General features: G+C 70.9%; 49 protein-coding genes (1 of these 49 only partly in view). 16 read left to right on the top strand and 33 right to left on the bottom strand.

The genetic code is table 11. From position 1 onward, the window contains the following. A protein-coding gene (locus AC5P1C_RS29420) for a LysR family transcriptional regulator (RefSeq protein ID WP_493868968.1) crosses the window boundary here: on the top strand, positions 1-264 show its 3' portion. Its footprint begins 615 nt before the window's first position; only the last 264 of its 879 coding nucleotides appear in the window; the start codon falls outside the window, past its left edge; it ends in the stop codon at positions 262-264. A 47-nt stretch (positions 265-311) separates the two neighbouring features. Here the strand turns inward: AC5P1C_RS29420 and AC5P1C_RS29415 are convergent, their stop codons facing one another. The 4 genes from AC5P1C_RS29415 to AC5P1C_RS29400 form a co-directional block, all read right to left on the bottom strand. Further along, positions 312-1,064 (bottom strand): VOC family protein, encoded by a 753-nt coding sequence (locus AC5P1C_RS29415; RefSeq protein WP_493868967.1) that lies wholly within the window; start codon positions 1,062-1,064, stop codon positions 312-314. Between the two features lie 11 nt (positions 1,065-1,075). Beyond that, positions 1,076-3,211: a putative bifunctional diguanylate cyclase/phosphodiesterase gene (locus tag AC5P1C_RS29410; RefSeq protein ID WP_493868966.1), complete on the bottom strand. Its 2,136-nt coding sequence runs from the start codon at positions 3,209-3,211 to the stop codon at positions 1,076-1,078. Next, positions 3,208-4,020, bottom strand: a complete 813-nt coding sequence (locus tag AC5P1C_RS29405; RefSeq protein WP_493868965.1) for an SAM-dependent methyltransferase — start codon at positions 4,018-4,020, stop codon at positions 3,208-3,210. The genes AC5P1C_RS29410 and AC5P1C_RS29405 overlap by 4 nt, the downstream gene beginning before the upstream one ends. A gap of 244 nt (positions 4,021-4,264) precedes the next feature. Then, on the bottom strand, positions 4,265-5,284 hold the full coding sequence (locus tag AC5P1C_RS29400; protein ID WP_493868964.1) for an SCO0930 family lipoprotein: 1,020 nt from the start codon (positions 5,282-5,284) through the stop codon (positions 4,265-4,267). 244 nt (positions 5,285-5,528) lie between these two features. Here AC5P1C_RS29400 and AC5P1C_RS29395 point away from each other — a divergent pair, with 244 nt between their 5' ends. Next, positions 5,529-6,065 carry a hypothetical protein gene (locus AC5P1C_RS29395; protein ID WP_493868963.1) on the top strand — a complete coding sequence of 179 codons (537 nt, stop codon included), beginning with the start codon at positions 5,529-5,531 and terminating at the stop codon, positions 6,063-6,065. Between the two features lie 15 nt (positions 6,066-6,080). Beyond that, positions 6,081-6,851 (top strand): bestrophin-like domain, encoded by a 771-nt coding sequence (locus AC5P1C_RS29390; RefSeq protein ID WP_493868962.1) that lies wholly within the window; start codon positions 6,081-6,083, stop codon positions 6,849-6,851. 107 nt (positions 6,852-6,958) lie between these two features. Here the strand turns inward: AC5P1C_RS29390 and AC5P1C_RS29385 are convergent, their stop codons facing one another. Further along, positions 6,959-7,600 carry an HAD family hydrolase gene (locus AC5P1C_RS29385; protein WP_493868961.1) on the bottom strand — a complete coding sequence of 214 codons (642 nt, stop codon included), beginning with the start codon at positions 7,598-7,600 and terminating at the stop codon, positions 6,959-6,961. 750 nt (positions 7,601-8,350) lie between these two features. On the opposite strand from AC5P1C_RS29385, the gene AC5P1C_RS29380 reads away from it, so the two are divergent. Together AC5P1C_RS29380 and AC5P1C_RS29375 are read left to right on the top strand one after the other, a co-directional pair. Continuing rightward, complete coding sequence (locus AC5P1C_RS29380) at positions 8,351-8,569, top strand: hypothetical protein (RefSeq protein WP_493868960.1); 219 nt, start codon at positions 8,351-8,353, stop codon at positions 8,567-8,569. 950 nt (positions 8,570-9,519) lie between these two features. Beyond that, a complete protein-coding gene (locus AC5P1C_RS29375) occupies positions 9,520-10,065 on the top strand; it encodes a hypothetical protein (protein WP_493868959.1) in 546 nt (181 codons plus the stop codon). 258 nt (positions 10,066-10,323) lie between these two features. On the opposite strand, the gene AC5P1C_RS29370 is transcribed toward AC5P1C_RS29375, so the two are convergent. Beyond that, positions 10,324-10,824, bottom strand: coding sequence for a hypothetical protein (locus AC5P1C_RS29370; protein WP_493868958.1), 501 nt, complete (start codon positions 10,822-10,824; stop codon positions 10,324-10,326). A 350-nt stretch (positions 10,825-11,174) separates the two neighbouring features. Between AC5P1C_RS29370 and AC5P1C_RS29365 the strand changes: the two genes are divergently transcribed. After that, positions 11,175-11,831, top strand: coding sequence for a class F sortase (locus AC5P1C_RS29365; protein WP_493868957.1), 657 nt, complete (start codon positions 11,175-11,177; stop codon positions 11,829-11,831). A gap of 104 nt (positions 11,832-11,935) precedes the next feature. Here AC5P1C_RS29365 and AC5P1C_RS29360 read toward each other — a convergent pair whose 3' ends face one another. Both AC5P1C_RS29360 and lysX read right to left on the bottom strand, forming a co-directional pair. After that, complete coding sequence (locus AC5P1C_RS29360) at positions 11,936-12,811, bottom strand: polysaccharide deacetylase family protein (RefSeq protein WP_493868956.1); 876 nt, start codon at positions 12,809-12,811, stop codon at positions 11,936-11,938. Positions 12,812-12,905: 94 nt separating this feature from the next. Then, positions 12,906-16,208, bottom strand: a complete 3,303-nt coding sequence (gene lysX / locus AC5P1C_RS29355) for a bifunctional lysylphosphatidylglycerol synthetase/lysine--tRNA ligase LysX (protein ID WP_493868955.1) — start codon at positions 16,206-16,208, stop codon at positions 12,906-12,908. Positions 16,209-16,320: 112 nt separating this feature from the next. Between lysX and AC5P1C_RS29350 the strand changes: the two genes are divergently transcribed. Together AC5P1C_RS29350 and AC5P1C_RS29345 are read left to right on the top strand one after the other, a co-directional pair. After that, positions 16,321-16,782 carry a universal stress protein gene (locus AC5P1C_RS29350; protein WP_493868954.1) on the top strand — a complete coding sequence of 154 codons (462 nt, stop codon included), beginning with the start codon at positions 16,321-16,323 and terminating at the stop codon, positions 16,780-16,782. Between the two features lie 123 nt (positions 16,783-16,905). Beyond that, positions 16,906-18,324, top strand: coding sequence for an amino acid permease (locus AC5P1C_RS29345; protein ID WP_493868953.1), 1,419 nt, complete (start codon positions 16,906-16,908; stop codon positions 18,322-18,324). Positions 18,325-18,338: 14 nt separating this feature from the next. Here the strand turns inward: AC5P1C_RS29345 and AC5P1C_RS29340 are convergent, their stop codons facing one another. From AC5P1C_RS29340 to AC5P1C_RS29325, 4 genes are all read right to left on the bottom strand, one after another. Beyond that, entirely contained in the window at positions 18,339-19,979 is a 1,641-nt protein-coding gene (locus tag AC5P1C_RS29340; protein ID WP_493868952.1) for an extracellular solute-binding protein, read from the bottom strand. Between the two features lie 47 nt (positions 19,980-20,026). Next, positions 20,027-20,950 (bottom strand): carbohydrate ABC transporter permease, encoded by a 924-nt coding sequence (locus AC5P1C_RS29335; RefSeq protein WP_493868951.1) that lies wholly within the window; start codon positions 20,948-20,950, stop codon positions 20,027-20,029. Further along, positions 20,947-21,948, bottom strand: a complete 1,002-nt coding sequence (locus AC5P1C_RS29330; protein ID WP_493868950.1) for an ABC transporter permease — start codon at positions 21,946-21,948, stop codon at positions 20,947-20,949. Before AC5P1C_RS29330 ends, AC5P1C_RS29335 begins: the two co-directional genes overlap by 4 nt. Positions 21,949-22,100: 152 nt before the next feature. Next, on the bottom strand, positions 22,101-23,231 hold the full coding sequence (locus AC5P1C_RS29325) for an ROK family protein (RefSeq protein WP_493868949.1): 1,131 nt from the start codon (positions 23,229-23,231) through the stop codon (positions 22,101-22,103). A 95-nt stretch (positions 23,232-23,326) separates the two neighbouring features. Here AC5P1C_RS29325 and AC5P1C_RS29320 point away from each other — a divergent pair, with 95 nt between their 5' ends. Next, positions 23,327-26,281: a glycoside hydrolase domain-containing protein gene (locus AC5P1C_RS29320; protein ID WP_493868948.1), complete on the top strand. Its 2,955-nt coding sequence runs from the start codon at positions 23,327-23,329 to the stop codon at positions 26,279-26,281. A gap of 107 nt (positions 26,282-26,388) precedes the next feature. Here the strand turns inward: AC5P1C_RS29320 and AC5P1C_RS29315 are convergent, their stop codons facing one another. Next, positions 26,389-27,633, bottom strand: a complete 1,245-nt coding sequence (locus tag AC5P1C_RS29315; protein WP_493868947.1) for a CapA family protein — start codon at positions 27,631-27,633, stop codon at positions 26,389-26,391. Positions 27,634-27,922: 289 nt separating this feature from the next. On the opposite strand from AC5P1C_RS29315, the gene AC5P1C_RS29310 reads away from it, so the two are divergent. Continuing rightward, positions 27,923-28,438, top strand: a complete 516-nt coding sequence (locus AC5P1C_RS29310; RefSeq protein WP_493868946.1) for a hypothetical protein — start codon at positions 27,923-27,925, stop codon at positions 28,436-28,438. 106 nt (positions 28,439-28,544) lie between these two features. Next, positions 28,545-29,222: a zf-HC2 domain-containing protein gene (locus AC5P1C_RS29305; RefSeq protein WP_493868945.1), complete on the top strand. Its 678-nt coding sequence runs from the start codon at positions 28,545-28,547 to the stop codon at positions 29,220-29,222. Positions 29,223-29,269: 47 nt separating this feature from the next. Here AC5P1C_RS29305 and AC5P1C_RS29300 read toward each other — a convergent pair whose 3' ends face one another. From AC5P1C_RS29300 to AC5P1C_RS29290, 3 genes are read right to left on the bottom strand one after another with little or no spacing between them, the layout of a single operon-like run. Beyond that, on the bottom strand, positions 29,270-30,130 hold the full coding sequence (locus tag AC5P1C_RS29300; RefSeq protein ID WP_493868944.1) for an Fpg/Nei family DNA glycosylase: 861 nt from the start codon (positions 30,128-30,130) through the stop codon (positions 29,270-29,272). Between the two features lie 3 nt (positions 30,131-30,133). Further along, complete coding sequence (locus tag AC5P1C_RS29295; RefSeq protein ID WP_493868943.1) at positions 30,134-32,242, bottom strand: SpoIIE family protein phosphatase; 2,109 nt, start codon at positions 32,240-32,242, stop codon at positions 30,134-30,136. 42 nt (positions 32,243-32,284) lie between these two features. Further along, positions 32,285-33,457, bottom strand: a complete 1,173-nt coding sequence (locus AC5P1C_RS29290) for a DUF6777 domain-containing protein (RefSeq protein ID WP_493868942.1) — start codon at positions 33,455-33,457, stop codon at positions 32,285-32,287. A gap of 154 nt (positions 33,458-33,611) precedes the next feature. Here AC5P1C_RS29290 and AC5P1C_RS29285 point away from each other — a divergent pair, with 154 nt between their 5' ends. Next, complete coding sequence (locus AC5P1C_RS29285; RefSeq protein ID WP_493868941.1) at positions 33,612-35,030, top strand: lipase maturation factor family protein; 1,419 nt, start codon at positions 33,612-33,614, stop codon at positions 35,028-35,030. An 11-nt stretch (positions 35,031-35,041) separates the two neighbouring features. Here the strand turns inward: AC5P1C_RS29285 and AC5P1C_RS29280 are convergent, their stop codons facing one another. The 8 genes from AC5P1C_RS29280 to AC5P1C_RS29245 are packed head-to-tail and all read right to left on the bottom strand — an operon-like array spanning position 35,042 to position 43,166. After that, complete coding sequence (locus AC5P1C_RS29280; RefSeq protein ID WP_493868940.1) at positions 35,042-35,890, bottom strand: amidohydrolase family protein; 849 nt, start codon at positions 35,888-35,890, stop codon at positions 35,042-35,044. 51 nt (positions 35,891-35,941) lie between these two features. Next, positions 35,942-36,256 (bottom strand): L-rhamnose mutarotase, encoded by a 315-nt coding sequence (locus AC5P1C_RS29275; protein WP_493868939.1) that lies wholly within the window; start codon positions 36,254-36,256, stop codon positions 35,942-35,944. After that, the gene (locus AC5P1C_RS29270; protein ID WP_493868938.1) at positions 36,253-37,260 is read right to left on the bottom strand and encodes an aldo/keto reductase; all 1,008 of its coding nucleotides are present in this window, start codon (positions 37,258-37,260) and stop codon (positions 36,253-36,255) included. Before AC5P1C_RS29270 ends, AC5P1C_RS29275 begins: the two co-directional genes overlap by 4 nt. Before the next feature lie 5 nt (positions 37,261-37,265). Further along, positions 37,266-38,021 carry an SDR family NAD(P)-dependent oxidoreductase gene (locus AC5P1C_RS29265; RefSeq protein WP_493868937.1) on the bottom strand — a complete coding sequence of 252 codons (756 nt, stop codon included), beginning with the start codon at positions 38,019-38,021 and terminating at the stop codon, positions 37,266-37,268. After that, positions 38,018-39,358: an L-fuconate dehydratase gene (locus AC5P1C_RS29260; RefSeq protein WP_493868936.1), complete on the bottom strand. Its 1,341-nt coding sequence runs from the start codon at positions 39,356-39,358 to the stop codon at positions 38,018-38,020. Before AC5P1C_RS29260 ends, AC5P1C_RS29265 begins: the two co-directional genes overlap by 4 nt. A gap of 49 nt (positions 39,359-39,407) precedes the next feature. Beyond that, entirely contained in the window at positions 39,408-40,448 is a 1,041-nt protein-coding gene (locus tag AC5P1C_RS29255) for an ABC transporter permease (protein ID WP_493868935.1), read from the bottom strand. After that, positions 40,441-42,072 (bottom strand): sugar ABC transporter ATP-binding protein, encoded by a 1,632-nt coding sequence (locus AC5P1C_RS29250; protein WP_493868934.1) that lies wholly within the window; start codon positions 42,070-42,072, stop codon positions 40,441-40,443. Before AC5P1C_RS29250 ends, AC5P1C_RS29255 begins: the two co-directional genes overlap by 8 nt. A gap of 8 nt (positions 42,073-42,080) precedes the next feature. Then, complete coding sequence (locus AC5P1C_RS29245; protein WP_493868933.1) at positions 42,081-43,166, bottom strand: sugar ABC transporter substrate-binding protein; 1,086 nt, start codon at positions 43,164-43,166, stop codon at positions 42,081-42,083. A 289-nt stretch (positions 43,167-43,455) separates the two neighbouring features. Between AC5P1C_RS29245 and AC5P1C_RS29240 the strand changes: the two genes are divergently transcribed. Then, positions 43,456-44,157, top strand: a complete 702-nt coding sequence (locus AC5P1C_RS29240; protein WP_493868932.1) for a FadR/GntR family transcriptional regulator — start codon at positions 43,456-43,458, stop codon at positions 44,155-44,157. Here AC5P1C_RS29240 and AC5P1C_RS29235 read toward each other — a convergent pair. The 3 genes from AC5P1C_RS29235 to AC5P1C_RS29225 are packed head-to-tail and all read right to left on the bottom strand — an operon-like array spanning position 44,154 to position 46,514. Then, positions 44,154-44,555, bottom strand: coding sequence for a RidA family protein (locus tag AC5P1C_RS29235; RefSeq protein WP_493868931.1), 402 nt, complete (start codon positions 44,553-44,555; stop codon positions 44,154-44,156). The genes AC5P1C_RS29240 and AC5P1C_RS29235 overlap by 4 nt on opposite strands. After that, entirely contained in the window at positions 44,552-45,679 is a 1,128-nt protein-coding gene (locus AC5P1C_RS29230) for a mandelate racemase/muconate lactonizing enzyme family protein (RefSeq protein WP_493868930.1), read from the bottom strand. Before AC5P1C_RS29230 ends, AC5P1C_RS29235 begins: the two co-directional genes overlap by 4 nt. 31 nt (positions 45,680-45,710) lie before the next feature. Further along, the gene (locus tag AC5P1C_RS29225) at positions 45,711-46,514 is read right to left on the bottom strand and encodes a creatininase family protein (protein ID WP_493868929.1); all 804 of its coding nucleotides are present in this window, start codon (positions 46,512-46,514) and stop codon (positions 45,711-45,713) included. Here AC5P1C_RS29225 and AC5P1C_RS29220 point away from each other — a divergent pair. Continuing rightward, the gene (locus AC5P1C_RS29220) at positions 46,513-47,472 is read left to right on the top strand and encodes an ROK family protein (RefSeq protein ID WP_493868928.1); all 960 of its coding nucleotides are present in this window, start codon (positions 46,513-46,515) and stop codon (positions 47,470-47,472) included. The genes AC5P1C_RS29225 and AC5P1C_RS29220 overlap by 2 nt on opposite strands. Before the next feature lie 20 nt (positions 47,473-47,492). Here the strand turns inward: AC5P1C_RS29220 and AC5P1C_RS29215 are convergent, their stop codons facing one another. The 5 genes from AC5P1C_RS29215 to AC5P1C_RS29195 are packed head-to-tail and all read right to left on the bottom strand — an operon-like array spanning position 47,493 to position 52,489. Then, a complete protein-coding gene (locus tag AC5P1C_RS29215) occupies positions 47,493-48,308 on the bottom strand; it encodes an ATP-binding cassette domain-containing protein (protein ID WP_493868927.1) in 816 nt (271 codons plus the stop codon). Next, positions 48,305-49,102, bottom strand: coding sequence for an ATP-binding cassette domain-containing protein (locus tag AC5P1C_RS29210; protein ID WP_493868926.1), 798 nt, complete (start codon positions 49,100-49,102; stop codon positions 48,305-48,307). Before AC5P1C_RS29210 ends, AC5P1C_RS29215 begins: the two co-directional genes overlap by 4 nt. Next, on the bottom strand, positions 49,099-50,019 hold the full coding sequence (locus tag AC5P1C_RS29205; RefSeq protein ID WP_493868925.1) for an ABC transporter permease: 921 nt from the start codon (positions 50,017-50,019) through the stop codon (positions 49,099-49,101). Before AC5P1C_RS29205 ends, AC5P1C_RS29210 begins: the two co-directional genes overlap by 4 nt. After that, complete coding sequence (locus tag AC5P1C_RS29200) at positions 50,016-50,963, bottom strand: ABC transporter permease (protein ID WP_493868924.1); 948 nt, start codon at positions 50,961-50,963, stop codon at positions 50,016-50,018. Before AC5P1C_RS29200 ends, AC5P1C_RS29205 begins: the two co-directional genes overlap by 4 nt. After that, a complete protein-coding gene (locus AC5P1C_RS29195) occupies positions 50,960-52,489 on the bottom strand; it encodes an ABC transporter substrate-binding protein (protein WP_493868923.1) in 1,530 nt (509 codons plus the stop codon). The genes AC5P1C_RS29200 and AC5P1C_RS29195 overlap by 4 nt, the downstream gene beginning before the upstream one ends. A gap of 96 nt (positions 52,490-52,585) precedes the next feature. Here AC5P1C_RS29195 and AC5P1C_RS29190 point away from each other — a divergent pair, with 96 nt between their 5' ends. Both AC5P1C_RS29190 and AC5P1C_RS29185 read left to right on the top strand, forming a co-directional pair. Continuing rightward, positions 52,586-53,410 carry an IclR family transcriptional regulator gene (locus AC5P1C_RS29190; protein WP_493868922.1) on the top strand — a complete coding sequence of 275 codons (825 nt, stop codon included), beginning with the start codon at positions 52,586-52,588 and terminating at the stop codon, positions 53,408-53,410. Continuing rightward, a complete protein-coding gene (locus AC5P1C_RS29185; RefSeq protein ID WP_493868921.1) occupies positions 53,407-54,474 on the top strand; it encodes a serine hydrolase domain-containing protein in 1,068 nt (355 codons plus the stop codon). Before AC5P1C_RS29190 ends, AC5P1C_RS29185 begins: the two co-directional genes overlap by 4 nt. A gap of 106 nt (positions 54,475-54,580) precedes the next feature. Here AC5P1C_RS29185 and AC5P1C_RS29180 read toward each other — a convergent pair. Then, positions 54,581-56,382, bottom strand: a 1,802-nt coding sequence (locus AC5P1C_RS29180; RefSeq protein WP_493868920.1) for an alpha-mannosidase, incomplete at its 5' end; no start/stop codon positions are given.

Genomic DNA, 56,382 nt, shown 5'->3' with positions numbered 1-56,382 from the left:
ACCCTCGCCGCCTGCCGGGCCGAGGGGTTCGAGCCGGAGTTCGCGGTCGAGGGCGGCGAGATGGACGCGGTGCTCGGCTTCGTGCAGGCGGGTCTCGGGGTGGCGGTCGTGCCGCGCATGGTGGCCGAGCGGGCGGGGCGGGGCCTGCGGATGAGTCCGCTGGCCCGCCCGACCCTGCATCGTACGATCGCGCTGGCACACCGCAGCGATGTGGCTCCACCACGGGCCGCGCGGGAGCTTCAGCGGATGCTGTTGGAACGGTGAGACATCGGTGGGCCCGGTGGGGGCTGGCCGTGCAGTTCCCCGCGCCCCTACGGGGCGCTGATCCTGCCCGTCTCGGGATCCCTGATCGTCAGGCAGTACGTGCCGCCCGCAGGGTCCCGCATCACGATCCAATGCGGGCCCCTCCGCAAGGCTTCGGCGCCGAGCCGCTCGTGCCGGACGCGGTCCGCGTCGGGGTCCGAGCAGGAGAAGTCCAGGTGCGCCCCAGCGGACCCCGCGTCCAGGCGCTGGAGCAGGATCCGGACCGGGAGCCGCGGCTCCGGCTCGACGAGGTGGAACTCCGGCCGCGATCCCGGCCGCGCCGACCACCCCGTGAACGCGGGCCAGAACGCCTTCTCCGCCTCGAACACCGCGGGCGGCACGTCCAGGCACACCTGGTCGAGACGGCTCGTGGTCCCGTCCGGCGCGACGAGCGGCTCGGGGCGGACCCGCTCCCCCTCCCACCGCACCACGCAGAACAGTTGCCCGCCCGGCGAACGCAGGACCTCCAGGCCCTCCTCCGCGAAGACCGGGGTCGCCCCCAGCGCACGGGCCTCGCGCGCCGTGGCGGGTACGTCCTCCACGGCGAAGTCGAGGTGCGCGCCGCCGGGGCCTTCGACGGCCTGCGCCTTGAGGAAGGCGTCGCCGCCGTCCGGCAGGAGCGTCACGAACTGGTCGTCCTCGCCCCGGAACGCCGAGAGCCGCGTCCCGGTGACCGTCGTCCAGAAGCCATGAGCCTTCGCGAACCGGTCCTCGGGCCGGTCCACGAAGGCGTACACCCACTGGATGTCTCCGGAGGTCACGCCCGTACTCCTCAGGTCGTCGCGTCGGCGAGCGCCAGCTCGTGCAGCTGGTCCGGCGGCCCCGGCCGTGCGTAGTACCAGCCCTGCGCCGTGTCACAGCCCAACTCTCGCAGCTGATCGGCCTGCGCGCCCGTCTCGACGCCCTCGACCGTGACCGTCAGGTCCAGGCTGTGGGCGAGCGAGACGATCCCCTCGACGATCTTCAGGTCGACGGGGTCGGCCGGGAAGTGCTGCATGCCCTGCGTGAAGGAGCGGTCGAGCTTGAGGATGCTCACCGGAAGGCGGCGCAGGTTGGCGAGGTTCGAGTAGCCCGTACCGAAGTCGTCGAGCGCGATGTCCACGCCCATCTCGGCGAGCCGCCGCAGCGGCTTGAGCAGGTCGTCGTCGGCGCCGATCAGCGCGGACTCGGTGACCTCCAGGCACAGGGCGCCCGGTTCGAGCCCGGAGCGCTCCAGGATCTCCACCGTGTCCGATACCAGGCCGGGGTGGGTCAGCTGCATGGGCGAGAGGTTGACGTTCACGCGCAGCGGCCCGGCGTCCTTGTGCCGCGCCTCCCAGGTGCGGGCCTGGCGGACCGATTCCTCCAGGACCCAGCGGCCGAGCGGCACGATCAGACCGGTGTGCTCGGCGAGCGGGATGAAGCGGTCGGGACCTATCACGCCGTGCTGCGGATGCAGCCACCGCACCAGCGCCTCGGCGCCGCGCACACTGCCGTCGCCGAGGTGCACGAGGGGCTGGTACTCGATGAAGAACTCGCCGCGGTCCAGGGCGGCGGGCAGCGCGGTGGTGAGGCCGTGCCGGGTGATGGCGCGCGCGTCGGCCTCGGGGTCGGCGAGCTCGAAGCGGTTGCCGCCCGCGGACTTCGCGCGGTACATCGTGATGTCCGCGCTGCGCAGCACCTCCGCGGCGCCGCGCTCCCCCGCCGGGCCCTCGACGATGCCGATGCTGCCGCGCACGGTCAGCTCGCGGCCCTCGACGCGGATGGGCGTGGAGAGCGCGTGCATGATGCGTCCGGCGAGGTCGTCGACCTCGACCTCGGTGTCACGGCCGGTCGTCAGCGCCACGAACTCGTCGCCGCCGAGCCGCGCGACCATCTCGCCTGGCGCGGTGGCGCAGGACTGGAGCCGGTCGGCGACCTCGACGAGGAGCCGGTCGCCCGCCGCGTGCCCGAGGCTGTCGTTGACGGTCTTGAAGCCGTCCAGGTCGAGATAGCAGAGCCCGAACCGCGCGCCGTCGCCCGCCGCGAGGGCCTTCTCCAGGCGCTCGAAGAACAGGGTGCGGTTCGGCAGGCCGGTGAGCGCGTCGTGCGTGGCCTCGTAGCGGAGGCGCAGATTCAGCAGCCGGCGCTCGGTGGTGTCCTCCATCAACGCCAGCTGGTACTGCGGCACTCCGTCCGCGTCACGCAGCAGCGAGACCGTCAGATTGGTCCACAGGACGGTGCCGTCGGGCCGGTAGAAGGCCTTCTCCACGCGGTAGTGCTCGCGCTCCCCGCGCACCAGCTCTTCGTAGAGCTTCCATACGTGGGGCGAGTCGTCCGGGTGCGTCCACTCCGCCACGTTGCGTCCGCGCAGCTGGTTCTCCAGGCCGCCGAACATGCGGATCAGCGCGTCGTTCACCTCGAGGACCGTGCCCGTGAGGTCGGCGATCCCGATGCCGATCGCCGCGCCGTGGAAGACGGCGCGGAAGCGTGCCTCGCTCGCGTGCAGGGCCTCGGCGACGGCGCTGCGGGCGTCCAGGGCGGCCCGGGATATCGCCTCCTGCTCGGCGAGGGTCCGCTCGCGCAGGGCGGCGGCGAAGCCCGCGGCCAGGGCGTGCTGCAGGCGTGCACACCGGGCCCGCAGCTCCTCCTGGGGGCCGTCGTCGCCGCAGTACAGGACCAGGTAGGCGTCCACGCAGTCGAGCGTGCGGCTCAGCGCCTCGGGGTCGGTGCAGTGGGTGCCCACCAGCGCGGCGCCGATCGCCTGGCCCTCGGCAGCCTCGAAGATCCGCTCATGGAGCGCGGCACGCAACCGCCGTGCCAGCGGCACCAGTTGCTGCTCGAACTCGGGGCGGGTCAGCGACGTGGCCGTCACCGGGAAGATGGCGCGGCTCCAGATGGTGGCGAACCTGCGCACTCTGCCCTCGGGGCCGTCCTGCTCCCCGCTCATGCCCTGCGCCCCACGCCGGCGAACCCGGAGAAGGCATAGGGATCCTCCTCCTCGGGCGCGGTGTCGGGCCGCCAGCGCGGCATCGGCACAAGGCCGGGTTCCACCATGTCGTATCCCTCGAAGAACCGCGCGATCTCTTCGCGCGAGCGCATGATCAGTGGATTGCGGATGTCCTTGTAGACGCCGACGGCCTGACCGGCCCGCTCGGCGGGGATCGGCATCCCTTCGTACGAGGCGTGCGTGAGGGCGATCACGCTGCCGGGCACGAGTGCGTCCCGCAGTTCGGCGACCGCTGTGTAGGGATCGTACGCGTCCTCCACGAAATGCAGGACGGCGACGAGAAGAAGAGCCACCGGGCGGTCCAGGTCGAGGAGTCCGCGGACCTCCGAACTGCCCAGAATGTCCTGTGGTTTGCGCAGATCCGCGGCGACGACCGTCGCCTTCTCGTCACCCTTGAGCACGGCCCGGCTGTGCGCGACCGCCACCGCGTCGTGGTCGACGTACACCACGCGCGCTTCGGGGTCCGCCCGCTGGGCGACCTCGTGGACATTGCCGAAGGTGGGAATGCCCGAACCGATGTCGAGGAACTGCGTGATGCCCTCGTCCACGGCGAAACGTACTGCTCGGCGCATGAAGGCACGATTCGCCTGCATGATCTTGGGCAGCCCCGGCATGAACTCCATGGCCCGGCGGGCCGCGTCCCGGTCTACCTCGAAGTTGTGCGAACCGCCCAGGTAATAGTCGTAGATCCGGGACACGCTGGGCATCGTGATGTCGATGCCCTGCGGGGCCCAGGCGGGACGCTCCATCAGGACTCCAAGGCGTAGGCGAGGCGAGCCGGTGTTCGAAGTGAGGCTACTGATCGTCCGCCAAGGGAGCGAGTCAAAACGGAAATTGGCCGTCCGTTCTCGGTCACTGCCTGTGGCAAGTGCCGAATATCAACCCAAAGAACCGGTCCGTCCCTTCCCCGGGGAGGGGAAAGGAACGGACCGGTCCGACCGTACGCGAGGTGCCTGCGACGAGCTCCCTTCTGTGCGGCTGATTCCTGTACGTCTACTTCGGGGCGCCGACGGCCTTTCCGTCAGGACCGGCGGCGTACCAAGTGCCGCCCACGCCCTGGCCATTGGTGTCTCCGGGCTTCTTGTCACCGGAGAAGGTGTACATCGGCCAGCAGTCGATCGTCTGCTGGCGCTGTCCGTCGGGGCGGTCGAAGACGACGAAGCCCTTCTTCAGGATCCCCTTGGTGTCGTTCTTCTCGACGGGCGGTACCACCGGCCACTTCTCCAGGCAGGCGCCGGTGCACGCGGACTTCATCGGCCAGGCGGAGTCCTTCGTGAAGCGGTAGACGGTCATGCCGTTCTTGTCGACGACGATCTCCCCGAGCTTCGGGTCCTTGCGGGTGGAGAGCCCTGCCGGGTCGACGGGAGCCGCGTCGGCGGGAGGCTCGGCCTCGTCGGCCGGAGGTTCGGCCGTGTCGGCGGCGGGCGCGGCCTTCTTGCCGTCGGGGGCCGCCGCGTACCAAGTCCCGCCCACGCCCTGGCCCTTGGCGTCGCCTGCCTTGGTGTCCTTGGCGTACCGGTACATCGGCCAGCCGTCGATGGTCAGCTGCTTGCTGCCGTCGGTCCTGGTGACCTCGCCGAGCAGGGACTTGTCCACGCCGGGCGGGGCGGCCGCGCCTTCGGGCGACGCCACGGGCCAGGTCGTGGCGCAGGCGCCGTCACAGTTCGACTTGGGGGGCTCCGCGGTGTCCTTGTCGAAGCGGTAGAGCGTGTGGCCCTCGCTGTCGGTGACGACCTTGCCCAGCTTCTTGCTGTCCCAGACAGCGAGCTGACCTGCGGCCTTCGCCTTCCCCGCCCCTTCCTTCGCGTCGCCCGCGCCGGCGCCGTATCCGTCGTTCCCTGCTCCGTACCCGTCGCCCGCGGCCGGGGCCTGGTTGCCGACGTTCTGTCCGTTCGGCGACTGGTCCCCCTTTTCCTGACCACACGCCGTCGTCAGCGCCAGCATGGCCGCAGCTGTCGCTACGAGCGAGGCGCTCCGCCAGGCCCTGGAGGAACTCCCTGATGGATGCCGCATTTCTAACTCCCGCTGTCGCTTGGGTGTCGCGCCGCTGAGTGCGTCACGCATGGCCCTAGGTACGGGTGGGAACGCCTGATGCGTTCAACCTGCGTTCAAGATTCTTTTGTTCCGTCAACCTCACACCCGGCGCCTCCCCCCTTCGGGTAGCAGGAGGGCCACTGCGGCGTGGCAGGGCGACACGCTGTCGATGATCCTGGTCGTGCATGGATCATCGAGGGCCTCAACCGGCCTGGTCACACGCTTGACCACGCTTCTGGTGCTGGCCTGGCTGCTCGGTTCGCCGACGGCTGTCGCGGCACAGGTCACCGCACCCGCCGACAACTGCTCGTACGCCTCGATCGGTGACGCTCCCGGCGGTGACGCGGTGGCGGTCGCGGGCGACGGAGTGGTCTGCAGGGCGGGTCCCACACACCGCCCCGAGCCTCCCCCACCACCACCGCCACCGCCGTCACCGCCCGCCCCGGCTCCGCCGCCACCTCCGGAGCCACCGGCACCGGAGCCGCCTCCCCCACCGCCGCCACCGCCCGCGCGCCCGGCCCCTGTCGAGCCCGCGCCGCAGCCGCCGCCTACGCCTACGCCTACGCCTACGCCTACGCCTACGCCTACGCCTACGAAGCCGACCATCACTCCGAAGGCCTCGCCGACACCGGTGAGTTACCCGTCGTACCGCACCGCCGCGCGTAAGACGCCGCCCCGCAGCGGCCCGTCCCTCGTCTCACTCACCCTGCTCGTCACCGCGCCCGCGGTGCTCGCCGTCGCCGCGCTGCGGCCGCGCTGAACCGTCGGAGGTCCCATGTCGGAATGGCTTGTTCTCACCCTCGCGATGGCCGCCGCGTGCGGCGTCGTCCTCGTCGTGACCTTCCTGCGGCACCGCAGGACGAGCCCGGATTACGACGCTTCGGAGACGCCGGACGTCATCGAGTACATGACGATGATGATCGGCGTGGTGTACGCGATCGTCCTCGGGCTGGCCATCGCCGGCGTCTGGGAGGCCCGCAGCGTCGCGGAGGACCATGTGCGCGCCGAGTCACAGGCGTTGCACGAGGTGTCGGAGCGGGCGCGGGTCTACCCTACCGACGTCCGCGAGCGGATCCGCGCGGACGTGCGCGCCTACGCCGATCACGTCGTCAGGATCGAGTGGGATCACATGGCTGACCACGGCGAACTCACCGACCGCGGTGCCCAACTCCTCAGCCGCGTACGGCACGACGTCACCGACTACGAGCCGAAGTCCGACTTCGAGGCCCAGGCCTACCAACCGCTCGTCGACGCGGTCGCGGCGGCCTCAGAGGCGCGCAACTCCCGTGGCGACAGCGCCGGGGCGACCATGCCGGGCGTCGTCTGGTTCGGCCTGATCACCGGCGGCCTCGTCACCGTCGGCATGATCTTCGCCCTGCAGATCCGCCGCACCGCGCGCGAACTCATCCTCGCGGGGCTGTTCTCGGCCTTGATCGCTTTCCTGCTCTTCCTCATCTGGGACTTCGACGCTCCGTACAGCCGCGGCATCGCGGCCACTCCGGAACCGTTCAGCGCGCTCTACGACAACGACAACCTAGGGGGGTGAGGGGGATGGGCTGCTCCGCGCCGCCCTTGCGGGGTCCCTCAAGGACAACCCAAGGACGGCCCAAGGCCGACCCAAGGGCAGTGCGAAGCAGCCGTCCTGACGAGCCATCACTCAGCGATGATCGACGCGACCTGAGAGAGGTTGTCGATCCGCCAGTCCGCGGCATCGACGACGGTCGGGTCGTCAGCCCACCAGTAGCCCCAGGGCCCGCGCCGGATGTGCGCCGCTCTCAACCCGGCCGCCTTCGCCGGGTAGATGTCGTTCGCGGGATGGTCGCCGACGTACAGCGTCCGCTCCGGGGCGGCCTGAGCTGCCTCGATCACCCTGGCGAAGAACGAGGGATCCGGCTTCGCCACCCCCCACTCCCCCGAGGTGACGACGAGATCGGCGGGCAGATCCAGGTCACGCAGCAACTCGCCCACGCGAGACGTCTGGTTCCCGGCGATGACGACGCGGACCCCTTGCTTGCGCAGCCCGCCGAGGGCGGGGCGTACATCGGGGTAGAGGTCGGTCTCGGCGAGGTGCTCACCGCGCCCCGCGACCTCCCGGGCGTGATAGGCGGCGGCGACATCTATGTCCGGGCTCAGCAGCCGCAGCGCTTCGGCGTTGTCGCGGCCCCGGGTGACGACACCTCCCACGAGCGCGGAGACGGTGTGACGGGGCACGCCGAGCCAGTCGGCCCAGGCCGCCCAGTAGCGGTCATCTTTGGTGAGGGTCTCCCCCACGTCGAAAACGACGGTCTCAATCATCGGGCCCAGCCTATGGGGCCACCCCGCCCGACCGGCCGCATGACCCGCGCCCCGCAGGTGGGTTCACATGTACGCCACGAGCGCGGACGGAAGATGGAGCCCTGGCCCGTCTAGCTGTTCGTGCACGCCGAGGCCGGCCGGCGGTGGTTCGTCCGCGGGGAGATATCGCGACGGCGGTCGCCGATGCGCTCGATGGGCTCGATGGGCGCGGACGGTGTCGTGATCCTGGAACGGGACGGCGCCGGCGCCCGACTTCGGTAGGCGGCAAGGGAGTTGGCGACGGCGGTGCCACCTGATTCGACGCCGGACGAGCTCGAGGACCGACGCCACGCCCGCACCGACCTCCTGGACGACCTCGCCGGGTGCGCGCTGCCCCGCAAGCGGTTGTTCATCAGCACCGAGACCGCCCGACGGCTCCGCGAGTTCGTCCTCTTGCGTACGAGGTCGTGGCTGGGCGGCGGAAAGCAGCTCGCGCGGCGCGTGGACGAGGTGTGGCCGGGCTTCTCCACGAAGCTTCTCCATGGCGCTCGAGGGCTGCTTGAGGGCCGCTCGAGGGCCGGGCGCGGGAGGCCCCGGAGGGCAGCAGACCGCAGGTCTCGTCGCGTTGGCGGACGAGGTGCTCGCGCCGTCCGGCGGGCGACTCTGGGAGGGATACCGCCGCAGCGGATAACCCGGCTCCGCGGCAGCGGCCTCGCACACAGGTCCGTAAACCGTGCTGCGCGGCGGCCCCGCACAGCGCACTCTGGTGGCATGACCTGGCAGACACCCATCATCGTCCACCCGCCCGCTCCCGACGGCGGACGGCGGGTCTCCGTGCGCGGACAGCCCGTCGGCGTCGCGCGCGACGACCGCGACCTGGTGGAGTTCCTGCGCCGCGCGGGCCTGGGCGACGCCGACATGGCGCTCGACGATCCCCACCTGGTGGAGTGGCGCGGCAGCGGGGCACATGTCTGGGCAGGGGGTTCCTGAGCGTCACCCGGGACACATGCCTGCTGCCGTCGGGCCGAACTCTCGGGCCTAACTCTCGGGCCGGACTCTCGGGTGGGGGGCACCAGTTGGGTACGGTCACGGACGGGGAGCTCGGCTTGAGAGGCTGACGGGGGCGCGGCCACGGGACGGGCGATGCGGCTCGGCCAACGCCGCCCGTAAGCCGGAGCCTCGCGCCACCGGGACCAACGGGCAGCATCCGACTCACGCCCGCGGCCCTGCGCCAGGGCGTCCTCGTAGTGCGTCGGGTTCGGGGGCGCGGGGGCGCGGGCGACCGGCCTCCAGGTCAGGGGCCGGGGCGCGGAACCCGGGCGCGGGCGACCAGCCCCCACATCAGGGGCCGGGGCACAGACAAGGACACGGGCGGCCAGCCCCCACATCAGGGCCCGAGGCGCGGGTGCGGGTGACCTGCCTCCACGTCGAGTGCGGGAGTGCAGGGGTGCGGCCTCCGGCAGGTCGGGGGGGCGTGGGAGGGGTCGGCTGCTCCCGGTGCTGGGCTGTGCCCGGCGTCGTACCCTCACGCAGCCCCGAGTCGCCGAGGCTTGTGGCTCACCCCGCACGTGACGCCCCGCGCCGTACCCGGCGACGCCGAGACAGTGCCCGATCACCCCGATCACCCCGATCACCCCGATCACCCCGATCACTCCGATCACCCTGATCCGGCCCGAAGACCGTCCGGCCCCGCCACGCCCTCCCCAGCCCGGCGGCCGAACAGCACCTTCGCCCACTACACGCCCCGCCCCCTGAATCCGCGTCACCACCCCGGCGACACCCCGCACCGTTCCCCTGTCCGGCGCACACCATTGCCCCGTTCGCGCGGCTGCGATCGCGGCCGCCTCCGTCCCTGCCTAGCGTTTCCGGCATCGAGGTGCATTTCAGGTGCAAGCGGAAGAAGGTCCGCGGCTGCTCCTCGGAGACCCGGAGGAATGATCATGCGCGCGATACGCGTCGCCTCGGCCACTCTGCTCGCCGCCACCGCCCTGACCCTCACCGCCACCACCGCTTCCGCGGCCGTCGCGGACGAAACCGACACGAACAACAACATCACCTCGTTCGGCTTCCGCGTCACCCCGTCGACGATCGCCGCCGGCGGACAGGTCACGCTCAGCGTGGACGGCTGCGAAGGCAACACCACGGTGACCTCCGGCGTCTTCGACGACGCCCATATCCCCAAGGGGCAGAACTCCGTCTCCGCGATGGTCTTCCCCGACGCCAAACCCGGCGCGATGTACGAGGTGACCTTCAAATGCAAGGGCGAGACGGGGACCACGGACCTCACGATCGCTACGGGCCGCCCGACCCATCAGCCCACCCATCACCCGACCACCCCCGTCCACCGAGGCGTCAAGGCCGGCGTCGGCGGCAGCTTCGGCGGGCTCGACCTGCACGAGATCGCCCTCGGCGGGGCCCTGATCGTGGGCACGCTCGGTACCGCGTACTACCGGACGCGTCGCCGCACCGGCGACGGCGACTCCTGACCGCCCCGCCGCACGGCACCGCACACACAGCCGCCCGCGCACACAGCCGCCCGGTCGTCCACTGAGCTCAGTGGACGACCGGGCGGCTGTGTGCGCGGGCTGGCACGAACCACCCCGTGACCGGCGCGGAAGGGGGACGCGCCGGTCAGGAGGGCGGAACAGTTCACACCCGACGTTCAGGTGCCCGACACGCAGGTACCCGACGTGCAGGTGCCCGACGTGCGAGTGACGGGTCTGCGAGCCGTGCCGGGCCTGTGGTCAGAAGCCGCGGCCCGCGTTCTCCGAGCGGCGACGCATCCAGAACACCCCGCCGCCGACCAGCGCGACCGCCACCAGCGCACCGCCGATGGCCATGTCCGTGCTCGTCGCCCCCTCGCTGCTGCTGCCGCCGAGACCACCGCGGACACCGCCGTGGATGACGGTGAAGGCGTCGGGCTTGGTGAGGGTCTTGCCGCCGCAGTGGACGGTGATGCTGTGGGCACCCGGGCTCGCGTGGTGGTTGACCATGGGGTTCGCGCTGGCCGTACCGCCACCCATGTGCTTCAGCGGCGTGTCGGGGAAGGCATTCGACGTCACCTTGCTGCCCGGGGCCTGGCAGGCCTTCCCGTCGACCGTGACCGTCAGCTGTCCCCCTCTGGGGATCACGCTCGGCATGGCGACGATGTTGGACGGATCAGCCCAGGCCGATGCCGTCGGGGCGGCGAGGCCGACGACGGCACCCGCGGTGACTGCGACCGCGAGGGCACGAGTGGTGCGCATACGAGAAGTACGCATGTGAATCCTCCGCGGAAGACGCCCCGGGGTAACCGTCCCCGGTCGATCGGCGAGAGCGCCTCCCAGACAGACCCTCAGATGCCGTGCGCGGAGCCGCATTTCGGCGATCGGCCGTCCTGGTGAGGCGACACGCCGAAGCGCGAACGTACAAGCCGATATTGCCGCAGGTCACGGACCGTCAGAAAATTCCTGCGGACCGCGACTCGGATGGCGCATGCCCGGTATGGGCGCCACCCGTTCGCTCCCGCTCTGTCGCCCGTCGCGCGCGCCGCGCTTAGCGTTCTTGTACGCGCAATGGACGCGGTTCGAACGCCGCGTTGAGAGGGGATCAGAGAATGCCTTCGTCCCAGCCGGCCGATGAGGAGGAGCAGCCGAGGAAGCGCGCGCCGTGGGGCGTGATGGCGCTTGTTCTGCTGACCGGCCTCGCGCTGATCCGGAATGGCTCAGGGGAATTCGACGTGGGTCCGCCCCAGCCGGCGTCGGCCGCCGCGGCCGACCAGGCACCCGATGGTTCGGCACGGGGCGTCGCCCCGCTGACGTTCTCCCCCGCCGAGCGGGTCGGGATCAAGGGAATCCGGGTGGAGGCGCCGGTCATGCCCGTCGGTCTCGACACGGAGGGCTGGGTGGACGCGCCGCCGCCGCAGGACCCGAACCTCGCCGGCTGGTTCACCGGAGCCGTCTCGCCGGGCGAGAAGGGCACGGCCGTGATCGTCGGCCACGTGGACAATCAGCAGGGTCCCGCCGTCTTCTACGGCCTGGGCTCGCTGAAGAAGGGAAATCGCGTCGAGGTCCTGCGCAGGGACCGAAAGACCGCGGTTTTCGAGATCTACGGAATCGAAGTGTTCGAGAAGGACAATTTCCCGGGAAGTCGCGTCTACAGCGACAAGGGAGCCCCTGAACTCCGCGTCATCACCTGTGGCGGCGGATTCTCCAAGCAGGCCGGATACGACGGGAACGTCGTCGTTTTCGCCCGCCTGGTGGACGTGCGCTGACGGCGAATACGTCGACTGCACACGACACCGGACGGGCGAAATTCACCCCTTGATTCGACCTACACAGGTTCGACCTACGCAGATTCGGCTTCCGCGGATTCGGCCTACCTGAATTCGTCCTGCATTCCGTAGCGGCTTGGCACGGTGATGCGATAGCCCGAATCGATGAGTTCCGGCAGGTAGGTCCGCAGGGCCTCGACGCTCTGCGTACGGTCGCCGCCCGCGTCGTGCGAGAGCACGACGACCCCGGGGGCCGCCCCTGCCCGTACGCGCCGGATGATCGTGCGGGTGCCCGGCTCGGTCCAGTCCAGGGTGTCGACGGTCCAGGCGAGCGGTTCCATGCCCAGATCGGCGCCCAACTGGAAGGCGTTGCGGTTCCAGGCTCCGTAGGGGGCGCGGAACCAGGCGGGGGGTTCGCCCACGGCCGCCTCTACGACCTCGGAGGTGCGCTCGATCTCCTCGCGCATCGCGCTCCGGGTCATCTTCGGGAGCAGCGGGTGCGTCCAGGTGTGGTTGCCGATCACGTGCCCGTCGTCGGCCATCTCGCGCAGCAGGTCCACGTTGTCGGCGGCCATCTCGCCGCAGACGAAGAACATCGCGCGGACGTCGTACCGGCGCAGGGTGCGCAGGATGCCCGGTGTGTAGCGGGGGTCGGGTCCGTCGTCGAAGGTCAGCACCATGGTGCGGCCCTCTCCGTCCATGCGCAGGATCGGCTTGGTGCGGACGCGGGGCAGGGCGCGCGGGGCACGTGGCGGTCCGTTGCCCGCCATGGGCTGGAGGCGGTACGCGGAGGGCTTGAGGGCGCGTGCGGCGGGCGGGCCGCCGGCCGCCGCACCGCTGGGCGCCGCGGGCCCTGGCGTGCCCGGCCGTCCGGCGCCCGGCCGCTCCGTGCCCGCGCAGCCCGCGGTCGCGACCAGACCGAAGACAGCGGCGCCGCGCAGGAGTGCGCGGCGCCCTGGAGTCATTTGATCCTTTTTCATGACTAATCCGTCGCATGGCGGAAGGCCGGGGCGGAACACCAACACCACGGCGGGCCGCGAAAGCACCCGATGGGACCAGCCGGAACGGCAGGGATCAGCGGCGGCGTACGAGCGGGAAGGGCAGCGTCTCGCGGATCGTCAGGCCGGTGAGGAACATGACGAGCCGGTCGACGCCGATGCCGAGCCCGCCGGTGGGCGGCATGGCGTACTCCAGGGCGTCGAGGAAGTCCTCGTCCAGCTCCATGGCCTCCGGGTCTCCCCCGGCGGCGAGCAGCGACTGTGCGGTGAGGCGGCGGCGCTGCTCGACGGGATCGGTCAACTCCGAGTAGGCAGTGCCCAGTTCGGTGCCGAAGGCGACCAGGTCCCAGCGCTCGGCGAGGCGCGGGTCGGTGCGGTGCTGCCGGGTCAGCGGGGAGACGTCGGTCGGGAAGTCCTTGTAGAAGGTGGGCAGCTTCGTCTTCTCCTCGACGAGGCGCTCGTACATCTCCAGTACGACGTCACCACGGCCGTCGTCCGGTCTGTACGGGACGTGGGCGCGATCGCAGAGCTGGTGCAGCCGCGGCAGCGGGGTGTCCGCGTCGATCTCCTCGCCGAGCGCCTCGGAAATCGCGCCGTAGACGGTCTTGACCGGCCAGGGGCCCGAGATGTCGTGCTCGGTGAGCCGCCCGTCCTCGCCGGCCTTGCGGGCGACGGGGGCGCCGAAGGCGGCGGTGGCCGCGCCCTGGATGAGCTCGCGCGTGAGGTCGAGCATCACGTCGTAGTCGGCGAACGCCTGGTAGGCCTCCAGCATGGTGAACTCGGGGTTGTGCTTGTAGCTCACGCCTTCGTTGCGGAAGGTGCGGCCCATCTCGAAGACCTTCTCCATGCCGCCGACGCAGAGCCGCTTGAGATACAGCTCGGGCGCGATGCGCAGATAGAGGTCCAGGTCGTAGGCGTTGATGTGGGTGGTGAAGGGCCGGGCGTTGGCGCCGCCGTGGATCTGCTGGAGCATCGGGGTCTCGACCTCGAGATAGCCGCGGTCCAACAGGCCCTGGCGCAACGCCTGTACGGCGGTGGAGCGGGCCCGGACGACGTCGCGCGCACCGGGGCTCGCGACCAGGTCGAGGTAGCGTCGGCGGACCTTGGCCTCGGGGTCGGCGAGCCCACGGCGCTTGTCGGGCAGCGGGCGCAGGCACTTGCCGGTGAGCTGCCAGCCGGTGACGAAGACGGTGAGCTCACCCCGGTCACTGGTGCCGACCGTACCGGTGGCGGTGATGTGGTCGCCGATGTCCGTGCCGGAGGTGAAGCGCTCCAGGACGTCCGGCCCCGACCGGTCGCGGGTCAGGGCGAGTTGGCGGTCACCGGACCAGTCGCGCAGGACGGCGAAGATGACCCCGCCGAAGTCGCGTACGAGCATGACGCGGCCCGCGACCGTCACTTGATCCCCCGTCAGGGCCGACGTCACGTCGGCGAGGGTGTGGGTGCGCGGTGGGAGACCCACGGGGTAGGGGTCGACGCCGTCGGCGCGCAGTCGGTCGAGCTTGCGGTGGCGGATGCGGACCTGGTCGGGGAGTGCGGACATGGGGTCGGCGTCCGCCGCGTCTCCCTGGCCCGCGAGGCCCAGGGCGGAGATCGGTGGGAGCCCCTCGGTGCTCGCGGGCTTGGTGACGCCCTTGGTCCCGTGGCCCTTGCCCCACAGCTTGCGCAGCGAGGGCACGGAGACGAAGCCCTCGGCGATGCCCGACGCGAGGCTGATCCGGGCGAGGGCCCCGGCGTCGCCGTAGCAGATGAAGCGGGGATACCAGTGAGGGTGGTACTTGGCGTTGGAGCGGTAGAGCGCTTCGAGCTGCCACCACTTGGAGAAGAAGAGGAGCAGCCTGCGCCACAGCCGCAGGACGGGACCGGCTCCGATGCGGGCGCCCTCCTCGAAGACCGAGCGGAAGACGGCGAAGTTCAGGGAGATGCGGCGCACCCCGAACTTGCCTGCGCCCGCGCAGAGCTCGGCGACCATGAACTCCATGACGCCGTTGGGCGCGGTGGCCCGGTCGCGGCGCATCAGGTCCAGCGAGATGCCGTCCTTGCCCCAGGGGACGAGGGAGAGCAGCGCGATCAGCCGCCCATCGGCGTCCAGGGCCTCGACGAGCAGACAGTCGCCGTCCTCGGGATCTCCGAGACGGTCGAGCGCCATGGAGAAGCCGCGCTCGGTCTCGGTGTCCCGCCAGGCGTCGGCCTTGTCGATCGTCTCCTCCATCTCCTCGTCGGTGAGGGTGGAGTGACGGCGGATGCGGGTGGTGGCGCCGGTGCGGCGGACGCGGTTCACGGCCTGCCGGGTGACGCGCATGTCGCGGCCGTCCAAGTCGAAGTCCGCGACGTGCAGGATCGCCTCGTCGCCGAGCTGGAGCGCACCGAGCCCGGAGCGCGCGTACGCGGTGGCGCCCTCCTCGGACGCCCCCATCACGGCCGGGGCCCAGGCGTACTGCCTGGCCACGTCCAGCCAGGCGCCGATCGCGTGCGGCCAGGCCTCGCGGTCGCCGACGGGGTCGCCGCTGGCCAGGCAGACGCCTGCCTCGACGCGGTAGGTGACGGCGGCCTTGCCGCTGGGCGAGAAGACGACGGCCTTGTCGCGCCGGGTCGCGAAGTAGCCGAGGGAGTCCTGGGCGCCGTACGTGCCGAGGAGCGCGCGGATGCGGGGTTCCTCGTCGCCGTGCAGGGCGGCTTCCATGCGCTGGGAGCGGAAGAGCGTGGCGGCGGCATTGAGGAGGGCGAGGGCGCCGAAGAGGCCGAGCCAGAAGTGCAGGGAGCGCGGGGGCCTGCCGTCGAAGTAGTCGTGGCCGGTGAAGAGCCCGCCGCAGACGCGGTTCGCCGCCCATGGCAGGGCCTCGCTGCGCGGCAACGTACCGGGGAAGAGCGCGACGAGACCCCAGCCGAGCAGGATCGCCACGGCGAGGCCCGCGACGAGCACGAGGACGGCCCGCCGGACGGCGCCGCGGCGGGAGTCAGCGGAGAACTCCTTGCGGGCCAGGATCAGGAGCACGAACGCGATGCCGCAGACGATCAGGGACGGGAGCGAGTCCGCCCAGAAGCCGAGGGCGATGCCCAGCACGTCGAAGGCGAGCAGGAGACCCAGATAGATGATGACCAGCCACCACGCGACCTTCTTGCGGGCTGCGGTCGCCGCGGCGAGGAGGAAGAGGAAGACCGCGTACGCCAGGTTCGGGCTGACCGGGACCGTGAGGAGGTCCAGTACGCGGACCACTGGGCGCAGGAGGTGGCGCAGCGGGGCGATGACCGCGAGGATCGCGCAGAAGAGGCCCAGGGCACCGAAGAAGGCGGCGAACCCTTCCGGGACGCGTCTGAGGAAGCGGTCCCTTGCGCCCTGCGGTGGCGCGGTCCTCTGGCTCTCCACGCTGGTGCTCATGGATCGACCCTAGGAAGGGCCGTGCCGCTCCGCTCGTCGGAGGGTTCTCCGCACGCCTCGGACATCGCCGCCCACGCCCGGCGGCGCGCAAGGGCTCCGATAGCCTCTCGGCGTGACTGAAGACCACTCCCACCAGTTCGAACGCGGCACGGACGGCCCGAAGGTGATCGTCGTCGGTGTCGACGGGTCGGACTCCTCCCTCCGGGCCGCGGCATATGCCGGAGGCCTGGCGCGGCGGCAGCGCGCGTTGCTCGCCGTCGTCTATGTCCAGCCCGTGATGGCCGCGGGCGCCGCCCTTGGCGCCCCGGTGGCCGAGACGACCGACGAGATCGCCGAAGGGCTGATCACGGAGATCAGAGACGCGGCCGAGCGGGTGAAGGACATATTCGACGTGCGCTGGGAGTTCCACACCTTCCGCGGCGACCCCTTCAGCGGTCTGGTCACCGCGGCGGACGATCTCAAGGCCGACGCCGTGGTCGTCGGCGCATCCGAGCAGGCGGGCCACCGCATCGTAGGCTCGGTCGCGGTACGCCTGGTCAAGGCGGGACGCTGGCCCGTCACCGTGGTGCCGTAACCCACGGGCGCCAGACTGCTGAACCCTCACATGTGTGAGGGGTGTGGCGTCTTCCGTCATGCGCATGCCTGGGCCATCATGATCCGCCATCAGCCGACTGCCGTCTGCGAAAAGGTGGAGCTCATGGCGGGACTCCGGATGGGGCACGGCGTGCTGCGCCGCAAGCCCATCGAACACCTCGAAGAGACCGAAGCGGGTGGCGGGCTCTCCCGCTCGCTCGGCCTCTGGCAGCTCACCGCGATCGGTGTCGGCGGCATCATCGGCGCCGGCATCTTCACCCTCGCCGGGACGGTGGCCAACGGCACGGCCGGACCCGCCGTCCTCATCTCCTTCCTCATCGCCGGTGTCGCGAGCGCGGCGGCGGCCTTCTCGTACGCAGAGTTCGCGGGCCTGATCCCGAAGGCGGGGTCGGCGTACACCTACGGATACGTCGTCCTCGGCGAACTCACCGGCTGGTTCATCGGCTGGGACCTGCTGCTCGAGTACACGGCGATCGTGGCGGTGGTCGCGATCGGCATCTCGGGCTACTTCAACTTCCTCCTCAACGACATGGGCGCGCAGCTGCCCAACTGGATGCTGGGCGCGCCGGGCACCGGCGACGGCCACAAGGTCGACCTGTTCGCGGCGGTCCTCTGCCTGCTCATCGCCTATCTGCTGACCCTCGGCATCAAGAACGCCGCGCGTTTCGAGATGGTCGTGGTGGTCCTGAAGGTCATCGTCGTGCTCGTGGTGATCGCGGTCGGGTTCTTCCACATCAACACCGGGAACTACGAGCCGTTCTTCCCCTTCGGCGTCAGCGGCGCGTTCACGGGCGCGGCCACGGTCTTCTTCGCCGTGTTCGGGTACGACGCGATGAGCACCGCCGCCGAGGAGTCCAAGGACGCGCAGCGCCACATGCCGAAGGCGATCCTCTACTCGCTCGCGATCTCGATGGTCCTGTACGTCCTCGCCTGCCTCGTCCTCACGGGCATGCAGGACTACAAGGACATCGACCCGGAGAGCGGGTTCTCCACCGCCTTCAAGTCGGTGGGCCTGGGCGGTCTCGCCGATGTCATCGCGGTCGGCGCGATCATCGGCATCCTCACCGTGATGTTCACCTTCATGCTGGGCGTCACCCGCGTGTGGTTCAGCATGTCGCGCGACGGGCTGCTGCCGAAGTGGTTCGCCAAGACGCACAAGACCCGGCACGTGCCGACGCGCGTGACGTGGATCGTCGGGTTCGCGTCGGCCGCCATCGCCGGGTTCCTGCCGATCGGCGAGGCGGCCGAACTGACCAACATCGGGATCCTGTTGGCGTTCGTCGTGGTGTGCATCGCGGTGATCGTGCTGCGCTACAAGCAGCCGGATCTGCCGCGTACGTTCCGCTGCCCCGGGATGCCGGTCGTCCCCGCCATCGGGGTCGTCTTCTCCATCTGGCTGATCACGTTCCTGCAGTGGCAGACGTGGGCGCGGTTCGCCGTGTGGTTCGCGGTCGGTCTCGTCATCTACTTCGCGTACTCGTACCGGAAGTCGGAGCTGGCGAAGACCGACCGCGTTCCCTAGTTCCCGAGGGCCGGTCAGGCGCTCTTCTCGATGGACTTCTGGTACTCGCGCGCCATCTGCTCCAGGCCCCTGCCCCGCCACTCGGCCCAGAACGGCTTCCACTCGCTCAGCTTCTTGCGGCCGCCCACGATGTCGTTGACGAGGTCCTTCGCCTCGGTCGACATGCGGCCGTAGTGCTGGGTGTACGCGTCCGAGTAGTGGCCGACCGCCGGGTTCTGGACGGCGGTCTCGGTGAGCTTCTGCTCGGCTGCGTATACGTCCTTGACGTCCTGGGCACGCTCGGTGCCCGGGAACGTCGACGCGACGAGCGCGAAGGGCGATGTGGTGGCCGTCGTCAGACCGCTGAAGAGGCCTTCGACCTGCTTCTTGCCCGTCTTCGAGCGCTCCGGGAAGCCGTTCTTGTCGTAGCTGAAGTCCGTGCCCTCCGTGCCGAATTCGAGGAACTCCCGCTCGGTGGTGCCGAACGGCGCCGCCAGGTAGTTGAGCACGCCGAGCAGCATGCGCACGCGCTTCTCGTCGCCCTTCTTGATGGCCGTGTAGCCGATGGTGCCGAGGTGGTAGTGGTGCTTCGGCTTCTTGCCGCCCGCGCCGAACGGGATCAGGATCTCGGCGGCAAGAGCCGGGTCCTGGACGCGGATGTCCTTGCGTGCGTTGAAGGGATTGGCGAAGACGACAGCGCCGATCGCTCCCTGCGCCAGCTTGGTGTTCGCGTCCGCCATGTTGGGGTTGCCGGGGTAGAAGACCCCGGCCTTCTTCAGCTTGATGACGAAGTCGAGCGCTTCGAGGTACTCATCGGTCTCCTGCCACCAGGTGAGCGAACCGTCCTTGTTCTGTCGCCACTTGTTGGGCGCGCCGAAACACTGGCTCATGACGCTGGCCGCGTTGACGTAGATCGGTTCGAGGGCCCAGACCTTGCCGCCCGTGACCTCCTTGCACTTGGCGAGGAACTCCTCGGGGCTGCCCGCCGAGAGACCGTCCGCCTTCGCCCAGACCTTCGGGTTGCCGCCGTAGACCTGGCCCACGGCCGGATACGGGCTGGGGGCGCCCCAGATCTTTCCGTTGACGACCGCTGTCTTCCAGTGCTCGGGGGTCATCGCGGCGAGGTTCGGATAGTCCTTCACCGCGTCGCCCGACACGTACTCGGTGATGTCGGCGCACTTGGCCTCAAGCAGTTCGGCGATGTGCTGGATGCCTTGGTTCGGCGGTATCCACATCAGGTCGGGCAGGTCGCCGCCCGCGACGACGGCGGAGAACTTCTCCTCGTAGCCGGGGTCGGTGCCCAGGATCGCCTCCAGCTCGACGCCGAGCCCCTTGTTCACCTTCTTCCAGTGCGCGTTGGAGCCCGCGGGGGTCGGCGGCTGGGTCCAGATCTCGGTGAGCATCGTGATCTTCGACCCGTCGCCCGGGGCCTTCGGGACGCTGCGCACCAGCTCCTTCGGGTACGAGAGGAACCCCGCCGACACGCCCTTCGTGTTCGGCGGCAGATCGGGCTTGACCTTGCTGAAGGGGACGTACGAAGGCAGCTTCACCTTCGCCGATGCGGCCTCGCCCGTCTTCTTCGCACCCGAGCCGCAGCCCGTGAGCGAGGTGGCGGCCGCGCCGGCCGCGACGGCGGTGGAGAGGCTGAGGAACGTGCGTCGGGACATGCCTGTCATGGGGATCTCCGCGAAAGGGGGTCTGGGGGTGTCAGGGGGAGGGGAGTTCAGCCCTTGATGGCGCCGGTGAGCACGCCCTTGGTGAAGTACTTCTGCAGGAACGGGAAGAGCAGCAGGATCGGGATGAGCGCGATCATGACGACGGCCATGGAGATCGACTGCTGGGGCGGCATGTGGCTGACGCCGAGCTGGTCGCCCGAGATGGACTTGCCCTGGACGACGTAGGTGCGCAGGACGAGTTGGATCGGCCACTTGCCGGAGTCGTTGAGGTACAGCATCGCGTTGAAGAACGCGTTCCAGTACGTCACCGCGTAGAAGAGGCCGACGACGGCGACGACACCCTTGGAGAGCGGCAGCACGATGCGGGTCAGGATCCGCCAGTCGCCCGCGCCGTCGATCCGCGCCGCCTGGTACAGCTCCTCGGGGATGTTCATGAAGAACGCCCGCAGCACGACGAGGTTGAAGGCGTTGATCATGACGGGGAGGATCAACGACCAGTAGGAGTCGAGGAGTCCGAGCTCCTTGACCACCACGTACATCGGCACCATGCCCGGCACGAAGAGCAGCGTGAAGAGCACCAGCAGGAGGATCGGCTTGCTGCCGGGGACTCCGCGCTTGCTCAGGCCGTATGCCAGCGCGATCGTCGTCAGGAGCGAGAGTGCCGTACCGACGAGTGTGATCAGGACGCTGACGACTACGGCGCGCGAGACGATGCCACCGGAAAGGATCGTGCGGTACGCCTCCAGGGTCGGGTCCGTGGGGAAGAGGACGAAGCCGCCCGCTTCGGTGATCTCCTCGCGGGAGGCCAGGCTGGTGGAGAGGACCGTGAGGAAGGGCAGGATCATCACGGCACAGATGACGGTGATGACGACGGCCTTGGCGGCCGAGCCGATCTTCGTCGGCGGCTCTTCCCAGGCGGGCCGCTCCTCGCGGGTCCGCGGCGTGCGCAGGGGGAATCCGAAGCTGCTCATTTGCTGTACACCCCGTGCTCTCCGAAGGCGTGGGCGACCTTGTTGGCGCCGTAGATCATCAAGGCCCCGACGACGCCCTTGACCAGGCCCGCGGCGGCGCCGACGCCCCAGTCGCCGTAGACGACGCCGTGGTAGTAGATGTACGTGTCGAGGACTTCCGACGCTCGGGCGCCGACCGCGTCGCGTTGGAGCAGGAACTGCTCGAAGCCGACGGAGAGTACGTCTCCGAGGCGCAGCACGAGCAGCATGATCGTGACACCGCGCACGGCGGGCAGCGTCACGTGCCACATGCGGCGCCAGCGTCCCGCTCCGTCGACGGCCGCCGACTCGTACAGGCTCTGGTCGACGCTCGCGAGCGCCGCCAGATAAATGATCATGCCCCAGCCGATGTCCTTCCAGATCACCTGGCCGGTGATGAGGAGGGGGAAGGTGCCCGGGTCGGTCATCACGTCCAGGGCGGACATGCCGTGGTCGCGCAGGTAGTTGCTGAACAGGCCCGCGCCGCCGAGCACTTGCTGGAAGAGCGCGACGACAAGGACCCAGGAGATGAAGTGCGGCAGATAGACGACGCTCTGCACGAACTTCTTGACGCGCGGGCTGACCAGGCTGTTGATGAGCAGGGCCAGGGCCAGCGGCGCCGGGAAGAAGAAGATCAGCTGGAGCGCGGCGAACGCGAGGGTGTTGCGGACCGCCTCCCAGAACGCCGGGTCGGCGAAGAGCTCCTGGAAATTGGCCAGGCCCACCAGGGGGCTGTCCTTGAAGCCGATGAAGGGCTGGTAGTCCTGGAAGGCGATGACGTTGCCGAGCATCGGCACGTAGAAGAAGAACAGGAAGAAGAGCAGGCCCGGGGCCATGAGGGCGAGCATCACCCAGTTGTTCCGCAGTCGTACGCGGAGCGGGACGCGGCGGTGGCGCTGCGGGCTCGGGGACTTCGGATCCGGCACGGGCGGTGGCGGCGACGCGGCTCGTGGCCTGCGCTGCGTTGCTGGGGATGTCACACGTACTCCCTGGCCTGGCGGCACGACGGAACAGAAAAACGGCAGCCGACAGCCGGGACGGCCGTCGAGAGCCGGCCAATTAAAAAGCCAACTTGCCGAAAGAGAGCCACATCATCGAAGCGTGGCTCCCGCTCGTCAACCACCTTCCGGTCCTAGAGAGTTGGACTTTTCCGCGCGGCGTGATCGATGTGTTCCAGTGCGAGGCGAGCTGCCCCGATTGCGGTCGATTCCTCGCCGAGTACGGAGGTTTGCACCGTCGGCCGGTAGGGGCAGAGCGCGCCGAGCCGAGCCGCGAACGGCTCGCTGAGCAGGGCGCCCGCACGGGAGATGCCGCCGCCGAGCACGACGGACTGCGGGTCGAGTACGGCGACGTGGCGGGCCAGGCTGTCGGCGAGGGCCTCGGCGAAGGCGCGCAGCGTGTACTCGGCGCCGCCGTCACCCGCCGCGGCGGCGGTCACCACCGCGCGTGCGGCGTTCTCACGGGTGGGCCTGTCCGCTCCCTGGTGCCCCGCGAACCAGTCGAGGAGCCGCTGGTAGCACCGCTCCCAGCCGTCCCCCGCGACCATCTCCCCCGCCGCGCCGCGGTGTCCGCGGTGCAGCTCGCCGCGGAGCCACAGGCCGATGCCGAGCCGGTTGCCGACGTACAGGTACACGCAGTCGCCGGAGCCCACCGACACTCCCCCGGTGCACTCGGCGAGGGTCGCGAGCTGGATGTCGTTGCCCACCACGACGGGGCCGTGGCCGGGGTCGGCGAGTTCGCGGGTGAGGTCGAGGCCCGTCCACTGGGGCAGCGAGTCACTCTCCACCACCCGGCCCGCGGCGTCCACCATGCCGCTGGTGCCGACGCCGGTCGCCAGCGGGCGCACGCCCGCCGCCGCCGGCTGGGCCAGGCAGCCGGCGATCGCCTCGCGGACGGCGTCCAGGCGCCGGGCGGCCGGCAGTTCGGGCGTGACGGCCACGCGCTGGGTCGCCACGGTGCGGCCGAGCAGGTCGGCGGCGTGCACCAGGATCTTGTGCGCGCCGATGTCCACGCCGAGGACATGGGCGGCCTCGGCCCGGAAACGGAATCTGCGGGCGGGTCTGCCCACGCTTCCGCTGCCCGGGGTGAGCTCCACCAGGCGGCCCTCGCGCAGCAGCTGGGCCGTCAGGTCCTGGGCGGTGGGCCGCGACACTCCGATGAGCGTGGCCAGTTCGGGCACGGTGATCTCATCCCGCTCGCGCAGCACGCGCAGGGCCGCGGCCGCATTGAGGCGGCGCAGCAACGACGGGTCCCCACTCTTCACGGCGTCCCCCTTGACAGCGCGATCGGTTGATCTCCAGGGTGACCCGGAGCGATTGAGAAACTTACCTAATAAATAGCGCCCTTGGGGGAGCACAGATGGGTGAGACTGGTCATCCGGAGCTGGAATGCGGGATCGGCTCCTGGGACAGCGACGTCTATGGCAACCACCGCCTTCTCGTACGCGCCGACACCTCCGACACCACGGCCCCGGGTGTCGCGGCCGAACTGCCCTGGCGGCGCCAGGATATGGGGCTCGGCGAGGTGGACGTGATCGTGGTCGGCCCGTCCGGGGAGCGGGTGCGCAACACCGTGGCCGTGGAGGTCACGGACGAGAGGGGGCGCATCGCCTTCGAGGCGGTGGACGGCCCCGGCACCTACGCCGTGCACTACCTGCCGTACGCGCACACGGGCAAGCCCTACTATCCGCAGGCCGCCTACCGGCCCCCGACGCGCACGGCGGACCCAGGCTGGGTGCACCGCTGTGGCCTGCACGACGCCGACGGCTGGGAGAAGCTGCCGCGCGCAGAGGCCTTCGGCTACGAGGCGGCCTCCGCGGTCGACTCCTTCGCACCCCTCGGCTTCGCGGCCACGAAGGAGGAACGCACCCGGCTCCACCAGGCCCACAGCGGCGAGCGGTTCCTCCTCTTCGGAGAGGACCGCACCCATCCGCTCGGCCGCTACCGACGGCTGCCCGCGCGCTGGGCGCTCGCCACGCCCTTCACCCCGCTCGACGTCACGGCGGACCGCGGCGAGTTCTACCCGGTACAGGTCGGCGTGTACGCGCCCCAGGAGCTGACGGACGTACGCGGCGAGGTCCGCGGGCTGCCCTTCTCCGTACGGTGCGTCAGCACGGGCGGCATCGACGCGCGGGGAGCGGCCTTCGAGCGGCGTGTCGAGGTCGGCGCGGAGTGTGCCGGGGCCCTGTGGTTCGGCGTCGACATTCCCGCGGACGCTCAACCAGGCCTGTACGAAGGGGAGATAGCCGTCAGCGCTTCCGGCGCCCCGGAGCGCGTGCTGCCGTTGCGCCTCACCGTCGGCCAGGACGTCGTCGCCGACGGCGGTGCCGGTGAGCCGTGGCGCCTCTCGCGGCTCGGATGGCTCGACTCGGCGCTCGCGCAGGAAGACGAACCGGTGGCGCCGTACACCCCGGTCGGGACGGCGGCGGCCGAGGCGGGCGGGCAGCGCCTGACGATCCTCGGCCGCACGGTCGAGCTCGGCCCGGACGGACTCCCCCGGCGGCTGGTCTCCACCTTCACGCCGACCGTCACGCGCGCCGACGGCCCGCCCCGCGACGTGCTGGCCGCGCCCGTGACGCTGAACCTCGGCCGCCCCCTGGAGCACGGACCACTCAGCGTGGACCGCCTCGGCCCTGCGCGGGAGGCCTGGTCGACCCGGGCCGGCGGACAGGACGTACTCCTGCGTACCGAAGGCGAGTTGGAGGCCGACGGCTTCCTCGTGGTGCGGGCCACCGTCGAGGCCACCGCCGACACCGAGCTCGACGTCACGCTGGAGGTACCGGTCCGCGAGGAGGTCGCCCGGTACGCGATGGGGCTCGGCCTGACCGGCCGCGCGTGCCCGGCGACGTACGACTGGAGCTGGAACACGCCCACCCGCAACCAGGACGCGTTCTGGCTCGGCGACCCGGCCGCGGGTCTCCAGCTCGGCCTGCGCGACGAGCACTACGCGCGACCACTGAACACCAACTACTACCGGGAGAAGCCCCTGCGCACACCGCGCTCCTGGGCGGGCGACGGGTCGGGCGGGGTGCGGCTGCGCACGAGCGAGGGGGTGCGGCGCCTGTGCGCCTTCAGCGGTCCGCTGACGCTGCGCGCGGGCGAGAGCCGCTGCTTCGAGTTCCGGCTGCTCCTGACCCCGTTCAAGCCGCTCGACCCGGCGCGGCAGCTCTCCGAGCGCTACTTCCACGCGTACGCGTCACCCACGGAGATCGCCGAGTACGGTGCGAACGTCGCCAATCTGCACCATGCGACGCCGCCCAATCCGTACATCAACGACCCGCTGCTCGGCGCGGACGCCCTGCGCTCCTACACCGAGGAGGCGCACCGGCTCGGCATCCGGGTCAAGGTGTACGACACGGTGCGCGAACTGACGCGCCATACGCCGGAGTTGCCGGTACTCGCCGCCCTCGGCGACGAGATCTTCGCGCCGGGCCCTGGTGGCGGGCACGCGTGGCTGCGGGAGCATCTGGGCGGGAACTACGTGCCCGGGTGGGTGGCGCCCGACGTGGGGGACGTCGCGGTCGTCACGTCCGGTGACTCGCGGTGGCACAACTCCTATGTGAGCGGGATCGAACGGCTGCGGCGAGTCGTCGGGGTCGACGGGCTCTATCTCGACGACGTGGCGTACGACCGCACGACCATGAAGCGGGTCCGGAAGGTGCTCTCCGCTTCCGGTGACGAGCCGCCGCTGATCGACCTGCACTCCTGCAACCAGTTCCGGGAGGCGGACGGGTTCGCCTCAAGCGCCAATCTGTACGCGGAGCTGCTGCCGTACGTCGATCGGCTCTGGCTGGGCGAGCTCTTCGACTACGAAGGCTCCGAGGGCTCCGAGGGCACCGACGGCTCCGCCGGGGGTGATCCGGCGTACTGGCTCGTCGAGATCTCGGGCGTTCCCTTCGGCCTGATGGGCGAGATGCTGGAGGGCGGCGGGAATCCCTGGCGCGGGCTCGTCTTCGGAATGACGGCACGGGCGCCCATGACGGACGTACGGCCCCTGTGGCGCGCCTTCGACCAACTCCGCCTCCCGGAGGCGGAGATGACGGGCTGGTGGGCCGCCGGGGCCACCGGCACGCCTCCGGTGCGGACCGGGCGGGACGATGTCCTCGCCACCACATGGGAGGGGCCAGGAGGGACCGTGACGGCGCTCGCCTCGTGGGCCGGGGAACCGGTGGACGTCGTCCTCGGCACGGCCTCGGGGCCCGTCGCCGCGTGCGCGCCCGCGATCGAGGGGTTCCAGCCGGAGCGGAGGTTCGCCGCCGGTGAGGCGCTGCGGGTGGAGCCGGGGCGGGGGTGGCTGGTGCGGATCGGGGGATGACGGCCGCACCGGTGCTGCGGCCCGGCTGAAGTCTCAGCCGGGCCGCAGGCGTCCACCACCGGACCGACGTGGCCGAGCTTGGGAGGATCTCGCGGCCGACGGCCCTGCTACTTGCCCATCACCAGGCCGTCCTTCCCCGCACCACGGCTCAGGACGACCTGGCGGATCCGGTCGCGAACGTCGGAGACGTCCTCACCGCGGGCCAGCGCCGCGTTCAGGTTGGTCACGCGGCCCGTGCCCGTGTTGAACCACTGGGGGATGAACTCGGCCTTCTCGACCTCCCAGCGTCCGCCCGATGCCTTGGGCGGGGCGAACGTGAAGCGGCCGAGAGTGCCCTGGTTGCCCCGGGGGTCGTTCTCGCCGTCGTGGTTGATCATGTCGCCGGCGATCTGGTCGCCCATGCCGTAGACGACCCAGGTCTTGTTGACCTTCTCGTACGCCTGGGGGACGTGCGCGTGCGTGCCCACGATGAGGTCGATGTCGGGGCGGCCCTGCGTGCGGGAGGCGGTGAGCTCCTTCCCCAGGCTCAGCTGGCGGCGGTCCGGGGCGTCCTGCCACTCCGTGCCCCAGTGGACCGAGACCACGACCACGTCCGCGCCCGCCTTCCGCGCGGCGCGCGCGTCCGCGACGATCCGCTCACGCTCCATGAGGTTGACCGTCCAGGGCTTGCCCGGGGGCATCGGATAACCGTTCGTGCCGTACGTGTACGCGAGCTGCGCCACCTTCGCGCCGCCCGCGCGCATCCACGCGGGGGACCTGCCCTCGGCGGCTGTGCGGCCCGAACCCGCGTGCTTGACGCCTGCCCTGTCGAGCGCTCCGAGCGTACGGCTCACCCCCGCGGCGCCGTCGTCGAGCGTGTGGTTGGAGGCGGTGGAGCAGGAGTCGTAGCCGGTGGCCTTCAGGGCGCGGGCGATCTGGGGCGGGGACTTGAAGCTGGGGTAGCCGGTGTAGTCGCCGTTCGCGCCGTAGACCGTCTCCATGTGACAGATCGCCAGATCCGCCTTCGACACGACGGGTTCGACCCCCTTGAGCATCGGCGCGAAGTCGTAGCCGTCGCCGCCCGCGTCGGCATTGGCCCGCTGGATGATCGAGGAGTGCGGGAGCACGTCTCCGGAGGCGACGAGGGTGAAGGGGCGCGGCGCGTCCGGGCCGCCGCCCGCGGCCGAGGGCGCGGGGGGCGGAACCTCCCGATTGCTTCCCCGGGCGCCGTCCGTTTGCTTTTCGCTCTGCTGCTTCGGTTTCCGCTCCTGCGGGGGCTCCGTATTCGTCGCGCAGGCCGCGGTCGCGGCGAGAGTGGATCCGATCATTACGGCCGCCAGAACGGCTTTGCCCTGCGGTGTGCGCTGCGTCATCGACCAGGCTCCGTGAATGGGGAACATTCGGCGAAACGAATCCACATTCGGACACAAGGTCGAGTCAAGCAGCAATGCCGTCATAGTCCCTGAAACGGAGTCATATCATCAGGCCATGTGACACGAAGAACACAGGGCGTCCGACCTGCGACGAAACCGAGCGCTGGGTCAAACCTCTGTAAAGCGCCTTGCTCAGAGCCCCCTTTGGGTAATCGGCTGTCCTCATCCGTGTTCCGGATTGGGGGCCAGAGGCCGGCGACGCGCACGGATCGGAGGAAGGCGAGACGGGATGCTGCACGAGAGCCGAGGAAACGCGGAGGGCCCAAGCGGTGGCGAACTGGCCGTACCGATGGCGTGGTTGTACGCCGAGTACATCGCGGACGAATTACTACGTACCGGCGATTTGATGCCGCCGACATCTTTCGAATACCGCGCGGGGCGTGATGCTCTGGCCCTGACTATTTTCCTCTCCGACACGAATGGCGAACTGTCGGGCATCCGCGTGGTCTCCCAGTTGGAGACCTGGCTGTCCCTGACGGCCTACGACCAGCCGTGGCAGGACTGGGTCGGCGAGCGGATGGCCGTCCTCACGGCGGACGCGGTCGCCTCCGGGGAGCCGGCGCCCGACCTTCAGCTGGCCGATCTGGCGTGGCGCTGGCTCGAGGAGACGGAGCTGCTCGCGCCCGATCTGGACGCGGTACCCGGCGGCGGTTCACCGGGCGGCGAGGACGACGGACCAAAGGTGTGGACGGCGGCGTGGCGCCTGGGGCTGCCGCTCGGTCACCTGGCGATCCATCTGTTCTGACGCCTCGTGCGAGTGTTCTCGTCCCGCGTCTTGAGTGATTCGGCGGTCCGCTGCGTACGGGAGGGCAGGAAGCACCCCCTGCCCGACACGTCACGCAAGGAACGCCATGAGGTCCCTGGAGCGGCATCGCGACGCCGGCGCCTACGCGCTCGGTGTCCTCGACGCGGCGGACACCTTCCGCTTCGACGACCACCTCATGGACTGCCCCCCGTGTCGGGCCATGATCGATGAACTCGGCTCGACAGCACAGCAGTTGGCGACGTACGACCGCCTCACACCGCCCCACGTCGAACCGCTGGCCGTGCCCGACCCCGGACTCGTCGACCGGCTGCTCGCCGAGGCGGGGCGGCTGCGCAGGGCCGGGCGCCGACGGTGGCTGTGCGCGGTCGCGGCGAGCGTCGTCCTGGCCGTCGCGGCGCCCGCGACGGCCGTCCTGAGGGCCGACGGGCCCGGACCGGAACAGATCACGGCCCGCGACGGCCGCACCGGCGTCTCGGCGACCCTGACCGCGCAGGGCCGTGACTGGGGCACGGACATCGGGCTCCGTGTCCGCGACCCGCACGGCGGCCGTGTCTGCGAACTCGTCGCCGTCGGCACCGATGGCTCCCGGCAGACGGTGACGACGTGGAAGGTGCCCCTCCACGAGCCCGCCGACGAACCCGCCGGCGAGCGGTCCGCCGGTCTGTCGACACGCGGCGGCGCGGCTCTGCCCCGCGATGACATCGCCCGCTACGAGGTGCGCACGACGGACGGACAGCCCTTGCTGACCTTGCGGCGCCCCTGAGACCCCCCGCCTCGCGGCCCGCCAGCTGAACTCCCCTTCGCACCCGCCTATTTGAGCAACCGCGACATCCTTCGGTCCGCCAGCGGCTTCCCGCCCGTCTGGCACGTGGGGCAGTACTGGAGGGAGGAGTCGCTGAAGGAGACCTCGCGGATGGTGTCGCCACAGACCGGGCAGGGCTCGCCGGTACGGCCGTGGACGCGCAGGCCGCTCTTCTTCTCCGCCTTGAGGCGGCCCGCCGCGACGCCGTGCGAGCGCTCCACCGCCTCGGTCAGCGTGGCCCGCAGCGCTGCGTACAGCCCGTGCACCTCCTTCTTCGTGAGGCGCGACGTGAGCTTGAACGGGGACATGCGGGCCGCGTGCAGGATCTCGTCGCTGTACGCGTTCCCGACGCCCGCGATCAGGGTCTGGTCCCGCAACGCGCCCTTGATCTGCCGGCGTTCGTCCGTCAGGAGCCCGGCGAAACGCTCCTCGTCGAAGTCCGGGGCCAGCGGGTCGGGGCCCAGGCGGGCGATGCCCGGGATCGCCGCCGGGTCGTCGGTCACGTACACCGCGAGGCGTTTTTGCGTGCCCGCCTCCGTCAGGTCGAAGCCCTCGCCCGTCTCCAGCGCGACGCGCAGCGCGAGGGGGCCCTTGCCGGGGCGTGGCGGGCCGTCGGGCAGGCGGTCCTTCCAGTGCAGCCAGCCGGCGCGGGCGAGGTGGGTGACCAGGTGCAGGCCGTCCGCGTCGAGGTCGAGGAACTTGCCGTGGCGCGCCACGGCCGTGACGGTGCGGCCCTCGAGGGCGGTGAGAGGCGGGTCGTACGTCTTGAGGACACTGACCGCCACGGGCAGCACCCGCACGATCTCGTGTCCGACGAGCTGGTCGGTGAGGAAGGCGCGCAGCGCCTCTACCTCGGGAAGTTCCGGCATGCCTCACTCCTGACCCTGTTCCGGCGGCGCCGTCCGCCCGACCTGACCCTGACCGTCCCTCGCGGGCACGATGAACTCGCACCACACGCACTTGCCGCTGCCCCGCGACTCGACGCCCCACTCGTCCACGAGCATGTCCACCAGGAGCAACCCCCGCCCCGACACCCCCGATTCCCCGGCCTCCCTGCGGCGCGGCAGCGCGCTGGAGGAGTCCTCGACCTCGACGCGCAGGCGCCGGACGCCGCCGCTGAGGACCCGCAGGGTCACGACCGCCGCGCCGTCGGTGTGCATCAGGGCGTTGGTGATCACCTCGTCCGCCACCAGCTCGATCTCGTCCGCGCGCTCCCGCGCACCCCAGGCACGCACCGCGGCGCGGATCATGTGCCGGGCCTCGGCGAGCGCCTCCGGATCCCCGGGGCCGACGTGCTGCTGGAGCCGGCCGCCCGACCGGGGCGCGTCGATGAGGCGGCGGCGCAGGAGCAGCAGCGCCGCGTCGTCGTCACCGCCCCGCTCGTCCACGATCCCGCAGAGCCGGTCGGCGAGCCGCTGCAGGTCGCGCGGCCCCGAGGAGGCGAGCTCGCCCAGGGCCTTGAGTCCGTCGTCGAGGTCCACGCCCGGCTCCTCGATGAGGCCGTCGGTGAAGAGCAACAGGGTCTGTCCCGCGTCGAGTTCGAAGGTGGTGACCGGGTATTCGAGGCGGCCGAACTCGGCCGAGAGGCCCAGCGGCAGACCGCCGTCGACCGGGACCCTGCGGCAGCTCCCGTCGAGCCGCTGGACCAGCGGGTCGATGTGCCCGGCCCGCACCAGCTGGACGACGCCCGTCGACAGATCGGCCTCCGCGTAGAGGCAGGTGGCGAAGCGCTCGGTGTCCAGCTCGTGCAGGAACCCCGAGGCACGGGCCATGACGGTGGCGGGCGTGTGCCCCTCGGCGGCGTAGGCGCGCAGCACGATGCGCAGCTGGCCCATGACGGCCGCCGCGTGCGTGTCGTGACCCTGTACGTCGCCGATGACCGCCCCCACGCGGCCGCCGGGCAGCGGGATCACGTCGTACCAGTCGCCGCCGATGTCCCGGCCCAGCGCCGCCGAGCGGTAGCGGACCGCGACGTCGGCGCCGGGCACGCCGGGGATGGTGCGCGGCAGCATGGCCTGCTGGAGGCCCTGGGCGAGGTCCTTCTCCTGCTCGTAGAACATGGCGCGCTGGAGGCTCTGCGCGATGCCGCTGCTCAGCGCGACCAGGACGTTGCGCTCCTCCTCGGTGAAGCCGGTCTTGTCCTGGTAGAGCAGGCCGAGCACGCCGATCGGCTTGGCCTGCGCGATCAGCGGCAAATAGGCGGCCGACGAGATGCCCAGCTTGTCGATGTGCGGCCACAGATCCGGGTACGAGGCGGCGAACTCCGCCTCCGTCTCGATGAAGCGCGGCGAGAGCGTGCGCACGGCGTCGCTCATCGGATACCGCTCGTCGATCCGCGTGAACTTGGTGCCCGGCACGAAGCTGCCCACGGGCCCCTCGGCGACCAGTCGGATCCGCCCGGCCTCGACCAGGCCCATGACCAGGTTCGATGCGCCCAGGTGCGCCAGACCGTGGGTGTCCTTGAGTACGTCGATGACGTCCCGGACGGTGCGGGCGTGCGCGAGGGCCGCCGTGGTGCCCTGCACGATGCTCGTACGGCGGCGCCGGTCCTCCTCCTCGTCCGCACGCTGGTGCCGGGCCGTGCTGTCGCCCAGTTCCTGCGTGGCGTCGCGGATGACGCCCACGATGCGCCGCGGGCGGCCCGTCTCGTCGCGGTGGATGTACCCCTGGGTATGGGTCCAGCGCAGGCCGCCCCCGCGCAGCCGGATGCGGAAGTAGATGCCGTAGGTGCGGCTGCCGTCCTTGAGGGCGTGCGAGACGTAGGCGTCGAGGCGGTGCGACTCGACCGGCGGGACCCGGACGGCGAGGCTCGCCGGGTGGCCGTCGTACTCGTCGGCCCGCAGGTCGAATACCGCGTGACCGGCGGCGTCGAGATGCATCAGGCCGCTGTCGAGGTCCCAGTCGAAGCAGCCTGTGAGGTTGAGCGCCAGGACCGACCCTGGATCCGCTGGCCAGTCGTCCGGCAGTGACGTGGGCGTCATGACACTTCATGATTCTTCGCTGTCGGGCCCGAGCGCGCACGCTCAGCTCTGGAAAGTGCCGGGATCGCTGGTCAGCGGGGAGTCACCCAGGGAGGGGTCGTCCGGGACGCTCTCGGGGCCGGTCTCGTCGCCGGGGTCCTGGTCGGGCGGGGGCGGCACCGTGTCGTCGTCCGGCGTGCTGGGCTCGCTCGACGTGGGTGTGGGCGTGGGGCAGCCGGGAGGGATCTCGGACGGGGTGCCGGTGGGGGGATCCGCGTCCGGGGCGGGGGCCTGTGTCGGGCACTCCGTGGACGTGGTGCCCGGGTCGGTGGGGGTGCCGCTGTCCTCGTCCGATTCGCTCGGGCTCGGCGTCGTGGGCGTGGGCGTCGGGGTGGGGGTCGGTGTCGGTGTCGGTGTCGGTGTGGGACGCGGCGGCGGCACCACGCGGTCCTTGTCGCCGTGGTGGTCGCCCGTCTTCCGCTCGATCCACGTGTTGTTGGTGATGTTCACGATGGTGATGTTCACGATGACCTTCGGCGCCGGCGTCACGACGACCACCTGCGCCGGGCGGTAGCCGGACCAGGGCCTGCCCTGCTGGTTCGGTGTGCCCTTCAGGGCGACCGGCGGCTTCAACGGGTTCCCGCAGGCGCACCGCACGCGCGGCAGTCCCCGGTTGTCGACGAGCACGGCGGTGCCCGTCTGCAGCACGGACTGGTAGCTGGTCGCACCGCCGTCGCGGTAGCCGTGGTTCGTGACGCGGGTGTCCGCCCGCAGGACGACCGGCGTCAGGCTCCGGAGGAAGCTCGGGATGTCGGCCCGGGAGATGCCCGACGCCTGGGCGAAGGCGCGGCCCTTGCCCTGGTCGGCGGTGAGGAAGCGGACCTGGGCGGCGACATCGCAGCTGCCCACGGACTCCGTGCCGCCGTACAGACCCGGCGTACCGCCCGGCAGGGACCGCACGCCCTGCGTCGTGGGCGAGGAGGTTCCCGTCGTCGAGGGCTGCGGCGAACGGGTGACGGGCGAGGGGGTCGCCGTGGAGGTGGCGGTGGACTCGGTGAACGGATCGGGGCCCTGGTCGGCGACCGGCTGCATGAACAGCTCGGGGCCGCTGCCCGCGGAATTCGTCGCGCCGCCCTCGGAGCATCCCGCGACGGCGAGGGCCACGGATATCGCGAAGGCCGTCGCATAGGTCCTGGTGGGCCTGGTGGGCCTGGTGGGCCTGGTGGGCACACGCACCGTGCTCTCCCGCCTGTTATCGGGCACTTTGCCCCCATTCTCTGCGGCCGTCGGAGGCTGTGCGCAAGCGGGGAGGGAGCGAGCCGGGCCCTTTCGGAGGGGCCACGGGGCGGTCAGGAGGGGAGACCGGCCGGTCTGGGCGCAAGATGGCCTCGTGGAGTGGTTCACCGCAGATCAGTACTGGCTCAGCCGGCTCGTCTTCCAGCGGGCGCTCGCCGTGCTCTATCTCGTCGCCTTCCTGGGCGCCGCGCTGCAGTTCCGGGCGCTGATCGGGGAGCGCGGCATGCTGCCCGTGCCGCGTTACGTCGAGCGCGTGCCGTTCCGCAAGGCACCGAGCCTCTTCCAGCTCCACTACTCGGACCGGTTCTTCGCCGCCGTCGCGTGGACGGGCTGCGCCTCCTCGCTCGCGCTGCTCGCGGGCGCGGACGCTCTCCTCCCCCTGTGGGGCGGCATGCTGCTGTGGGTCGTGCCGTGGGTCCTGTATCTCTCCATCGTGAACGTGGGGCAGACCTGGTACGGCTTCGGCTGGGAGTCGCTCCTCCTGGAGATGGGTTTCCTCGCCGTCTTCCTCGGCAACGACGAGACGGCGCCGCCCGTGCTCGTCCTCCTCCTGCTCCGCTGGGTGCTGTTCCGCGTCGAGTTCGGGGCCGGGCTGATCAAGATGCGCGGCGACGCGTGCTGGCGGAAGCTCACCTGCCTCTACTTCCATCACGAGACCCAGCCGATGCCGGGCCCGCTGAGCTGGTTCTTCCACCATCTGCCCGAGCCGGTCCACCGGATGGAGGTCGCGGCGAACCACTTCACCCAACTCGTCGTACCCGTCCTGCTGTTCACGCCGCAGCCGATCGCCACGGCGGCGGCCTGCCTGATGATCGCCACCCAGCTGTGGCTTGTCCTGTCGGGCAACTTCTCCTGGCTGAACTGGGCGACGATCGTGCTCGCCGTGCCCGTCGTGGACTTCGGCGGCACGGGAGCACCGTCGGACTCCCCCGCTCCCCCACTCTGGTACGAGGTGCTGGTCATCGCGGTGACGGTCCTGCTCCTGGGGCTGAGCTACCGACCCGCGCGCAATCTGTTCTCACGGCGGCAGATCATGAACTACTCCTTCGACCCGCTCCATCTCGTCAACGCGTACGGCGCGTTCGGCAGCGTCAGCCGCGTCCGTCAGGAAGTGGTCATCGAGGGAACGGCGGACACGACGCCCCGTCAGGAGTCACAGTGGCGGGAGTACGAGTTCAAGGGCAAGCCGGGCGATGTGCGCCGCTGGCCGCGGCAGTTCGCGCCGTACCACCTGCGGCTCGACTGGATGATGTGGTTCGCCGCGCTCTCCCCCGCGTACGCCAGGTCGTGGTTCGGCCCACTGGTGGAGCGGCTCCTGGACGGCGACCGGGACACGCTGCGGCTGCTGCGCCACGTCCCGTTCCCGCCGGACGCGCCGCCCGCGTACATCCGCGCCCGCCTCTACCGCTACCGCTACACGACCTGGCGTGAGCTGCGCGAGACGGGCGCCTGCTGGGAGCGGACGTACGTGCGGGAGTTCCTGCCGCCGACGCGGGTCGACGTGCGGCCCTGAGGCTGCGGGAGTCAGAGGCGGTAGACGCGGGTCGCGGTCCCGGCGAAGAGGGCGGCGCGCTCGCTGTCGTTCAGCGATTTGGTCAACTCCCCCGCGATATCGATGACTTCTGCGTACGTGGCGGCCAAGGTGCACACGGGCCAGTCCGAGCCGAACATCAGGCGGCCCGGTCCGAAGGCGTCCAGGACGGTGTCCGCGTACGGCCGCAGGTCGTCGACCGTCCAGCTCTTCCGGTCTGCCTCGGTGACCAGCCCGGAGAGCTTGCAGACCGTGTTGGGCAGCGCGGCGAGCGTGCGGACGGCCGTGGACCAGGGTTCGAGGTCGCCGGATGCGATGGGCGGCTTGCCCACGTGGTCCAGTACAAAGGTGAGTTCGGGGTGCTCCTGGGCCGACCTGACACAGGCAGGGAGTTGATGGGGCAGGACGACGAGGTCGTAGGCGAGGCCCGCAGCGCCGACCGCGGCCAGGCCACGGCGCACGTCGGGCCGCAGCAGCCACTGCGGGTCGGGCTCACCCTGGACCTGGTGCCGGATGCCCACGAGGTGCTGCCCGCCCGGGAGTTGCCGCAGCCCCGCGAGCGTGTCGGCGGCGTCCGGGCGGGTGAGGTCGGTCCATCCGACGACGCCCGCCACGAGGTCGCTGTCCGCTGCCAGGGCAAGGAACTCGGGGGTCTCATCGGCCACGGTGACCGTCTGGACGAGCACGGTGGCGGTGACTCCCGCGGCGCGGGCCTCGGGCAGGAGGTCGGCGAGGGAGAAGTTCCGGCGGATCGGGGCGAGCGCGTCGCCGCTGATCCACCCCTGGTCGCGTACGGAGAGGTCCCACACGTGGTGGTGGGCGTCGACGAGGTGCGGTGTCACGGCAGCAGCTCCCTTGCGAGTGGTGTCACGACAGCCCCTTGACGAGTGCTGTCACGGCAGTTCCCATACGACGGGGAGCCCCGCCTCCGCGCCCTCGGCCGAGTAGTCGTGGACGACGTCCAGGAGCTCGGCCATGCGTGCCTGCCAGGCGATGTTGACCGGCAGCTTGTCCAGCTCGGCGAGCATACGAGCGTAGTCCTCGCACTCCAGGACGTGGAAGAGATCGGTGCCGCTGCGCCAGATCGTCCAGGAGGTGGCGCCCGCCGCGCGGATGGCGGCGACGAGCTCGGCGGGCACGTCGCGGTGCGCGGCGTCGTACTCCGCGACGCGGTCGGTGCGGACCTTGGTGTGCAGGGCGATTCTCACGCGGAATCCTCTCCGGAACCGGGGGCGGGAATGGGGACGTCGGCGGGCAGCAGACCTTCGGCGCGTGCTTCCTTCCAGAAGTCCGCGGGAACCTCGGCCGCGAACTGGGCTGCCGTGTCACGGACTTCGTCCGCCGAGCGCGCGCCGACGAGCACGGAGGCCACCGCCGGGTGGGCCGGCGGGAAGGCCAGGGCCGCGGCCCGCAGCGTGGTGCCGTGCCGCTCCGCCGTCGCCTTCAGACGCAGGGCGCGGTCCAAGAGGGGGCGGGGCGCGGTCGCGTAGTCGTACGTCGCGCCGGGTCTGGGGTCGGCGAGGAGGCCCGAGTTGAAGGCGCCGCCGATCACTACCGACTTGCCGTGCTCGCGTGCCGCGGGGAGCAGTTCGGCCAGGGCGCTCTGGTCCAGGAGCGTGTAGCGACCCGCGCACAGGACGGCGTCGACGTCCGTGTCGCGGACGAAGCGGGTGAGCATCGCCGTCTGGTTCATGCCCGCGCCGATCGCGCCGACGAGGCCTTCGGAGCGCAGCCGCTCAAGGGCCGGATAGCCCTCGCGGAAGGCCTGTTCCGCGTGGTCGTCCGGGTCGTGGAGGTAGACGATGTCGACGCGGTCGAGGCCGAGGCGGGTGAGGCTCGCCTCGATGGAGCGGCGGACGCCGTCCGCGCTGAAGTCCCAGACGCGGCGGTGCGTGGCGGGCACCGCGAAGCCGTGGGCGAGGTCGTCGCCCTCGGGTTCCGCCACCGCTTCGAGCAGGCGTCCCACCTTGGTCGAGAGCGTGTACGTCTCGCGCGGGCGGGTCCGCAGCGCCTCTCCCAGCCTGCGCTCGGAGAGACCGATGCCGTAATGCGGCGCGGTGTCGAAGTAGCGGATGCCCGAGTCCCATGCGGCGTCGATCGCCGCGGTCGCCTCCTCGTCGGTGATCGGCGTGTAGAGGTTGCCGAGTCCGGCGGCGCCGAGGGACAGCTCGGTCACCTCGACGCCGCCGGGTCCCAGGGTGCGGCGGGCCACGCCGCTCACCGGCCCGCCGGGCGGAGCCGCAGGCCCTGCATTCCGCCGTCGACGGCGAGCGCGGTGCCGGTGGTGGCGCCGGACAGCGGGCTCGCCAAGTAGGCGACGGCGCCCGCGACTTCGTCCGCCGACACGAGCCGACCGGTGGGCTGGCGGGCCTCGAGGGCGGCACGCTCGGCCGCCGGGTCGGGCGCGGCGTCCAGGAGGCGGCCGACCCAGGGGGTGTCCACGGTGCCGGGGTTGACGCAGTTGACGCGTACCCCTTCGCGTACGTGATCGGCGGCCATCGCGAGCGTCAGGGAGAGCACCGCGCCCTTCGACGCCGAGTACAGGGCGCGCTGCGGAAGACCCGCGGTCGCGGCGATCGAGCAGGTGTTGACGATCGCCGCGTGGGTGGAGCCGCGCAGGTGCGGCAGGGCGGCGCGGGTGGTGCGCACTATGCCGAGGACGTTCACGTCGAGCACCGTGTGCCACTGGGCGTCGTCGTTGTCCTCGACGGTGCCCTGCGCGCCGATCCCCGCATTGTTGATCAGTACGTCGAGTCCGCCGAGGTCGGCCACGGCGGCGGCGACGGCTTCGCGCACCGAGGCGTCGTCCGACACGTCGGCGCGGTAGCCGGTGAGCGGCTTCTCCACGGTGGTCGGGTCCAGGTCGAGCACCGCGACCCGGGCGCCGCGCGCGGCGAGCAGCTCGGCGGTGGCCCGCCCGATCCCGGAGGCTCCGCCGGTGACCAGGGCCTTGAGCCCCTCGAAGTCAGTCATGCAGCTGCTCCTTTGCCCTGGGCGAGGTCGGCGGCCCAGAAGGCGCCGTCCGGATAGGTGAATTCGGCGAGGGACTCGGCCCGCATCGTGGCCGAGAAGCCCGGTGCGGTGGGTGCCATGTAGTGGCCCTCGCGCACCGCGACCGGGTCGATGAAGTGGTCGTGGAGGTGGTCGACGTACTCGATGACACGGTTCTCTGTGGTCCCGGACAGCGCCACGTAGTCGAACATCGACAGGTGCTGGACGAGCTCGCACAGGCCCACGCCGCCGGCGTGCGGGCAGACGGGGATGCCGAACTTGGCGGCGAGCAGCAGGATCGCGAGATTCTCGTTGACACCGCCGACCCGGGCCGCGTCGATCTGCAGCACGTCGATCGCACCGGCCTGGAGGAGTTGCTTGAAGACGATGCGGTTCTGCACGTGCTCGCCGGTGGCGACCTTGACGGGGGCGACCGCCTCGCGGATCGCCGCGTGGCCGAGGACGTCGTCGGGGCTCGTGGGTTCCTCGACCCAGTACGGGTCGAACTCCGCCAGGGCGCGCGTCCAGGTGACGGCCTCGTCGACGTTCCAGCGCTGGTTGGCGTCGATCGCCATGCGGATGCCGGGCCCGATCGCCTCACGTGCGGTACGGCAGCGGCGTACGTCGTCGGCCAGGTCCGCGCCGACCTTCAGCTTGATCTGGGTGAAGCCGTCCGCCACGGCCTGGCGGGCGAGGCGGGTCAGCTTCTCGTCGCTGTAGCCGAGCCAGCCCGGTGACGTCGTGTAGCCGGGGTAGCCGTTGGTCCGCAACAGGACTTCACGCTCGGCGGCTCCATGACGGCCCGACTGGAGTATCTGCAGGGCCTCTTGAGGAGTGAGCGCGTCGGCGATGTAGCGGAAGTCGATCTGGGAGACCAGCCACTGGGGTTCGGCGTCCGCGAGGAACCGCCACAGCGGCTTGCGGGCACGCTTGGCCGCCAGGTCCCACAGCGCGTTGACGACGGCGCCGATCGCCATGTGCATCACGCCCTTCTCGGGTCCGAGCCAGCGCAGTTGGCTGTCCCCGATGAGGTCGCGGTTCAACGTTCCCGGATCGGCGCACAGTTCATCGACGGACCGGCCGAGGACGTGGTGGCGCAGCGACTCGATCGCGGCGACCTGGACGTCGTTGCCGCGCCCGATGGTGAAGGTGAAGCCGTGCCCCTCCAGGCCGTCGTCCGCGTCGGTGCGCAGGACCACATAGGCGGCGGAGTAGTCGGGGTCCGGGTTCATTGCGTCGGATCCGTCCAGTTCCCGTGAGGTCGGAAACCGTACGTCGTAGGTGTCAACCGCGGTGATGCGGGCGGGAGTCGGGGACACAGGAGGCCTTTCCGGAAAGGGGCAAGGAGACGGGGAACCCGGAGCGGGGTCAGTCCTGTGCGCGGCCGGTGGTGACGCGCGCGATCATCAGGGCGACCAGGATGATTCCGCCGTAGATGGCCTGGATCCAGAAGGACGGCACCTGGGCGAGGGTGAGCAGGTTCTGTACGACGCCGAGCAGCAGGACGCCGGTGAGGGCGCCGAACATGGTGCCCTTGCCGCCGTCGAGGCTGATGCCGCCGATGACGGCGGCCGCGAACACGGTGAAGATCATGTTCTGGCCCTGGTTGGCGTTGATCGCGCCGACGTAACCGGTCTGCATGAGTCCGCCGACGGCGGCGAGGACCCCGGCGACGACGAACACGCCGAGCATCACGCGCTCGACGCGGATGCCGGCGGCGCGCGCCGCGTCCGGGTTGCCGCCGATCGCGTACAACGCGCGCCCGACGCGGTGGTACTTGAGGACGAAGCCCGCGATGCCGAAGGAGGCGGCGGCCAGCCACACCGAGAGCGGGATGGTCAGGAACGTCGAGGTGGCGAGGGTGTAGAAGGCGTCGGGCATACCGAAGAGCGTCTTGCCCTCGGTCGCGCCGACGAGCAGCCCGCGCAGCACGATCAGCATGGCGAGCGTGACGATGAAGGCGTTGAGCTTGAGCTTCACCACGAGGATGCCGTTGAAGGCGCCGATGACTCCGCCGACGAGCAGGATCGCGAGGAGCCCGACAGCCGCCGGCATGTCCGTGCCGAACCCGGCCTGGGCGGCGGGCAGGACGAGGAGCGCACCGACGGCCGGGGCGATGCCGACCACCGATTCGAGGGACAGGTCGAACTTGCCGGTGATGAGGACGAGGGACTCGGCGAGGACGACCATCGCGAGGGCGGCGGAGGCGCCGAGGATCGAGATGAGATTTCGCTCTGTGAGGAACGAATCGTTCACCAGGGTGCCGAGCAGCATGAGCAGCAGCAAGGCCGGCACCAGGGCGAGCTCCCTGGCCCGGCGCAGCAGCACCGAGCGCGCCTGGGCTCGGGCGTTGTCGGTCTTCGCCGTCAGGTCCGGTGCCGTCGTGGCCGGGGCCTTGAGGTCAGCCATGGTGGTCTCCTTGATCTTCGGCTGCGGGCCCGTTGTGGCTGGTCGCGCCCACGCGGCGCAGCCGCTCATGTGACTGCCCCGCGCCCCTGTCGGGGCCCGTCGTGCCCACCCCCTCGATCGAGGCGATCAGGTCGTGGTCGTTGAAGCCCGCCGCATGCTCCGCGACGACCCGGCCGTGGAACAGGACCAGGACGCGGTCGCAGCGCCGCAGGTCGTCCAGTTCGTCGGAGACGACGAGGACGGCGGTGCCGTCCTCGCGGGCGTTGTCCATCCGGGCGAGAAGTGACTCCTTGGACTTCACGTCCACGCCCGCCGTGGGGTTGATGAGGACGAGGAGCCGTGGGTCGGAGGCGAGGGCTCGCGCCATGACGACCTTCTGGGCGTTGCCGCCCGAGAGGTCGGACACGGGCTGGTCGGGTCCCTCGGCGTGGATGTCGAGGCGGTCGATCAGGTCTTCGGCGAAGCCGCGCTTGCGCTCGGTGCCGACGAAGCCGTACTTCCCGAGCCGGTCGAGCACGGTCATCGTGGCGTTGTCGCCGATCGTCATGCCGAAGACCAGACCTTGGTCGTGCCGGTCGCGCGGGACGCAGCCGACGCCGGCCCGCAGCGTGGCGGTGACATCACCGAACGGCAGTCGCTTGCCGTCGAGTCGGGCGCTTCCGCTGGTCGGCGTATGCAGTCCCGCGATGGTCTCGGCGAGGTTGATCTTGCCGCTGCCGCTGGATCCGGCGAGGCCGACGACCTCGCCCTTGCGGACGGTCAGGTGGATGTCCGCGTACGACTCACTCGTGAGCCCCGTGACGTCCAGCATCACCGGGGCGTCGGCGGGCACCTCGGTGCGGGCGACGGACTCCTCGGCGGCTTCCTTCTCCTGTAGGGCCTCGCCCGCCATCGCCTCGACCAGGGCGGCGCGCGGCAGGTCGGCCACGGGCGCGGTGGTGATCCAGCGGGCGTCGCGCAGGACGGTGACGGCCTGGCAGACCTCGTACACCTCTTGGAGGTGATGCGAGATGAAGAGGAAGGTGACCCCCGACTCCTGGAGCGCCCGCATGCGCGTGAAGAGCCGCTCGATCTCGCGGTTGTCGAGCTGCGCGGTGGGCTCGTCCAGGACGATGAACCGCGCGCCGAAGCTCAACGCACGGGCGATCTCGACCATTTGGCGGTCCTCGACCTTGAGGTCGGCGGTGCGCGCGCCCGGGTCGACCCGCACGTCCCAGGTGTCGAGCACCTCCGCTGCCTGGGCGTGCAGCTTGCGCCAGCTGATGAAGCCGCCGCGGCCTTCGGGCTGCCGGTTGATGAAGAGGTTCTCGGCAACTGTCAGCTCGGGAACGACCGTTGGCTTCTGATAGACGCAGGCCACCTTGCGGCGCCAGGCGTCGCGGTCGGTGAGCGGCGGCGCGGGTTCGCCGTCGAAGAGGACGGTGCCCGCGTCGGCCGCCTGGAGTCCGGTGAGGATGGTGACGAGGGTGGACTTGCCCGCGCCGTTGCGGCCGACGAGGGCGTGGGACTCACCGGGCAGGACGGTCAGCTGTCCGTCCTGCAGCGCGACGGTGGGTCCGTACCGCTTGACTATGCCGGTCGCTTCGACGAGCGCTGTCGGCCCCGGAGTCGGGGACTTGGTCATCGGCGTACTCATTTGACCGTGTTGCCCCACAGCTTGGAGTCGTCCACGTTCTCCTTGGTGACCAGCGGGGCGGGCAGTTGGTCCTCGAGAATGCCGCTGGGCAGCTTCACGATGGTGGAGTCGTGGTCGGTCGGGCCGGGCTTGAACTTCTTCCCGTTCATCGCGGCCTTGATGTAGTACATCCCGTACTTGGCGTACGCGTCGGCGGGCTGCGAGACGGTGGCGTCGATCTGGCCCTTGCGGATGGCGTCGAACTCCTGCGGGATGCCGTCGTTCGAGATGACGGTGATGTGCCCCTTCTCGCCCGCCTTCTTCAGCATGCCCTTGGACTTCAGGGTCTGCAGGGTGGGCGCGAGATAGACGCCGCCCGCCTGCATGTAGATGCCCTTGATGTCGGGGTTGGAATTGAGCAGTGTGTCCAGCTTCGACGCTGCGGTGTCGGACTCCCACTTGGCGGGGATCTCCAGGACCTTGAGCTCGGGGAACTTCTTCTTCACGCAGGTGCGGAAGGCCTCGGAGCGCTCACGGCCGTTGACGGAGGCAAGGTCTCCCATGATCTGGACGACCTTGCCGGTCTTGACCTGCTTGCCGAGGTATTCGCAGGCCTTCTCGCCGTACGCGACGTTGTTGGCCCGCACGACCATCGCGACCTTGCCCTTCTCGGGGGCTACGTCGACGGCGACCACGGGGACGCCCTTGCGTTCGGCCTGGTCGAGCCCCGCGGAGATGGCGGCGCTGTCGAGCGGCGCGACGACGAGCCCCTTCACCCCCTGATTGAGCTGGTTGTTGATGTCGGTGATCTGCTGCGACGGGTCGCTGTTGGAGTTGACCGTCTTGAGCGCGTCGACGTCCTCGGACTTCGCCATCTTCGGCACGTAGTCGTTGTACGACTGCCAGAACGGCGAGGTCAGCAGGGGCAGGATCACCCCGACCTTGCCCTCTCCCCCGCCTTCGCCGCCCGCGGGCGCCGCACTGTCCTTCGTACTGCCACATGCCGTGAGCACGAGGGACGCGCAGGCCGCGGCGGCGGCGATCGTCGCCGCCCGCGAAATCCCCGTCCTGCTGGACCTGTTGCGCACTGTTCTGCCGGCCATCTGACGGCTCCTCACCGAGCGTGAATCGACCTGGGATCGGGCGTGGATCGAGCGTGGATCAAGCGGGGGTCAAGCGGGGGTGCAAGTGGGAATCGAGCGGGATCGGACCAAGTACCGGCGATTCCGCGCTGGTTCTCATCGGTTCTCAGCGACCGATGGGCGAATATTTATCAGACCACTTGGTGCCCCCAACACCCCTCGGCGCCAAGTTTTCCTGGTTTTGAGCCATAGTGGTCCGACCACATCTCTGGTTAGACTGCGGCGCACTCGGCTAGTGGAGGAGCGTTACGTGGACCAGACCGCCCCGCAGAAGGGCACCGTGACCGGGCGCGCCATCGAGCAGATCAAGGCGATGATCGGCGAGGGTCGGCTCGAGCCGGGCGAACGCCTGCCGACGGAACGGGACTTGGCCACGCAGCTGGGCATCTCGCGCAGTTCGATGCGGGAGGCGATTCGCGCGCTCACGGTGATGGGCGTCCTGGAGGCCCGGCACGGCTCGGGCATCTACGTCACGCAGTTGGAGGCCGGCGACCTCCTGGAAACCTTCGGCGTCGTGGCCGACCTGTCACGCGGTCCACGGCTCGTGGAGCTCCTGGAGGTACGCCGGGTCCTGGAATCCACCGCGACGGCGCTGGCGGCAGCACGCATATCGACGGACCAACTCGCGGACGTCGAGAAGCATTTGGAGGCGATGAACGCCACGGAGGACCCGGAGGAGATCCTCTCCCACGACCTGGCGTTCCACCGCACGATCGCCCTGGCGGCGGGCAACGACACGATGGCGGCGATCCTGGAGGGCCTGTCCTCGCGCACGTTCCGGGCACGGGTATGGCGCGGCTACCAGGAGGAGGGCGCCTTCGAACGCACCCGCCGCGAACACGCCCGCATCCACCGGGCCCTGGTGGCCAGGGACCCGGAGGCGGCGAGGGCCGCGGCGGCGGCGCATGTGGGAGAGGTGGAGGAGTGGCTGCGGATGCAGTTGGACGACTAGCGGGAGGGCCGTGACCGGCGGACCGCCACCACGTCGATCTCCACGAGGATGTTCATCAGGTCCGAGCCGACCGTCGTGCGGGCGGGGAAGGGCCGGGCGGGGAAGGGCGTGGTGAAGAACTCTTCGTAGGCCTCGTTGAACTCCTGGAAGTCGCGGTGCAGGTGCTGCAGGTGGACCGTGGTCTTCACCACGTCCTCCAGGCCCAGACCCCGCGCCTTGAGCACGGCCTCGACGTTGCGCAGGGCCTGGACCGTCTGGGCGCCGACCGTGTCGGCGACGGCGCCCGTGGCCGGGTCCTGAGGGCCGAAGCCCGCGGTCCAGATGGTGCCCGCCGCCTCGATTCCCTGGTTGTACGCGCCCGCGGGCCGAGGGGCGGCATCCGTGTGGATCTCGGTCATCCGGTCAGGTCTCCCTCGCGCTCGTTGACCGCGGCGTAGTGCCGCAGTTTGTCCTCGTCGACCGTGACGCCCAGGCCGGGGCCCTGGGGCACGGTCAGGCGGCCCTCGCTCAGTTCCAGCGGCTCGATGATGTCGTCGGCGTGGAGGTAGTACATGGAGTCGATGGCCCGGTTGAGGACCGGCGTGCTGGCCACTACCGCCAGATGCGCAGCCGTGGCGATGCCCAGCTCGCCGCCGCTGTGCAGGTTCATGCCGAGGCCGAAGGTCTCGCAGTGCGCGGCCAGGGCCTTGGTCGGCGCGATGCCGCCCCACTTGTAGACGTCGCCGTGGATGATGTCGACGGCCCGCAGCCGCATCGCCGGTGCGAAGTCCTCGAAGCGGACCACGCACATGTTGGTGCACAGCGGGATGCGGACCTGGGCGTGGACCTGGCTCATGCCCTCGATCCCCACGCAGGGATCCTCCAGGTACTCCAGGTCCAGGTCCTCCAGGGCCCGCCCGGCACTCACCGTGTCCGGCACCGACCAGGCGGCGTTCGGGTCCACCCGCAGTTTGATCCCGGGCAGTACCGCGCGGATGGCGCGCAGGATCCGCACGTCACCGTCGATGTCGGTGGTGCCCTTCAGCTTCACGGCCTGGAAGCCGCCCTCGGCGACGACCTTGGCGGTGTGCTCGGCGAGCGCGGGGCCCAGCGCCTCACCGGTCGCGCCGCCCGCGTCGGCGCGGGTGATGAGCGCGGTCAGCGGCACCTGCTCGCGCACCGCGCCCCCCAGGAGCTCGGTCACCGAGTGCCCGCTGGACTTTCCCATCAGGTCCCAGCACGCGACGTCGAGAGCGGCGATGGCCGCGTAGCCGAGGTAGCCGTGGAAGAACGGCACCATGTGCTGCTTGCGGTGGAACGACTCAAGGGCGAACGGGCTGGTTCCTATCAGGTCGTCGGCGAGCTTGCGGACGAGCGCCGCTACGGGCTGCCCCCACATCGTCTCGCCCCAGCCGATCAGACCGTCGTCGGTCCGGATCCGCACCACGGTGCGGGTCTCGCCGGTCTTGGTCTCGAAGGAGCTGGTGAACGGGTTGGTCAGCGGCAGGTTCACGACCCGCACATCGACATCGGTGATCTTCATGGGACTCAGGGGCTCCTCGGTTCGTTCTCGTTCACTTGCCCTGCGGCCGGGTCGCCGCGTCGAAGGCGCGGATCGCCTCCGCCAGTTGCGCCGCCCGCGCGGCGAGCAGCCGCTCGCCCCGCTCCCCGTCGGCGCCGGAAGGATCATCGGTGGCGCCGCCCACCCGCTCCCACTCGCCGTACCGCTCGACGCTCAGGCCGGGGTGCGGTGGCCGGTCGAACAGGGGCGGCGGCTGCACCGGCTCGCGCACCGGCAGCGGGGTCCGCACCAGGTCGGGGCGCGCGGCCAGCATCAGGGAGGTCTCGAACCAGCCCGCGTGGCCGGGCGTCACATCGGGGCGCCCCTCGTCGTCGGCCCCGCCCAGGCTCCAGTACGAGCAGGCGGCCAGGGCGACGTCCGTGTGCAGGGCGAACTCCTTGATGGCCAGGCGCATCACTTCGTCGTTGCCGCCGTGACCGTTGACGATCATGATCCTGCGGAAGCCGCTGCGGCTCAGCGAGCTCAGTACGTCGCCGAGCACCGCGCCGAGCGTCGCCGCGGAGAGCGAGACCGCGGCGGCGAAGAGATGGTGCGGGCTGTGGCCGTAGGGCAGCACGGGCAGCCGTACTACGTGGGGTCCGTCCTCGTCCAGCAGGGCCGCGGCGCGGTCCACGACGGCGCCCGCGAGCAGCGTGTCGGTGCCCATCGGCAGATGCTCGGCGTGCTGTTCCTGGGAGCCGATGGGCAGCAGCGCGATGCCTCCGCGCCCCGCCTCCCGTGTCTGGCGCCAGGTGAGCTCGGTCAGGTCAAGCACCGGTCTGTCTCCTCGGATCGTGCCGTGGCAGAGTCTGCGCATGGCTGTTGAACGTCCCCCGCTGCGTCTGGTCCCCGACCCGGCGCCGCTGCCGCCCGCGCCGCGCCCGGCCCTCGGTGCGGTGGAGGTGCTGCCCGGAGTGGTCCGGGCCGCGCTGGTCTCGCGCGCGGGCGAGTTGCTGCACCGCACCGAGACGGCCTTCGACGCGACCGGCCCGCGGGACTGCGTGGACGGCGCGCTGCGGGAGGCTGCCCAGGCCTGCTTCGCCGCTCCCGGCCGGGCGCCGTCCGGCATCGGGGTCGCCGCCGCGGGCCTGGTGGACCCGGTGACGGGCACGGTCCTGGAGTGCAACGACGTCCCGGCGCTGCACGGCTACCCGGTAGCGGACGTGCTGCGCGAACTGGTGGGCGTGCCCGTCCATGTCGAGCACCGGGCCCGCCTGCAGGTCCTGGGCGACCGCTGGTTCGGCGCGGGCCGTGGCCGGCGCACCTTCGCCTCGGTATCGACGGGAGAGGTCCTTGGCGTCGGGATCCTCTACGAGGGCGCGGTGCTCGCCCCGCACGGCGGTCGCAGCGGCGCCCATATGACGGTGGCGGCCAGTGGCGAGCCGTGCACGTGCGGGGCGCGCGGCTGCTGGAAGACGATGGCGACCACCCGCTGGCTGCGGCAGCGGGCGCGGTCGGCGGGGCTGACCGGGGTGGAGTCCCTGGCGGATCTCGCCGACCGTACGGACGCCGTGGCCCGCTCGCTCGTCGAGGAGTACGCGGACAATCTCGCCCTCGGCCTGGTCAACGTGCAGCAGCTCTTCGCCCCCGGCCTGTTCGTGCTGCACGGTGAGGCCCGCGAGGGCGGCGAAGCCTTCCGGGCCCGCATCGAGGAGCGCCTGCGTCGGGACACGGCCTGGTCGACGGCCGAGCCGCCGCGTGCGCTGCTCGGTGAGGTCGGCCCGGACGACGTGGCGCTGCTCGGCGGGGCCGGTCTTGTCCTGACCCACGCGTAGCCCCGCCTGCGCGGCCCCTCTCATCGGGCCCTCGCCGTACGCCGGTCGCGGTAGCCGTCAGGGCGAGGAACCGCGGCGAGCAGCTCGCGCGTATAGGGGTGCCGCGGGTGCTTGAGGACGGCATCCGCGGTCCCGGCCTCGACGATGCGGCCGTGGCGCATGACGGCCACCCGGTCGGCGACCTGCTGGACGACGGCGAGGTTGTGCGAGACGAACACATAGGTGAGCCCGAGGCGTCGCTGCAACTCGGTGAGCAGGTCGAGGACTTGGGCCTGCACCGAGACGTCGAGCGCGCTGGTCGGTTCGTCGAGCACCACGAGGCGCGGCTCCGGCGCCAGCGCGCGGGCGATCGAGACACGCTGGCGCTGCCCGCCGGAGAACTCGTGCGGGTATCGGTCCTGCAGCCCCGCGTCGAGCCCCACCCCCGTCAGGAGCTCCCCGACCCGCTCGCGCAGCCGGTCCCTGCCCCGTCGGCCCCGATAGGAGGGGTCATGCGTGACCAGGGGTTCGCCGACGATGTCGGTGATGCGCAGGCGCGGATTCATGCTGGAGTACGGGTCCTGAAGCACCACCTGCATGTGGGCGCGCATCCGGCGCAGTTCGGCGGCGGGGAGTCCGGCCAGGTCGCGGCCCTCGAAGCGGACACTGCCCGCGGTCGGTTCGGTGAGCGCGAGGAGCAGCCGGGTGAGGGTGGTCTTCCCGGACCCCGACTCGCCCACCAGGGCGAGCGTCTCGCCTTCGGTGACGGTCAGCGAGATGTCGTCGACGGCGACGGTCGCGCCGGGTCCGGTGCCGAACTCCTTGCGCAGGCCGTTCAGTTCGAGCAGCGTCGTCATGCCGACTCCAGTCGGGGGGTCGCGGCGAGCAGCCGCCGGGTGTAGTCCTGCTGCGGGTCCTCGAAGACGTCCTCGACGTATCCGCTCTCCACGACCCGGCCGTGGTGCATCACCACGACGCGGTCGGCGGTCTCGGCCACCACGCCCAGGTCGTGGGTGATCAGTACGACGGCCATGCCGTGCCGCTCGCGCAGTTCGTCGAGGAGTTCGAGGATCTGGCGCTGCACGGTGACGTCGAGGGCGGTCGTGGGTTCGTCGGCGATGAGTACCCGGGGGCGCCCGACGAGCGCGGTGGCGATCATGACGCGTTGGCGCAGGCCGCCGGAGAGTTCGTGCGGGTACTGCCGGGCGCGGCGCCCGGGTTCGGGGATGCCCACCTCGCCGAGGGCGCGCACCGCCTCCTCGCGGGCCTCGGCGCGTGAGGCTCCCCGGTGCCGCTGGAGCACCTCGGCGACCTGGTGGCCCACGCGTTGGAGGGGGTCGAGGCTGGTCATCGGGTCCTGGAAGATCATGGCGATGTCGTTGCCGCGGACCGAGCGGAGCTGCTTCTCCGGCAGGGCGAGCAGGTCCTGTCCGTCGAGGAGGATCTCCCCGCCCGTGTAGACGCACGGGGGTTCGGGGTTGAGTCGCAGGACGGAGAGGAGGGTGGCGGACTTGCCGCTGCCCGACTCGCCCACCACGGCGAGGGTCTCGCCCGCGTGGAGGTCGAGGCTGACGCCGCGCACGGCGTGCACCGGTCCGGAGCCGATGCGGAAGTCGACGGACAGGTCCTTGATCTGCAGGAGTGGCTTCATCGGCGGTACGCCTTCGGGTCTGCGACGTCCCGCAGGGCGTCACCGGTGATGTTGATGGAGAGGGAGGTGAGCATCAGCGCGAGCCCGGGGAAGACGGCGATCCACCACGCGGTGCCGAGATACAGCTGGCCGTCGGCGAGCATCGCTCCCCAGGTGACGGTCTCCTTGGGAACGCCCAGCCCCAGATAGCTGAGCGAGGCCTCGGCGACGATGGCCGCCGCGATGTGCAGGGTGCCGATCGTCGCGAGGGGCGCCATCACATTGGGCAGGAGGTGGCGGCGCAGGATGGTGAAGTCGCGTACGCCGGTGGCGCGGGCCTGGGTGATGTAGTCCCGCGAGCGCAGCGAGAGCACCTCGGCGCGCACCACGCGGGCGTAGGAGACCCAGCCGGTGAAGCCGAGCACGAGCACCACGTTCCACAGGCCCGAGCCCAGGAATCCGACGATGGCGAGCGCCAGGAGCAGGGAGGGGAAGGCCAGTTGGATATCGGCGGCCCGCATCAGGAGCCGGTCGAACCGGCCGCCGCGGTATCCGGCGAACAGGCCGCAGGCCGCGCCCGCGACTCCGGCGAGCAGAGCGGCGCCGACGCCGACGAGCAGCGAGATCCGCGAACCGTGGATCACGCGGGAGAGCAGGTCGCGGCCGAGTTGATCGGTACCCAGCGGGTGGCTCATGCTGCCGCCGTCCTGCCAGGCCGGAGGCTTCAGCCGGACCAGCAGGTTCTGGGCGGCCGGGTCGTGCGGCGCGAGCAGCGGGGCGAACACCGCCGCGATCACCATCAGGGCGAGGACGCCGAGCGCGACGCAGGCCAGGCGGTTGCGCAGCAAGGTGCGCAGGGCGGCGGACCGTATGCGAGGGGTCTTCGCGGGCGGCAGCGGTGCGGTGGCCGCCTCGTCGGTCGTCTGGGTGGTGGTCATCGCTGGGCCCGCACTCTCGGGTCGAGGAAGCTGTAGGACAGGTCGACGAGCAGGTTGACGAGGACGAACGCCGCGGCGAAGAAGAGGACCGCCGCCTGCACCATCGGGAAGTCGCGGTGCGAGATGGCCTCGACGGTGAGCCGTCCGATGCCCGGCCAGGAGAAGACCTGCTCGGTGAGGATGGCGCCGCCGAGCAGCCCGCCGAACTCCAGGCCGATCACCGTGACGGTCGGCAGCGCCGCGTTGCGCAGTCCGTGGGCGAGGACGACCTTGCCGGGGCTGAGGCCCTTGGCGCGTGACGTGCGGATGTGGTCGGTGCCGAGTACGTCGATGAGAGAGGACCGCAGCAGCCTGGCGATCACGGCGACCGAGTACACGGCCAAGGTGATGGCCGGGAGCACGAGATGGGCGAAGGTGCCGTAGCCGGACGCGGGCAGCGCCTTGAGCTGTACGGAGAAGACCAGGATCAGCAGGATGCCGATCCAGAAGGGCGGCGTCGACTGGCCGAGCAGGACGGCCGTCATCACGGTGGTGTCCCCCGCGCGCCCGCGCCGCATCGCCGCGTAGATACCGGCGGGCACCGCCACCAGAAGCGTGATCACCATGGCGCCGATGGCGAGTTCGAGCGTGGCGGGCAGCCGCTCCGCGATGACCTCGGCGACGGGTCGCCCGTGCACGAGCGAGTCGCCGAGGTCGAAGTGGAGCAGGCCCCACAGGTAGTCGCCGTACTGCGCGACCAGTGGCCGGTCCAGGCCGAGTTGGGCGCGCAGGGTGTGTTCCTGTGCGGCGGTGGCGTCCGGCGGAAGGAGTTGCGCGACGGGGTCGCCGGAGAGCCGTACGAGAAGGAAGGCGATGGTGGCGACGGCGAACAGGACGCCGACCGCGGTGCCCAGGCGTGCCGCGACCTGCCGCAGCAGGGGTGGCGCGGCGGCGGCCTTGCTCATCGGGAAACCTCCGCGCTCTCCATGGCCAGAGAGCCGTTGACGATGGGGGTCCAGTGGGCGCGGGTGGTGCGCGCCAGGATGATGTCCTGCTGGTAGAGCGGCACGAACGGTGCCTCTTCGACGATGAGTTGCTGCAGTTCGGAGAAGGCCTTGATGCGGGCCTGCGGGCTGACGGACAGCTCTTCGGCGTCGACGAGCTCGTCGGCCCGCTCGGAGCGCCAGCGGCTCTGGCGCCGGTCGCTGCGCACGATGGACTGCACCATGCTGCTGCCGTCGAGCGTCCACACGGAGCTGGCGGCCAGGTAGAGGGGGCCGAGCGCGTGCCGGTTCTTCGAGGTGAGCCGCGACGAGTAGGTGCCGGGGTCGAGGAGTTCGACGCGGGCGCGTACGCCGACCCGGGCGAGCAGCCCCGAGATGGCCTCGGCGACCTGAGCGTCGGTATTGGACGCGGCGAGGGTGGTGGAGAAGCCGTCGGGGTGGCCGGCTTCGGCGAGGAGCCTGCGTGCCGTGCGCAGGGAGCGGCGGTAGGGGCGCAGCTTCTCGTCGAACCCGAAGGTTCCGTGCGGGATCATCGCGGGCACTTCGCGGGCTTTCCCGTCGAGTACGGCGTCGATGAGCAGGGGCACGTCGACGGCGTGGTTGAGCGCCTGGCGCACCCTGCGGTCGCGCAGCGGGCCGACCTGGGTGTCGAGGTTGAGGTAGGCGGTGCGGGTGCCGGGGTGGCTCTCCAGCTCCACGCCCCCGTACCCCGAGAGCTGTCGGGCGGCGTCGGGGGTGAGTCCGGTGACCAGGTCCACCTCGCCGCTCTGCAGGGCCGCGAGCGCGGATGCCGGGTTGGGCAGCGGCTGGAAGACGAGCTCCTCGACGTCCGGAGTGCCGTGGAAGTGCCCGGTGTTGCGCCGCATCCGCAGCTCGCGGTCGCGCCGCCAACTGGTGAACTTGAAGGGGCCGGTGCCTATGGGGTGTCGTGCGAAGGCGTCGTCGCCCACCTCGGCGATGCGCTTGGGCGGCACGACGACCCCGCCGAACAGCGAGAGTTTGGCGGGCAGGATCGGGTCGTGCTGGCTGGTGTGGATGTCCACGGTGTGCTCGTCGACCACGGACACGCGCTCCACGTAACGCAGTTCGACGATCGGCGAGCGGGTGGCCGGATCGAGGATCCGCTCGATGCTGAACTTGACGGCATCAGCGTCGCAGGGTTCGCCGTTGTGGAAGCGCACGCCCCGGCGCAGCCGGAAGCGCCAGGTGTTCTTGGTGTGGGCTGACCAGGACAGCGCCAGGCGGGGCGCGAGCCGTCCGCGGGGGTCGCGTGCGGTGAGGGTGTCGAAGATGTTGATCAGGACGTTCATGGTGATCATGTCGCCCTGCTTGTGCGGATCGAGAGTCGAGGGGTCCTCTGCCTGCGCCACCCGCAGCACCCCGCCGCGCACGCCTCCGGCCTGTGCCCCGCAGCCGGTGAGCGCCGCGGGAACGGCGAGGGAGGGCACGGCAAGTGCTCCAAGGCGCAGGGCTCTACGCCGTGACATACCTGGATGGGTCACGCGCCACGCACCCTTTCAATGTTCCATCGAACAGCACGAACGTTCCGTTCACCGGAACGCGGTTGGGTTAAGCTAAGCGACATGACGAAGGCGGTCAACACCCGGATCACCACCCGGACGGACACCCAGGCCGGCGCCAAAGGCCCTGTCGACAAGGCCCTTGAGGTCCTCGACGCCCTGGTGCGGCCGGACGGCCCGCACCGGCTCGCGGACCTCGCGGCGCTCACCGGGCTGCCCAAGCCCACGGTGCACCGGCTCCTCGGCACGCTCGCCGACAACGGCTACGCGGTCGCGTTGCCGGGCGGCAGATACCGCGCGGGCCCACGGCTGCTCGGCCTGTCGGCGACCGCGCTCGCCGACAGCCCCGAACTGCGCCTGGCCCGGCCCGTCCTGGCCGATCTGCGGTTGCGTACGGGACATGTGGCGCACTACTCGGTGCGGGACGCGGACACCGCCGTGCACCTGGCCCAGTCCGACGCGGCCGACACCTACCGCCTCGCCGTGCGGCCCGGCGGCACGCTCCCGCTGCACTGCAGCGCCGTGGGCCGGGCGATGCTTGCCGCCCTGCCGGAGGAAGAGGCCGCCCAGGTCCTCGGGACGGCCACCCTTCCGGCAAGGACCCCGCAGACGCTCACGGATCCGGCGGCCGTCCTCGCGGCCTTGGCCCCGGTCCGCGCCCAGGGGTTCGCGCTGGACGACGAGTACACCGAGGCCGACGTGCGCGCCGTGGCCGCCCCGGTCCTCGGGGCGGACGGCAGGCCATTGGGCGCGGTGGGCATCATCGGCCCGACCTTCACGCTCGACGCGGACAGCGTGGCCCTGTTCGGCCCCATGGTGCGGGCCGCCGCAGGCCTCATCTCGTCGTCGTCCGGAGGCAGTTCACTGCTGGGTCTGGTACGCGAATGAGCCTGGCCCTCGCTCCCCGCGTCAGCCCGCCCCGCGACCTGCTCGCCGAGGCCCGGCGGCACAAGCTGTTCTCCGCCGCCGCCTGGTCCGTCGGCACCCGAGACGGCATCGTCGACTCCGGCCACCTGGGCACCCGCCGCTGGGGCGGCCCCGCGCTCGACGGCACCGAACTGTGGGATCTGGCATCGGTGACCAAACCCGTGGTGGGCCTGGTGGTGCTCGCCCTGGCCGAGCGCGGCGTCCTCGCCCTCACCGACCCGCTCGAAGAGCTGCTGCCCGCCTACCGCGGCACGGACAAGGCCCGGATCACGGTCGGTCAACTCCTCGCGCACACCTCAGGACTACCGGGAGGTGTGCCGCTCTACCGCACCTCCCCCACCCGCAGGGAACTCCTCGCCGGCCTGCGCGCACTCCCGCTCGCGGCCAGGCCGGGTACGGCGGTGGCGTACTCGTCGCCCGGTTTCATCCTGCTCGGCCTGCTCGCGGAGGCCGCGGGCGACCAGCCGCTGGACGCACTCGTCGCCCAACTCGTCGCAGAACCCCTGGGTTTGACCGGCCTGACCTTCGCGCCGCGCGGTGAGGGCCGAGCGCACGCCGTGTCCACGGAGCACTGCGACTGGCGGGGCCAGGTGGTCACCGGTGAGGTGCACGACGAGAACGCCGTCGTCCTCGGCGGCATCGCGGGCCACGCCGGACTCTTCGCCCCGCTCGCCGACCTCGAACGCCTGGGAGCGGCCCTGGTCAGGGGCGGCGAAGGACTCCTCGGCCCCGCCGCCTTCGACCAGATGACCACGTGTCACACCGAAGGACTCAACCTGCGCCGCTGCCTGGGCTGGCAGGGGCAGGACCCGGTCGCCTCACCGGTCGGCGCCGCGATGGGCCCCGACTCTTACGGCCACACGGGCTTCACCGGCACGAGCCTCTGGGTGGACCCGGCCGCGGGACGCTTCCACGTCCTGCTCGCCAACCGGGTCCATCCGCGGCGCGACGGCAAGCGATTCCCGGCCGTCCGGCGGGCCTTCCACCACAGGACGGCCCGCCTCGGCGCGGCCCCTGGCCGATAAGGGTCTCCTTCGGCATGAAGCAGATGCGCCGGACGGGCTGGTACATCAGCCCGTCCGGCGCCTGAGCGTCGGTTCACCCTCCGCTCACCCTCCGCTCAGCGGGACATCACGCGCGCGTCAGCCGCAGCGTCATCAGCTCGAACGGCCGCAGCGTCAGCGCCACGCCGTCGCCCGAGCGCTCCGGCGCGGCAGCATCGGCGAGGGGCCGCTCCAGCAGGTCCGTCACCTCGACGGAGCCGACCGGGAAGCCCGCGGTCAGTGTCGCCTTCGCCCGGCCACCGCGCGACTCGTGGAAGCGGACGACCACGTCACCGCTGCCGTCGTCGGCGAGCTTGACGGCCGTGACGACGACGGCGTCATGGTCGACCGACACCAGCGGTGCCACCTCCGCCCCACCCGTGATCTGCCGCTCGGGCAGATTGATCCGGTAGCCCTCCCGCACCGCATCGCCGATCGCCGCGCCGGGGACGAGAGCGTGCCGGAAGCGGTGGACGCCCTGGTCCGTCTCGGGGTCGGGGAAACGCGGGGCGCGCAGGAGCGAGGCGCGGACCGTGGTGGTCGTGCCGGCGTCCGACGCGCGCACCGTGCGGGTCACGTCATGGCCGTACGTCGAGTCGTTGACGAGGGCGACGCCCCATCCCGGCTCCTCCACGTGCACGAAGCGGTGGTTGCACGCCTCGAACTTCGCGGCCTCCCAGCTCGTGTTGGTGTGCGTGGCCCGGTAGAAGTGGCCGAACTGCGTCTCCGACGCGTACCGCTCCGCGTGGATGTCCAGCGGGAACGCCAGCTTCAGGAACTTCTCCGTCTCGTGCCAGTCGACCTCCGTGTCGATGTCCAGACGCGGGGAGCCGGGCGCCAGAGACAGCACCTGCGTGAGGCGCGACGCGCCGAAGCCGCGTACGACACGGACCGAGGCACCGTCCTCGCCCGCCTCGACCGTCTCCGCCTCCGTGAGGTCGGTGACCGTGTTCCGGTAGAACTCGTCGACGTCCCACGCGTCCCACATGTTCGGGAAGTCGGCGTGGATCTGCGGAAGATTCGCCGCCTGGCCGGGCGCGACGGTCTCCCGGTCGGCCAGGAGGTCGTACGCCGAGACGACGAGGCCGCGGGCGTCGATCTCGACCCGCAGCAGGCCGTTGTCGAGGACGTACCCGCCGTCGGCGCGCGAGGCGATCGCCGACTGGCCGTCGATCGCGGCGGGACGCGCGCCGCCCGCGGGGACGCCGTCGCGGGTGTGCGGGGTGGAGTTGAAGACGAGGGGTCCCGTGCCGCCGCCGTCGCCCGCCAGCGCGCGCTGGGCCACGTCGATGATGCCGTTCAGCTCCTCGGCGACCTTCGCGTAGGTCGCGCGGGCCTCGCGGTGCACCCAGGCGATGGACGAGCCGGGCAGGATGTCGTGGAACTGGTGGAGCAGGACCGTCTTCCAGATGCGGTCCAACTCGTCGTAGGGATAGGTGAATTCAGCCGACCGGACAGCGGCCGTGGCCGCCCACAGCTCCGCCTCCCGGAGCAGGTGCTCGCTGCGCCGGTTGCCCTGCTTGGTGCCCGCCTGACTGGTGAGGGTGGCGCGGTGGAGCTCCAGGTACAACTCGCCCACCCAGACAGGGGCGTTCGGGTACTCCGCCTCGGCCTTCTCGAAGAAGGCGGCGGGGGTCTCCCACTCGACGGTCGCCGAGCCCTCCAGGTTCCGGAGCCGTCCCGCCTTCGCGATCATCTCGCGGGTGGTGCCGCCACCGCCGTCGCCCCAGCCGGTCGGCGCGAGGGAGTGCCGTGCCACTCCCTTGTCCTTGAAGTTCTTCGCCGCGTGGGCGATCTCGCTGCCCTTCATCGAGCAGTTGTAGGTGTCGACGGGCGGGAAGTGCGTGAAGATGCGGGTGCCGTCGATGCCTTCCCAGTTGAAGGTGTGGT

The sequence above is a fragment of the Streptomyces sp. A18 genome, assembly GCF_059026065.1.
This window is presented reverse-complemented; position numbering and strand designations above follow the sequence as displayed.

What these genes read in the sequence shown, in the direction of transcription:
- AC5P1C_RS29245 (WP_493868933.1), bottom strand. Translation starts at nt 43,166, where the DNA reads ATGGCCGGCAGAACAGTGCGCAACAGGTCCAGCAGGACGGGGATTTCG.
- AC5P1C_RS29300 (WP_493868944.1), bottom strand. Translation starts at nt 30,130, where the DNA reads ATGCCGGAACTTCCCGAGGTAGAGGCGCTGCGCGCCTTCCTCACCGAC.
- lysX (WP_493868955.1), bottom strand. Translation starts at nt 16,208, where the DNA reads ATGAGCACCAGCGTGGAGAGCCAGAGGACCGCGCCACCGCAGGGCGCA.
- AC5P1C_RS29255 (WP_493868935.1), bottom strand. Translation starts at nt 40,448, where the DNA reads ATGGCTGACCTCAAGGCCCCGGCCACGACGGCACCGGACCTGACGGCG.
- AC5P1C_RS29365 (WP_493868957.1), top strand. Translation starts at nt 11,175, where the DNA reads ATGCCTTCGTCCCAGCCGGCCGATGAGGAGGAGCAGCCGAGGAAGCGC.
- AC5P1C_RS29340 (WP_493868952.1), bottom strand. Translation starts at nt 19,979, where the DNA reads ATGACAGGCATGTCCCGACGCACGTTCCTCAGCCTCTCCACCGCCGTC.
- AC5P1C_RS29190 (WP_493868922.1), top strand. Translation starts at nt 52,586, where the DNA reads ATGACGAAGGCGGTCAACACCCGGATCACCACCCGGACGGACACCCAG.
- AC5P1C_RS29220 (WP_493868928.1), top strand. Translation starts at nt 46,513, where the DNA reads ATGGCTGTTGAACGTCCCCCGCTGCGTCTGGTCCCCGACCCGGCGCCG.
- AC5P1C_RS29385 (WP_493868961.1), bottom strand. Translation starts at nt 7,600, where the DNA reads ATGATTGAGACCGTCGTTTTCGACGTGGGGGAGACCCTCACCAAAGAT.
- AC5P1C_RS29185 (WP_493868921.1), top strand. Translation starts at nt 53,407, where the DNA reads ATGAGCCTGGCCCTCGCTCCCCGCGTCAGCCCGCCCCGCGACCTGCTC.
- AC5P1C_RS29335 (WP_493868951.1), bottom strand. Translation starts at nt 20,950, where the DNA reads ATGAGCAGCTTCGGATTCCCCCTGCGCACGCCGCGGACCCGCGAGGAG.
- AC5P1C_RS29310 (WP_493868946.1), top strand. Translation starts at nt 27,923, where the DNA reads ATGCTGCACGAGAGCCGAGGAAACGCGGAGGGCCCAAGCGGTGGCGAA.
- AC5P1C_RS29315 (WP_493868947.1), bottom strand. Translation starts at nt 27,633, where the DNA reads ATGACGCAGCGCACACCGCAGGGCAAAGCCGTTCTGGCGGCCGTAATG.
- AC5P1C_RS29225 (WP_493868929.1), bottom strand. Translation starts at nt 46,514, where the DNA reads ATGCGCAGACTCTGCCACGGCACGATCCGAGGAGACAGACCGGTGCTT.
- AC5P1C_RS29305 (WP_493868945.1), top strand. Translation starts at nt 28,545, where the DNA reads ATGAGGTCCCTGGAGCGGCATCGCGACGCCGGCGCCTACGCGCTCGGT.
- AC5P1C_RS29380 (WP_493868960.1), top strand. Translation starts at nt 8,351, where the DNA reads ATGACCTGGCAGACACCCATCATCGTCCACCCGCCCGCTCCCGACGGC.
- AC5P1C_RS29205 (WP_493868925.1), bottom strand. Translation starts at nt 50,019, where the DNA reads ATGACCACCACCCAGACGACCGACGAGGCGGCCACCGCACCGCTGCCG.
- AC5P1C_RS29400 (WP_493868964.1), bottom strand. Translation starts at nt 5,284, where the DNA reads ATGCGGCATCCATCAGGGAGTTCCTCCAGGGCCTGGCGGAGCGCCTCG.
- AC5P1C_RS29200 (WP_493868924.1), bottom strand. Translation starts at nt 50,963, where the DNA reads ATGAGCAAGGCCGCCGCCGCGCCACCCCTGCTGCGGCAGGTCGCGGCA.
- AC5P1C_RS29215 (WP_493868927.1), bottom strand. Translation starts at nt 48,308, where the DNA reads ATGACGACGCTGCTCGAACTGAACGGCCTGCGCAAGGAGTTCGGCACC.
- AC5P1C_RS29390 (WP_493868962.1), top strand. Translation starts at nt 6,081, where the DNA reads ATGTCGGAATGGCTTGTTCTCACCCTCGCGATGGCCGCCGCGTGCGGC.
- AC5P1C_RS29405 (WP_493868965.1), bottom strand. Translation starts at nt 4,020, where the DNA reads ATGGAGCGTCCCGCCTGGGCCCCGCAGGGCATCGACATCACGATGCCC.
- AC5P1C_RS29250 (WP_493868934.1), bottom strand. Translation starts at nt 42,072, where the DNA reads ATGACCAAGTCCCCGACTCCGGGGCCGACAGCGCTCGTCGAAGCGACC.
- AC5P1C_RS29375 (WP_493868959.1), top strand. Translation starts at nt 9,520, where the DNA reads ATGCGCGCGATACGCGTCGCCTCGGCCACTCTGCTCGCCGCCACCGCC.
- AC5P1C_RS29235 (WP_493868931.1), bottom strand. Translation starts at nt 44,555, where the DNA reads ATGACCGAGATCCACACGGATGCCGCCCCTCGGCCCGCGGGCGCGTAC.
- AC5P1C_RS29295 (WP_493868943.1), bottom strand. Translation starts at nt 32,242, where the DNA reads ATGACGCCCACGTCACTGCCGGACGACTGGCCAGCGGATCCAGGGTCG.
- AC5P1C_RS29230 (WP_493868930.1), bottom strand. Translation starts at nt 45,679, where the DNA reads ATGAAGATCACCGATGTCGATGTGCGGGTCGTGAACCTGCCGCTGACC.
- AC5P1C_RS29320 (WP_493868948.1), top strand. Translation starts at nt 23,327, where the DNA reads ATGGGTGAGACTGGTCATCCGGAGCTGGAATGCGGGATCGGCTCCTGG.
- AC5P1C_RS29345 (WP_493868953.1), top strand. Translation starts at nt 16,906, where the DNA reads ATGGCGGGACTCCGGATGGGGCACGGCGTGCTGCGCCGCAAGCCCATC.
- AC5P1C_RS29410 (WP_493868966.1), bottom strand. Translation starts at nt 3,211, where the DNA reads ATGAGCGGGGAGCAGGACGGCCCCGAGGGCAGAGTGCGCAGGTTCGCC.
- AC5P1C_RS29265 (WP_493868937.1), bottom strand. Translation starts at nt 38,021, where the DNA reads ATGACTGACTTCGAGGGGCTCAAGGCCCTGGTCACCGGCGGAGCCTCC.
- AC5P1C_RS29210 (WP_493868926.1), bottom strand. Translation starts at nt 49,102, where the DNA reads ATGAAGCCACTCCTGCAGATCAAGGACCTGTCCGTCGACTTCCGCATC.
- AC5P1C_RS29195 (WP_493868923.1), bottom strand. Translation starts at nt 52,489, where the DNA reads ATGTCACGGCGTAGAGCCCTGCGCCTTGGAGCACTTGCCGTGCCCTCC.
- AC5P1C_RS29370 (WP_493868958.1), bottom strand. Translation starts at nt 10,824, where the DNA reads ATGCGCACCACTCGTGCCCTCGCGGTCGCAGTCACCGCGGGTGCCGTC.
- AC5P1C_RS29360 (WP_493868956.1), bottom strand. Translation starts at nt 12,811, where the DNA reads ATGAAAAAGGATCAAATGACTCCAGGGCGCCGCGCACTCCTGCGCGGC.